The organism is Arthrobacter sp. MYb23 (assembly GCF_002979775.1).
Classification (GTDB): Bacteria; Actinomycetota; Actinomycetes; order Actinomycetales; family Micrococcaceae; genus Arthrobacter.
Genome location: NZ_PCPR01000017.1, coordinates 1 through 57671 on the forward strand (window position 1 = coordinate 1; position 57671 = coordinate 57671).

The following is a 57671-nucleotide window of genomic DNA, read 5'->3' on the forward strand; positions in this document are numbered from 1 at the left end:
CAGCCCCACCAGTTCTAAGCCGAGATTCCACGTCCCGCTCTGGTTCTTCACCCCTGCTGTAGAAAGGCGAGGGTGAGGAACGGGGGCGGGACTTTTCTCTGCCCGCGTCCAGGCCAAATTGCGCAGAGTGCAAACTTGCACTTAGTGTAAGTATGTGACCCAAACCAGTAGCCATGAAGCCACTGCGGAGTCGCCCAACACTGCTGAGCAATCAACGCCATCACGGCGCGAGCTCAACAAGGCGGCCACCCGCAGCTCCATTGCGTCCGCAGCCCTGGACCTCTTGCGCAGCAACGGGCCCGGCAACTTCACCGTGGAAGACATCGCAGCCAGTGCGGGTGTCTCACGGCGGACTTTCTTCAATTACTTCCCCAGCCTCGAAGCAGCACTGGCCTCCGTAGCCGATGGCTTCATGGACCACGCGTTGGAGCAGTTCCGGCTGCGCCCCGCAGAGGAGTCCATCCTCGAATCCGCCCAGGCGGCCCTCATGGCGCTGGCCGATCCGATGTCCGTGGCACCCATGGCCGAACTGTTCAGCCTGACCCAGGACAACAGGCAGCTTGCACGCTCCGAGCTGGAAGCCTGGGAGCACTGCACAGCGCAGATTATTGACGCCGCCCGCAGCAGGCTCGGCGCCGGGATCAGTGAGCTCTATCTTCACGCCCTGGCGGGATCCGTGATCTCCTGCGGCAAAGCGGCAATGACCGTTTGGTTCATTGAACGCGGCCCCGATCTCTCACAGGAATCCCTGGCAGTCCTTCGCCAGCACCTCATCGATGCGATGGGTCTTCTCGGTGGTGGCTTCGCGCCGCCGTCGAACGCTTTCTCCACAGCGGCATCAGCCTCCCCCTCCGTTCCAACCACCAAAGATCGGTTCTGACATGGCCTCGTTCCTCTACCGTCTCGGCAAGTTTTCGTATCGCCGCCGCTGGCTCGTCATCTCCATATGGCTGGCCGTCATGGTGGCTGTAGGCGGCTCGGCCGCAGCATTCCACGGCACCATGTCCAACAACTTCACCATCCCGGGCACCGAAACCCAGCAGATGGCGGACAAGCTCAAGGAAGCCCTTCCTGATTCGTCGGGCGGCTCGGCCAGCGTGGTCTTCGACGCCGGAGATGCCGGTTTCGATCAAGCCAAGAAGGACGCGGTTACGGCTGCGCTCACCAAGCTCGAAGCCATGCCTGACGTACAGGGAACGGTCAACCCGTTCACCACGCAGGAGCAACTGGACAAGTCCGCTGGCGAGATCGCCGCCGGCGAAGCGAAGGCGGCAGAAGGCAAGGCCCAGCTGGACGCCTCCCGGGCGCAGCTGGAAGCGGGCGAGGCGCAACTCAACGGGGTTGAACAGCAGCTCGCTGCCTCAGGCCTCACCCCCGCCCAGATTGAAGCCCAGCTGGCGCCGCAGCGCGCTGAATTTGCTGCCAACAAGGAAAAGCTCGACGCCGGAGCCAAGGAGGCCGCCGATGGCGCCGCCACGCTGGCACTTGGCAAGCGACAGCTCGAAGCATCCCAAGGGCTCCGTTTTGTTTCCAGCGACAATAAAGCCGCAGTAGCGCAGGTCCAGTTCAAGACCTCCATCAACGCCGTTGACCCCGCTGTCCGCGAGGAAGTCCAGGAGATCGTCCACGGAGTCTCCTCCGCCGGCGTCACCGCCTACGCCAGTAAGGAAATCACCGAGGACGTCTCGGAGATCTTCGGCATCGCTGAGATTGTGGGCGTTGCTGTTGCAGCCCTGGTCCTGATTCTCATGCTCGGAACGTTGATCGCCGCCGGCCTGCCACTGGTGATGGCCCTGATCGGCGTTGCCGTGGGAGTGGGCGGGACGTTCGCGCTCACCAGCGTGATCGACATGAGTTCCATTTCCCCCATGCTTGCCCTGATGCTCGGCCTCGCGGTCGGCATCGATTACTCGCTCTTCATCGTCAACCGGCACCGGACACAACTCCTCGCCGGTATGGACGCCGAAGAATCCGCAGCACTGGCCACCGGCACCTCGGGCAACGCCGTGCTCTTCGCCGGCCTGACGGTCATCATCGCGTTGGCGGCCCTGGTGGTTCCGGGACTCCCCTTCCTGGCCGTCATGGGTGTTGCCGCCGCAGCGACAGTCGGTGTGGCCGTCGTCGTCGCCTTGACCCTGACGCCCGCCGTCCTGGCGCTGATCGGCCGCAGGCTCATCTCCAAGCGCGCCTGGGCCAAGGCCGCCAAGCACAACGCCGAGCCGGGCCACGAAGCTGCCGATCGCGAACGCGAGGAGAAGCGCAGCAGTGGCGGCTGGGGCGGCATGGTCACGCGTCATCCGTGGGTTGCCTTGGTGGCAAGCGTCGCCCTGTTGGGTGCGTTGGCTCTCCCTGCTTCGCAGTTGCGGCTGGCACTTCCCGACGGCGGCTCCGAGCCGGTGGATTCGCAAGCCTTCAAGGCCTACGACCTCACGCGCAGCAGCTTCGGTGAAGGGGTGACCGGACCCATCATCGTGGTCGGCGAATTCCCGGAAGGCCTCAGCGAGAACGATGCCAAGACCAAGCAGTTCGACGTAGCGGACCAGCTTCGCAGCGTTGAGAATGTTGTCGCAGCCGTGCCGGTGGCGCTGAGTGAGGACCGCCGCACCACCGTCTTCCAGGTCATTCCCAAGGAAGGCCCCGCCAGTGCGGGCACCGTGCAGGTAGTATCCGATCTCCGCGCCAAGGGAACAGCCATAGCGGACGACCTGGACGTGAAGATCGGCCTGACCGGACAAACCGCAGGCAACATTGATGTGTCCAACAAGCTCGGCGCCGCGTTGCCGCCCTACTTGGCGATTGTGGTGGGACTCTCCCTGCTGCTGTTGCTGCTGGTCTTCCGCTCCATCGTGGTGCCGTTGCTGGCTACCGGCGGATTCCTGCTCTCCCTTGCCGCTGCTTTTGGTGCCGTGGTTGCCGTCTACCAGTGGGGCTGGCTGGGAGGCATCTTCGACGTCGCCAACCCCGGCGCCGTCCTGAGCTTCCTGCCCATCATCCTGATCGGCGTGCTGTTCGGTCTGGCCATGGACTACCAGGTGTTCATCACCTCCGGCATGCGGGAATCGTTCATGCACGGCGAATCCGCCAAGCACGCGGTACGCTCCGGGTTCAGCCATGCCGCAGCCGTGGTCACCGCCGCCGCGATCATCATGGTGAGCGTGTTCTCCGGCTTCATCTTCAGCCACCTCACCATGGTCCGTCCGCTTGGCTTTGCCATGGCATTCGGTGTGCTGATTGACGCATTCGTAGTGCGCATGACCATTGTTCCCGCGGTCATGTACCTCTTGGGCGAGAAGGCGTGGTGGCTGCCCAAGTGGCTGGAACGCATCCTCCCGGACGTGGACGTTGAAGGCGCCAAGCTGGAGCGCACCGACCGCCGGAAGGCCGACGCCGAGGAACTGGTCCACTAACCGTCTCTCACCTAACAGCCGATATTCACGAACGCTCGCTCACTTGCTTGAGGCAAGTGAGCGAGCGTTCGGTTTAAGCACGCGGAAAGTGAGAGATGGTTGGCATTAGGCTGGGCACGTGACCCGATTGATTCTCGCCTCCCAGTCCCCCGCCCGCACCAAGCTGCTCACCGAGGCAGGGATCCAGCACGACGTCCTGGTCTCGGATGTGGACGAGGACGCGGTTCAGGCCAAATACGGTGTGACCGATGCCCATGACACGGCACTGCTCCTGGCCCGGGCCAAGGCAGAGGCCGTGGCTTCGCTCCCCGAGGCTGAGGGCGCGCTGGTCATCGGTTGCGACTCCGTCTTCGAGTTCGACGGCGAGTCCCACGGCAAGCCCTATACCCCTGAAGTTGCGCGTGAACGGATGCTGCGGATGAGCGGCTCGCAGGGTGTGCTCCACACAGGCCACTGGTTGGTTGACTGCCGGGACACCGCCGCTGACGCGGCCGACGACGATGCAACAGAGGGTTCAGACGCCGTGACTCCCGAAGGCACGGGCGCAACCGTGGGAGCGGTATCCAGTGCCGAGGTCCACTTCGCCCAGATGAGCCCCCACGACATCGACGCCTACATCGCCACCGGAGAACCCCTTCACTGTGCAGGCTCCTTCACCATCGACGGCCTGGGCGGGGCCTTCATCCGCAAGGTGGACGGCGACCCGCACGCCGTCGTCGGGCTTTCCATCTCCACGCTCAGGGACCTGCTGGTCCACGCAAACGTGGGCATCACTGAGCTGTGGACCGCGAACACACAGTAAAAGCAATTTGTAGCAACCCTACAAAGGAACATCGCCTCACACACGGAATCCCCCATCAATATGGGCGGAACCCTCACAATCGCGCTAGGCTCCCTGAAGGACAGAAGGAGTCAACAACTTGTCAGCTAACCCGGCGCAGCCCATTTCCAGCCCTCTTACCAAGGTCTTGATTGCCAACCGCGGCGAAATCGCGGTCCGCATCATCCGAGCCGCCCGGGACGAAGGCATTGCCTCCGTAGCCGTTTACGCCGACCCTGACCGTGAAGCCCTCCACGTCCGCCTTGCCGACGAAGCCTACGCCCTGGGTGGCAACACGGCTGCTGAGTCGTACCTGGTGATGGACAAGATCATCGACGTCGCCAAGCAGTCCGGCGCGGATGCCATCCACCCGGGTTACGGCTTCCTTGCAGAGAACGCCGAGTTCGCCACCAAGGTCATCGACGCCGGCATCACCTGGATCGGCCCCTCACCGGACGCCATCTCAGCCTTGGGTGACAAGGTGCAGGCCCGCCACATTGCCGAAAAGGTTGGCGCTCCCCTGGTCCCCGGCACGGCCGACCCCGTGGAATCCGCGGACGAAATCCTGAAGTTCGCCGAAGAATTCGGCCTGCCCGTCGCCATCAAGGCTGCCTTCGGCGGCGGTGGCCGCGGTATCAAGGTGGCCCGCACCATGGACGAAATCCCCGAGCTGTACGAGTCCGCAGTCCGCGAAGCCATCGCAGCTTTCGGCCGCGGCGAGTGCTTCATCGAACGCTTCCTTGATGCTCCTCGCCACGTGGAAACACAGTGCCTGGCCGATGCTTTCGGCAACGTGGTAGTGGTCTCCACCCGCGATTGCTCACTGCAGCGCCGTAACCAGAAGCTTGTTGAAGAAGCCCCCGCTCCGTACCTCAGCGAAGAGCAGAACAAGCGTCTCTACGAATCCTCCAAGGCCATCTTGAAGGAAGCCAACTACCTCGGCGCAGGCACCTGTGAGTTCCTGGTAGGCCAGGACGGCACCATTTCCTTCCTCGAGGTCAACACCCGCCTCCAGGTGGAGCACTGCGTGTCCGAGGAAGTCACGGGCATCGACCTTGTACGCGAGCAGTTCCGCATTGCCCGCGGCGAAGCGCTCGGCTATGACGACCCCGAGGTCCGCGGCCACTCCTTCGAGTTCCGCATCACCGGCGAGGACCCGGGCCGCAACTTCATGCCCGCCCCCGGCACCATCACCACGCTGAAGAACCCGACCGGACCCGGCGTCCGGATCGACTCCGGCGTGGACCAGGGCGACGTCATCAGCGGCAACTTCGACTCCATGCTCTCCAAGCTGATCATCACCGGAGCCACCCGCGAGCAGGCGCTTCAGCGTTCACGCCGGGCGTTGGAGGAGATGGTGGTCGAGGGCATCCCCACCGTCATCCCCTTCGACCTCGCAGTGGTCACCGATCCCGCTTTCGCCCCGGCGGAGGGCCCGTTCAAAGTCCACACCCGTTGGATCGAGACGGAGTTCGTCAACAGCATCCCGGCCTGGTCCGCCAACGTGGCAGGCACAGAGACGCCCGACGCCGGTGAGCGCCAGCGCGTCGTCGTCGAGGTTGGTGGCAAGCGCCTTGAGGTGGTCCTGCCGTCCGGTCTGGGTGGCAGCATCGCCGCGGTTTCAAGCGGTTCGGGCACCAAGTCCGGCAAGTCCAAGAAGCGCTCCCGCTCGGCTAGCGCCACGGCTGCAGCTGCCGGCGGCGACGCACTCACCTCCCCCATGCAGGGCACCATCGTCAAGGTGGCGGCTTCTGAAGGTGACGTTGTGGCAGAGGGCGATCTGATCGTGGTCCTGGAAGCCATGAAAATGGAGCAGCCGCTGACAGCCCACAAGGCCGGTACCGTACGCGGCCTCTCGGCTGCCGCCGGTGAGACCGTTGCCGCCGGCGCGGTCATCGCCACCATCGAGGACTAACGCAAAGCACCTCTTAACGACGTCGGCCCCGCACCGTTTGGTGCGGGGCCGACGTCGTTATTGGGCTACTTAGGCAACGTTGTTCTCGTAGTCCATGTCCTTGGTTTCGCGTGTCAGCCAGAGGGCGATAAACGTCACCACAGCGGCGGCGGCCATGTAGGCGCCCACCAGCCAAGTGCTGCCGTTGGCTGCAGACCAGAGCGCAATGGCCACGAACGATGCAGGTGCTGCGCCGATCATCGAGGACAGGTTGTAGGCAACCGCTGACCCGGTGTAACGGACGTTGGCCGGGAACAGCTCGGGAAGGATGGCCGCCATGGGTCCGAAAGTGAGGCCCATGAGTGTGAAGCCCACAATGAGGCCAACCATGGCTGCTGCCTGTCCGGGACCAAACATGGTGAACCACAGCGCGCCGAACACGAAGATCCCTGCAGTGACACCCAGCAGGAACTTTCGCCGGCCCCACTTCTCAGCCAGAGGCCCGGAGACCACCGTGAAGATACCGAAGAAGACGACGCCGATGATCAGCATCCAGAGGAAATCGGACCGCGTGATGCCCAGACCGGGGACAAACGCCGCGACCTGGTCCGCCGTCATGGGCTTTCCGGCCTTCTCAGCGGCGGCCTGCGCGCCGGCCAGGGTGGGCTTGGTCCCGTAGGACAGGGTGAACGTGGTCATGATGTAGAAGAGCACGTACGTGGCGAACATGATGAAGGTGCCCGCAACCACGGGGCGCCAGTGGCTCTTGAGCGTTGCGGCCAAGGGCAGTTTCTGGACCTTGTCCTGTTCGATCACCTTGGTGAAGGATGCGCTTTCCACCAGCTTCAGGCGGACGTACAGGCCCACGATGACCAGCACGGCGCTGAGGATGAACGGAACACGCCAGCCCCAGGCCAGGAACTCTTCGGCGCTCAGGGATACGTTCATCCAGATGAAGATGACGTTGGCGATGATGAAGCCGATGGGAGCACCCAGCTGCGGGAAGGTTCCGTAGATGGCGCGCTTGCCTTCGGGGGCGTTCTCCGTGGCCAACAGAGCCGCGCCGGACCATTCTCCACCCAAGGCGAGGCCCTGGAAGAAGCGCAGGACCACCAGCATGATCGGGGCCAGGATGGCCCACCCAGCCATGGAGGCCGTGGGCAGGAGGCCGATAAGGAAGGTTGCAATACCCATGGTCAGCAGTGATGCCACCAGGGTGCCCTTACGGCCGATCTTGTCACCAAAGTGGCCGAAGACCACGGCGCCAATGGGCCGCGCGAAGAAGGCGACACCGAAGATGGCGAACGCACTGAGCAGCGCATTGATGTCAGTGGCGTCCGGGAAGAAGAGCTTCGGGAAGACGAGTACCGACGCGGTGGCATAGGCGTAGAAGTCGTAGAACTCGATCGTCGTGCCGATCAGGCTCGCGAAGATCACCTTGCCCCGCGAGTTCACTGGCTTAGTGGACTCGCCTTCCTTGGATGGTGCGGTGGAAGACATGTGTTTGCAGCTTTCTTTCACGCCGGCCGAAGCCCCGAGACCCTACCCGGCGAAGGATTATTCGAGAGTTCAATAATAGTTCCCGCTGTCCATTGACTGGACAACTAAGTCCAACATGTGGACGCACAGAAAAATCTCACCTTGTGGTCCGCGCCACATTACCTCACCACGGCCTCACGCGCCGGTGACCCCGCCGATAGGGAAATGTCACAGGGCGTTTACAAACGGCGACCGTCCTCGAAATGCGCCAAACCTACCGTGGAAGGACAACGTCCCCCACCAAGGAGGCACTTCCGTGACTGTTGACCGCTCCGCAGATGAACTGGCCCCTGTCCAGTCCGCTGCCACCGCCGCCCCCGCCCTTGAACACCGCCCCGGCCGCTGGATCGCCAACTGGGATGCCGAGGACAAGGGCCAATGGGAGTCCGAAGGCCGGTCCATCGCCAAGCGCAATCTCAATTGGTCCATCTTCGCTGAATTCCTCGGCTTCGTCGTCTGGCAGCTGTGGTCCATCGTGGTGGTCCAGCTCCCCGCAGCCGGCTTCCAGTTCGACACCAACCAGATCTTCTGGCTCATCTCCATCCCCAGCCTCGTAGGCGCCACGCTCCGAATCCCCTACACGTTCATGGTTCCCAAGTTCGGTGGCCGGAACTGGACCATCGTCTCCGCGCTGCTCCTGCTGATCCCCACCACCGGGCTGGCACTTTGTGTCTCCAACCCGGAGACGCCTTTCGGCGTCATGCTCCTCATGGCCGCACTCGCCGGCTTCGGTGGCGGCAACTTCGCCAGCTCCATGGCCAACATCACCTTCTTCTACCCCGCCCGCGAAAAGGGTTGGGCGCTGGGCCTGAACGCAGCCGGCGGAAACCTCGGTGCCGCCGTCGCACAGCTTGTTGTTCCCATCGCCATAACGCTGCTGGCAGCCGGGACCGTCAACTTGCCCATGGCAGGCATCATCTGGATCCCGCTGATCATCATCGCCGCTTTCGGCGCCTACAAGTACATGAACAACCTCACCAGCGCCAAGGGTGATGTGGCCGGTTCCCTGGCCGCTCTGAAGGAACCGCACCTGTGGATCATGGCGTTCCTCTACATTGGAACGTTCGGTTCTTTCATCGGCTTCGCGGGCGTCTTCCCCAAGCTGATCAAGGACTACTTCCCGGACTTCTCCTCCATCCACGTCGGCGCTGTGGCACTCTCGCTGGCCTTCCTCGGCCCGCTGATCGGTTCCCTGGCCCGCCCCTACGGCGGACGCATGGCTGACCGCATGGGTGGCGCCCGCATGACCATCGCCTCCTTTGCCTCCATGGCCGTCATCACCCTGACCATGATCTGGACGCTGCCCCTGAAGAACTTCTGGCTCTTCCTCACCTTGTTCCTGCTGCTCTTCCTGGCCAGCGGCTTCGGAAACGGCGCAACCTACCGCATGATCCCGGTCATCTTCGCCACCTCCAGCCGGGCAGCCCGGACGGGGGCCCCTAGCGCCACCACTGCACGGCTCGCATCCTCCTCGCTGGGCCTGATCTCCGCGATCGGCGCCTACGGCGGCTTCGTCATCCCGCAGGTCCTCAACGCTTCCAACACGGCCAGCGGCTCCTACACCCCGGCGTTCTACGGATTCGTTGGAGCCTACGTCCTCATGCTCGCCGTCTGCTGGGTGGTCTACATTCGCCCCGCACAGAAGCGCAACACGATCGGACACATCTAGATGCCCAACGGCGCCGATACCCACTGCCCCTACTGCGCGCTACAGTGCGCCATGACGCTGACCCCGGCTGCACCTGCCGCCGGGGCAGCGCCCGCCACTGACGCAGCCCCCACCGTGCCCCCGGAGGTTTCCGGGCGCGACTTCCCCACCAACCGGGGCGGGCTGTGCCGCAAAGGCTGGACATCGGCGTCGTTGTTGCGTCACAGCGGCCGGGTCACCGAGCCGATGCTCAAAGGATCCGACGGCGTCCACCAGCCGATCTCCTGGGACCAGGCCCTCATGCTGATCACCTCAGCGGTGAAGGACACCCAGCAGCAGTACGGGAACGACGCCGTGGGAGTGTTCGGCGGCGGTGGCCTCACCAATGAGAAGACTTACCTGCTGGGCAAGTTCGCGCGGTTGGCGCTGCGGACCTCCCGGATCGACTACAACGGCCGGTTCTGCATGTCGTCCGCTGCAGCTGCCGGCAACCGGGCTTTCGGCGTCGACAGGGGCCTCCCCTTCCCTGTCACGGACCTTGACACCGCGTCCGTGATCCTCATGCTCGGCTCCAACGTTGCCGAGACCATGCCACCATTCGTCCAGCACCTGCAGGGCGCGCGGGACGCCGGTGGGCTGATTGTGGTGGACCCGCGCCGCTCGGCTACTGCTGCGTTCACGTCCGACGGCGGCGGCCTCCACCTGCAGCCGACGCCCGGCACCGATTTGGCGCTCCTTTTGGGCATCAGCCATGTGGTGGTGCACGAAGGGCTGGCGGACGCCGACTTCATCGCAGCCAACACCAGCGGTTACGCCGCAGTGGTGCGCAGCCTGTCGTCGTTCTGGCCCGAGCGTGTCCAGACCATCACGGGCGTTCCGGCCAACCTCATCCGGGAGACCGCCCGCCGCTTGGCCCAAGGTGCCCGGAACGGCGGCAGCTACATCCTCAGCGGCCGGGGTGTGGAGCAGCACGTTGACGGCACGGACACTGCCACCGCGGCCATCAACCTCAGCCTCCTCCTTGGCCTGCCCGGCTCCGCCCGCAGCGGCTACGGCACCCTTACGGGACAGGGCAACGGTCAGGGCGGCCGTGAACACGGACAAAAGGCCGATCAGCTCCCGGGCTACCGCAAGATCACGGACCCCGCCGCCCGTGCCTACGTCGCCCGCGTCTGGGGAGTCGATGAGTCACTGATCCCCGGACCCGGCCTCCCCGCCGTCGAACTTCTCAAGTCCCTCGGACAGCCCGACGGCGTCCGTTGCCTTTTCGTCCACGGCGCCAATGTGGTGGTGTCGGCGCCCGATACCAACGCAGTGATCCAAGGACTCCGCAGCCTGGACTTCCTGGTGGTTTGCGACTTCTTCATGTCCGAGACCGCGGCTGAGGCCGACCTGGTGTTGCCGGTGACGCAATGGGCCGAGGAGGAGGGCACGCTGACCAACCTGGAGGGCCGCGTGATCCGGCGCCGCCGCGCGCTGACTCCTCCCCCGGGTGTCCGCAGCGAGCTGTGGCTCATGGCCAGGCTGGCTGAGCTCCTTGAAGCGCCCTCAACGTTCAGCGATGATCCCGAGACGGTTTTCGAAGAGCTGCGCGTGGCCTCCGCCGGCGGTTTGGCTGATTACTCGGGCATTGACTACGCCATGCTGGACCGCGGCGAGGCTGCCTACTGGCCCTATCCGGTGGGAAGCACCGGCACCCCGCGGCTCTTCGCCGACGGCTTCGCCCATGCTGATGGCCGGGCCGTCATGGTTCCCGTGACGCCGTCCAAACGGGCTGTGCGTTCCTATGCGGACGATTCGTTGGCATTGGCCACCGGCAGGCTTCTGGAGCACTACCAATCCGGCGCCCAGACCCGACGCGTGAGCGAACTCCTCGCATCGCAGCCACAGGCCCGGCTCCTCATCCATCCGGGAACGGCGGCCGCACGGGGCATCGCCGACGGCGATTACGCCACCGTCACCAACGAGCGCGGCGAGGTCCTGTGCCGGGCTGAGCTCAGCACCACGGTCCGCCCTGACACGGTCTTCCTGCCGTTCCACTTCCCCGGCCAGGAAAACGCCAACCGCCTCACGGAGGCGGTCACAGATCCCATTTCCGGCATGCCGGAGTTCAAGACCAGCCGGGTATGGGTCCGGAAGGAAGTTACTGCGCAGGACGCTCCCTCGGTTTCTTCACGTATTCCGGCCATGGCCGGGCTGCCAGTGCACGTCAAGGAGGCATCATGAGCGAGCGCATTGTTGTTGTTGGATTCGGCCCCGTGGCTGCCCGTCTGGTGGACGAACTCCTGCCCGCTGTCCGCACCGGACTGGTGCAGCTACTGGTGGTTGGCCAGGAAACCGAAGCCGCGTATAACCGTGTGATGGTTGCCGAGTTTGGCGTCGGGCGCACCACAGCCGAGGCTTTGGCCATGGCTGATGCCGCCGAACTGGAAGCCGACGGCGTCCAGGTGCGGTTGGGCGTCAAGGTCAAGAGGATCGACCGCGCCCGCCAGAACGTAGCGTTGTCCGACGGCACCACCGAACACTATGACCGCTTGGTGTTCGCCACCGGGTCCCGTCCCGTGATTCCCAACCTGACCGGCCTCAACCCCGACCCCTCCGGCCCTGTCCTCCCTGCTGGCGTCACGGCTCTGCGTGATCTGAAGGATGCCGCATTGCTCCGTTCCGCCGTTGCTGAGGGAAAGCGCGTGGTGGTGTTGGGTGGCGGCGTGCTGGGCTTGGAGACGGCCCTCGCCGCTGCAGAAGAAGGCGCGCAGGCCACAGTGGTCCACAACGGGCCGTTCCCCCTCGGGCGCAGCATTGACCGTGGAAGTGGATCCGTTCTCACCAACAGTCTGAGGGCAGGCGGGGTCCGGATGGCGGGCAACGCGCGTTCCACTGGCGTGGAGACCGCCGGACCGGGCGGCAGCTTCTCCGCTTTGCTGCTGGATGACGGCTCCGCGATTGACGGCGACCTGCTGGTGTTGTCCTGTGGTGTGCGCCCCCGCGTCGAATTGGCGGAGGGCTGTGGACTTCCCGTTGCTTCCGGCATTCTGGTGGATCACCACCTCCGTACCTATCACGAGCCCCACATGTTCGCGATCGGCGACTGCGCTGAAGTGCGTTGCCCAGATGCCGCGTGCGTTGATTGCCGGAATGCCTCCGGTCCTTCCGGTCTCGTCGGTCCGGGCTGGCGGCAGGCCGAATGGCTGGCCGAGTACCTCGTGATCCTGGCGCGGGATGGACAGGCTGCCGCGGATGCTCTGGAAGCACTTCCCACAGAGAAGCCCGGCGTGGTTGTCCTGAAAGCCCGGGGAATCAACCTTGCTGTGGCAGGCGATAACCATGCCGATCCCTGGGATGAGGAGTTGCTTGAGGCCGGTGCCGTGGCCGGGCGTGCCCGCCGCCAGATCTCCCAGTGGGCCGACCCCGAACACGGACGCTACGTGAAGATGACCACCCGTGGCGGAGTGCTGGAAGGCCTGGTTGCTGTGGGCATGCCACGGACTGCTGCTGAACTGGTGGTCCTCTTTGAGCGTTCCTCTGAGCTGCCCGCGGACCGGTCACTGCTCCTGCGGCTGGATGGCCCGGACCAACTCGACGCCGGGGCCACCAGCAACGATCCCCAACGCACTGTGTGCCGTTGTGCCGGCGTGAGTGCGGCCAGTGTTGAAGGCTCCGTCGTTGAGGGCTGCGGCACAGTGGGCGAGGTCTCCAAGGCCACCCGCGCCGGGACAGGCTGCGGAGGATGCCACGAGGACATCAAGGGGATCATCGAGAAGCACTTCCAGGCGGCCGCCGCGTAACCCGCGGTTCGTGGGGGCCCGCTGCTCCGATGCCGGGGTTCCAGGCGGCTCGCTGCTCCGATGCGGGGGTTCCCTGCCAGGGATGCCGTGCGCCCGGCACGATCGGCAGGGAACCATCGAATCGGGGATCTAGACTGCTCGTGTGAACGTATCCGAGCAGGCGCCTGGGGTCTTTTTCGTGAAGGGGCCAGCGTCCAACTGGCTCATTGTCCGTGACCGCTCCGGATTCCTTCTGATCGACGGCGGCTACCCTGCGGACCGTGCCCTGGTGTTGGAATCCGTCCGGGGGCTTGGGCTGGACCCGGCGGACGCCAAGGCCATGCTGATCACGCACGGGCACGTGGACCACACTGGATCAGCCGCCTACTTCTCACGGACGTTCGGCACGCCGATTCTGTGCTCGCCCGAGGAACTTGCCCATGTTCAGGGCAAGGAGAAGCATCAGGTGACCATCTGGCAGGTTCTGCTCCGGGCGTGGCGTCCCCGTGTTTTCCGCTGGATGGTGCACGTCATCAAGGCCAAGGCCCTCCAAGCAGAACCAGCCACCTGCGCCGAAGCGTGGACACCGGAGAAGCTTCAGGACCTCCCGGGGCGGCCGGAAGCCATCCTGTTACCTGGACACACCCCGGGGAACGTGGTCCTGCTGCTGCCAACTGCCGGGGCGATTGCCGTGGGTGACACCTTTGTGAGCGGGCATCCGATCAGCACCAGGTCCGGCCCGCAGATGCTGCACAAGATGTACCACTCGGACCCGGCCGCTGCCCTCGTTTCGGCACAATCCCTGGCTTTGGCAAAATCCCCAACTGCCGCGCATTCCCCCAATACTGAGCGCTCCCCCGGCGCTGTCCAGGCCAACGTGATCCTCCCGGGGCACGGCCCCGCCCTGCACATGTCGCTGGCCGAGGCCATCTCCGCGCTGTAATCCTGCTCAGCCTGACGCATCGAGGCAGCACAATACGGGGGTTCCCTGCTGAACGTGCCGTACGCACGGCATCATCAGCAGGGAACCCCCGAATCGGGCGTCAGTACTCGCTAAAGGTTGAGCTACATGTGCACGTGCAAGCGCCGTGCAGCCTCCGAGATGGATCCGGTCAACGACGGGTACACCGTGAAAGCACTGGCCACATCGTCCACGTGGAGCTTCTGGGTCACAGCCACGGAGATCGGGAAGATGAGCTCGGAAGCGTTCGGACCCACCACCACGCCACCGATCACGGTTCCGGATCCCTTGCGGGCGATGATCTTGACGAAGCCGTCCTTGGTGTTGCGCATCTTGGCGCGGGCATTGCTGAGCAGGGACAACATCACAACGTCACCCTGATATTTGCCGGACGCGAGGTCTGCCTCGGACACACCCACGGAGGCGATCTCGGGGGACGTGAAAATGTTGGAGGCCACTTGGTTGAGCTTCAGCGGCTTCACACCGTCGCCCATGAAGTGCGCGATCGCGATACGGCCCTGCATGGCTGCAACGGATGCGAGGGCGAAGACTCCCGTGCAGTCGCCGGCAGCGTAAATGTTGGGGGCAGTGGTGCGGGAAACGCCGTCAACCTTGATGTGCCCGGACTCCGTGAGGGTCACGCCGGCTTCTTCAAGGCCGATGCCGGCAGTGTTGGGGATGGAGCCAACGCACACCAGGCAGTGCGAACCTGTCACGATCGATCCGTCACCCAAGGTGACCTTTACGCCGTCGTCCGTTCGCTCTACTGCGTTGGCGCGGGACTTGGACAAAACGTTGACTCCGCGGCGCTCGAAGACGCCTTCAAGCAGCTTGGCGGCGTCGGTGTCCTCGCCGGGAAGAACCTGGTCACGGCTGGAGATCAGGGTGACCTTGGAGCCCAAACCGTTGTAGGCGGAGGCGAACTCGGCACCGGTGACGCCCGAACCCACCACAATCAGTTCCTCGGGAAGTTCGTCGAGGTTGTAGATCTGGGCCCAGTTCAGGATGCGTTCGCCGTCGGGCTTCGCCGTGGGGAGTTCGCGCGGGTGTGCACCAACAGCGAGAAGAATCGCGTCGGCGTCGATGGTGCGGGTGCCATCAATGGTGAGGACTTCGATGGTGTTGTTGTCCAGCAGCTTGCCGGAGCCGATGACGATCTCGACGCCCAGGCGCTCGAGGCCCGCCCGGATGTCCTCGGACTGTCCGTGGGCGAGGTTCAGGACGCGATCATTAATGTGCTTGAGGTCGGCGCGGGGCTTGGAAGCCGTGCCGTCGCCGTCGAACTTCACGCCGAGCTCGTCCGCCTCACCGACGCGTGTCATGAGGTCGGCGGTGGCAATAAGGGTTTTGGAAGGCACGACGTCGGTCAACACCGCGGAGCCGCCGAGGCCTGCCCGCTCGATGATGGTGACGTGCGCGCCGAGCGAGGCGGCCACCATGGCAGCTTCATATCCGCCGGGACCACCTCCCAGGATCGCGATACGGGGGGCACTGAAGTCAACTTGGGTGGTCACAATCCTCAATTCTCGCTCATTGCCACGCTGGTTGCCACCCAGCCGAACCTCACTCAGGCCACATCCCTACCAAAGTCCTGCAGCCGCAAGGTAGCTTGTACCAGTGAGTAACACTGAGCTGATGAACACTGACCCTTTCGAGGCCGCGAAGGCCGCCGCAGACTTCATTGCCGCGGAGACCGGCGTCGAGTCCCATGACGTAGCACTGGTACTCGGATCCGGGTGGGCGGAAGCCGCCGATCTGATCGGGGAAACCACCGCCACCCTCAATGCCTCCGAGGTTCCCGGTTTCCATAAGCCAGCGGTGGTGGGCCATGTTGGCACCATCCGCTCCGTCCTCACCAAGGAGGGCAAGCGGGCCCTGGTCCTCGGTGCCCGGACGCACTATTACGAGGGCCGTGGCGTTCGGTCGGTGGTGCATGGCGTTCGCACCGCCGCAGCTGCCGGCTGCAAAACGCTGGTGCTCACCAACGGTTGTGGCGGACTCAACGAGGACTGGACCCCTGGAACACCGGTACTCATCAGTGACCACATCAATCTCACGGCCACCTCACCGCTTGAGGGAGCAACGTTCGTCGACCTCACGGACCTCTACTCCTCCCGCCTCCGCGACCTGGCCCGCGAAGTTGATTCCTCCCTCCAAGAGGGCGTGTACGCGCAGTTCACGGGCCCTCACTACGAGACACCGGCAGAGGTTCAGTACGCCAAGCGGATCGGGGCCGACCTGGTGGGCATGTCCACGGCGCTGGAGGCAATCGCGGGCCGCCATGCAGGGATGGAAGTTTTCGGCATCTCCCTGGTCACCAACCTCGCTGCCGGTATCAGCCCCGTCCCCTTGAGTCACGCGGAAGTCCTTGAAGCCGGACACGCAGCGGGCAAGCGCATCTCCAAGCTTCTGGCTGAGATCATCGCGAAGCTCTAGTCGATTTAGCCAACGGGGCTCGTTCCCGTCTGCACTGCGGGGCGCTGCGGTGCACTGCGGGGCGCTGCGGTGCACTGCGGGGTCACCATCACCGGTGGCCCCGCAGTGCCGTTTAACAGGTGCGCGCTAACAACCTGGACCGAGAACTAAACACACAGTGAATTCTCAGGTTAAATCTGATTTATGGCGAAACATTTGACCCTCCATCCCCAAAAATGTCACGCGCGCACGTTGGCAATGTAAGCGCTTGCGCAGGTACTGGCGAGTAGCCCAAGAGGCCCGCGCAATGCCCTTTGATCTGAGACCTAACACGTGTCAGCGTGGAGAGTGCCCCGGTAAGTCGACGTGCCGGAGCCACCGCGGTGGACAGCTGCAAAGCTCCCCCGCACCTCGAAAAACAATGGCGTCCCTCGATGACGCCTTGAGCGGATCGATGGACGCCTGAGTAGAGACCCCCACCAGGGGGTCAGGGCATGCGCCCCACTCCACGAAGTCCAACACTCCGCGAGAAGAGCAAGCATGAACACGCACTTAACCCCTCAACGGCCGCGCCGCCGGCTGCGACAGGCAGTAGCCCTCGCAGCAGCGGCCGGCGTGGCCGGCAGCATCCTGCTGGTGACGCCTGCCGCGCAGGCCAACCTGCCGGCCGATCCGCCGTCGAGCACCATGCCGGCACCCACGCCCGGCTTCCCGCTGCCAACCACCCACACGCAGCAGGCATATGATCCCGCGGCAGACTTCACGTCCAAGTGGACGCGAGCCGACGCCAAGCAGATCATGGCCCAGAGCAACCCCAATGTTGCCCCTGGACAGAACTCCATGAGCCCCGACGTCACCATGCCGGAAATCCCCAAGGATTTCCCAGCCATGAACGACGACGTCTGGGTATGGGACACATGGTCCCTGACGGACGAGAAGGCCAACCAGATCAGCTACAAGGGCTGGGATGTCATCTTCTCCCTGGTTGCTGACCGGCACGCAGGCTATGGATTCGACCAGCGCCACTGGAACGCCAGGATTGGCTACTTCTTCCGCAAGACCAACGCCGATCCTGCCAAGGACAAATGGAACTACGGCGGGCACCTGTTCCTGGACAACACGTCCATCGGCAACACCGAATGGTCCGGTTCCACGCGCCTCATGCAGGGCAACAAGATCAACGTCTTCTACACGGCAACCACGTTCTACGACGTCGCCGAGAGGAATGCGGGCGGCGGCGGGATCGCTCCGGATGCCGCGATCGCCAAGGCACTGGGCAACATCCACGCCACCAAGGACGGCGTGACCTTCGACGGCTTCCAGCACACCAAGCTGCTGGAACCGGATGGAAAGCTGTACCAGAACAAAGCCCAGAACCCCGGTTTCGCGTTCCGTGACCCGTACACCTTCGCGGACCCGGCCCATCCGGGCAAAACCTTCATGGTCTTCGAAGGCAACACCGGCGGCACCCGTGGCTCCTACAAGTGCAAGCAGGAAGACCTCGGCTACCAGCCCGGCGACCCCAACGCCGAGTCGTTGGCCCAGGTCAACAGCACCGGCTCTTGGTATCAGACTGCCAACGTGGGCCTCGCCGTGGCGGACAACAAGGACCTCACCAAGTGGAGCTTCCTGCCGCCGATCCTCTCCGCCAACTGCGTGAACGACCAGACTGAGCGTCCGCAGATCTTCATCCAAAACGAGAACGGCAAGAACAAGTACTACCTGTTCACCATCAGCCACCAGTTCACGTATGCAGATGGAATGCGCGGCCCGGACGGCGTGTACGGCTTCGTCGGCAACGGCGTCCGCTCCGACTACCAGCCGGTCAACAACAGCGGCCTGGCCCTGGGCTCCCCCACGGACCTGAACATGCCGGCCAACGCGCCGGAAGGTCCGGACCCGCGTCAGAACGGCCGGCAGTTCCAGGCGTACTCGCACTATGTGCAGCCCGGCGGGCTCGTCCAGTCGTTCATTGACAACGTGGACGGCGTCCGCGGCGGCTCCCTGTCACCCACCGTGAAGATGAACTTCCAGGGCGGCGTGACACAAGTGGACCGCAGCTTCGGCCAGAACGGCCTTGGCCCGTTCGGTTACCTTCCCACCAACGTCCGAGTTGGCGGCGAAGGCCTCTACAAGTAAGCAGCAACACCCCGGCCGCCAGGCCACGGCAGGGGTGACCGGTCCCGCGCGGACCGGCACCCCTGCCACCCCCAACCCCCAGGATCTTCCCCATGACTTTTCCCAGCCCCCACCTTTCGCGCCGCCAGATGCTGGCCGCAAGTGCCGCCGTCGTGGTCGCCTTCTCCGCCGCTTCCTGCACTCAGACGGAACGCCCGACGCCGGTCCCCGCCCCCGGCGGCCACCGGCCCTCCCCTTCGGACCCATGGCGGCCCACTGCTCACCTGACTGCTGAGAAGAACTGGCTCAATGATCCCAACGGCCTCGTCTATCACGACGGCACCTACCATGCCTTCTACCAGTACAACCCTCACGGGAACACGTGGGGCAACATGTCCTGGGGCCACTCCACCAGCCAGGATCTGATCCACTGGGAACAGCAGCCCGTCGCCTTGGAAGCGAATCCGGAAGAAGAGATCTTCTCCGGCTGCATTGTGATGGACAAGAACAACGCTTCCGGCCTGGGCTCTGCGGAAAACCCGCCCATGGTGGCCCTGTACACCAGCGCCTACGGGAAGAACGGCGCGCTGCCTCAAGGCTCGCAAGCCCAATCTGTTGCCTTCAGCGTGGACGGAGGTGCCTCGTGGCGAAAGTACCAAGGCAACCCCGTCCTGAACCTGGCGCCCACCAACAACAACTTCCGCGACCCCAAAATTACCTGGTACGAGCCCGGCCGCTACTGGGTAATGACAACCGTGGTGGCCGACGCCCAGGTAGTCAAAATGTTCAAGTCCCGGGACCTCCTCCACTGGGAATACCTCAGTGATTTCTCCGGACTCGGCGCCCAGGGAGGCCTCTGGGAAGTGCCGGAACTTATCCACATGGACGTGGCGGACTCCACGGCCAAAAAGTGGGTGATGCTGCTGAGCATCAACCCCGGCGGCATTGCCGGCGGATCGGGCATGCAGTACTTCGTGGGCGAATTCGACGGCACCCACTTTACGGCCGAGAATGCGGCCGCTCCCGACGCGCCCCTCACCGAATCCCAGTGGCTGGACCACGGAGCCGACTACTACGCCGCGAACTCCATCTCCGGCGCGCCCGGGGACAAACCCGTGCTCCTGGGGTGGATGGGCAACTGGGACTACGCCCAGGATGTGCCCACCACACCGTGGCGCGGCTCCATGGCAATTCCCCGTGAACTCACCTTGGTTAAGGGTGGGAAGCGGTTTGAGTTGCGATCCTCCATAGCCGGCGTGGCACGGGAGACGCTGGAACGCTTCGGTGAGGTAAGGAGCAAGAACCTCACGGTCGGCTCCTCACCGAAGGACTTGGGCCCGGACTTCCAGGGACGCACCCAGCTGATCGAGCTGGACATGGACCTGACGTCTGCTCGCGAAGCAGGCGTTCGCCTCCGCCATTCATCCGACTCCGAGTCTGGGCTGCGCATCTCCTATACCAAGGAAACAGGCACCGTCAGGGTGGATCGTTCACAGGCCGGAACCAGCAACTTCTCCGCGAAGTTCAGCCCATTTCATGAAGTGGCCCTGTCCTCTCCCGGGAGCAAGATCCATCTGACCATCCTCTTGGACTCATCCTCGGTGGAAGTCTTCGCCGGGGATGGAGCTGCAGTTCTTTCGGACACTTTCTTCCCGGACTGGGACAACGTAGGGGCCTCGGCGTTCAGCATGGACGGCGACACCATCATTTCCGTGCAATCCCACTCCCTCTGAAGCAACGCGGGGTCAGATATGGCCCATTACGACCCTGTTTAGGGGCCATATCTGACCCCGCGTTGCCCTTGCCGTGCGCAATGAGGATAGTTTGGTCCCTATGACATCCAGCGATGCCGCATTTGAACAGCTGATCACCGACGCCCGCCAATGGGCTTCCCAAGACCCGGACCCGGCGACGGCGACTGCTCTCGTTGAGCTGACCGATCTCGCCCGCGGCGGTGATGCGGGAGCAACGCAGGAACTGGGCGACAGCTTCAACGGCACCCTGCAGTTCGGCACTGCCGGCCTTCGGGCAGCACTCGGTCCGGGCCCCAACCGGATGAACCGCGTCGTCGTCCGCAGGGCGGCGGCAGGCCTCGCCGCTTTCCTCACCGAGACGGTGGCCGCAGCTGCGCCCGGAACCCAGCCACGCGCCGTCGTCGGCTTCGATGCCCGCTACAACTCGGACATCTTCGCCCAGGAAACCGCGGCGATCTTTGCGGCAGCAGGCATCGAAACCTTCCTGATGCCGTCAGCACTTCCGACGCCGTTGCTCGCCTTCGCGGTCCGGTCACTGGATTGCGACGGTGGCGTGATGGTCACAGCGAGCCACAACCCGCCGCAGGACAACGGTTACAAGGTGTACCTCGGACGGCACGCCGTTTCCGAGAGCGGACGCGGTTCGCAGATCGTCGCGCCGTACGACGTGCAGATCGCTGCCAAAATCGAAGCCGTGGGTGCGTTGGATTCGATCGCGCTGGCAGAGGACGGCTGGACCGTGCTGCCCACCTCCATCGCGGCCGACTATGAAGGCGCCATGGCGGGCTTGGTGGATCGGGAACATTTCCCGGCCCGGGACCTCAAGATCGTCCTGACCCCCATGCATGGTGTCGGCGGCGAAACGGCTGTCTCTGTCCTGAATGCCGCAGGCTTCACGGATGTCACTCTGGTGGCCGAACAGGCCGAGCCGGACCCGGACTTCCCCACCGTCGCGTTCCCCAACCCGGAAGAACCCGGCGCCCTGGACCTGGCCCTTGCGGCTGCAGCCGACTCGGGCGCCGACCTTGTTGTGGCCAACGACCCCGACGCCGATCGCGCTGCGGTTGCTGCGCTGGATCCCGCCACGGGAGCCTGGCGGATGCTCCGCGGAGACGAAGTAGGAGCGCTCCTGGGCGCGCACGTCGTGGCACGCATGGCTGCCGCAGCCGGGGATGAGCCGCAAACGGGCGTCTTCGCCAACTCGATCGTTTCCTCGCGCCTGCTGTCCCGGATTGCCGCTGCAGCAGGCTACGCCCACGAGGAAACCCTCACCGGGTTCAAGTGGATTTCACGGGTCCCCGGCCTCACCTACGGGTATGAGGAAGCTTTGGGATACTGCGTGGCGCCGGATCTGGTGCGGGACAAGGACGGAATTTCAGCGGCAGTGCTGATCGCTGAACTTGCTGCAACAGCCAAGGCCGACGGCAAGACCATCTTTGACACCCTTGATGACCTGTACTTGGTACACGGACTGCATGCGAGCGACCAGCTCAGTATCCGCGTAGCCGATTTGGGCCTGTTGGACGCCATGATGAACCGCCTCCGGGTCAATCCACCGGAGGCATTCGGAGGCTCCGTCGTCGAGGTTTTCACTGATCTTGCCGAGGGAAGCGAAGCCCTGCCTGCAACGGACGGTCTGCTGTACCTTACGCGGGACCAGAGCCGCGTCATCATTCGCCCCAGCGGCACAGAGCCGAAACTCAAGTGCTATCTGGAAGTCATCCAAGCGGTGGAATCCGCAGCGGAACTTGCCGCTGCGCGCCAAGCAGCACGAACGTCCCTGGATGATGTTCTCAGGGACGTCCGCGAAGCATTGGGTTTGTAAGACTCTTAGAGTTCAACCTCAATGAAGCCATCCACCAAGCGGGTGGCAAAGGCTTCGAGCGTGAGCTCCGGGTTGGTGAAGCATTCACCGGTTTCGAGGTCGTAGACCTCTTTGTGCAGCGGCGACGCAATGGTGGGCCTGCTTCCACGGGAGCCGATGATGCCGCGGGCCATCACATTGGCGAGCGTCGCCGGATCCTGCTGGGCCACAGCAAAGACCTCGGTGGGCGCCGTGCGGAACAGCGCAACCTGGCGTCCGGCGATCAGCGCAGCTTCGCCCCAGGCAACTTCGAGTTCGTCCACCGGGCAAACACGCTGCCAGGTGGCGGTAGCGGTGGCGGACAGGTTTTCGGCCCGGTCCAGAATTACGGTCATTTCAGCCCCTCTCACTGTGTCCGGGTGCTGGCATTTTCCACCGTCACTCCCCCGGACCTGGCCACGCTTGCGGCCACTCCTCCACGCTAGGACGGGGGTGTTTCAACAGCGGTGCGCGTTTGTGTCCAACGCGTAAAAGAGACCTCACGCCGCCGGAAATGGTTTCGTGATGCAGAAGTTAAGATCACGAAACATAAGGGAAACTGAAGCGAAACTGCCCGTCCCTAGGCTGGAACCACAAGTTGCGACAGATCCGTCTGCAACATCTGCGAAAGGCCACCAGTGACCGGACACACTTCAAGTACAGAGAACCTGCGCCGCATCGTCGTCGTCGGCGGCGGTCCTGCCGCCCACCGCTTCGCCGATGCCATGGTCAACCGCGGACTTGAAGGTTGGCAGGTTACGGTGCTGACCGAAGAAGCCCACCTCCCCTACGACCGTGTGGCGCTGAGCAAGGCCCTGACGGAAACCGGCGTGGACCTCACCCTGGGCGACGCGTCCATGTGGGACCACGAAGCCCTCACGCTCAAGACCGGCGAGCGCGCCGTCAAAATCGATGCTGTTGCCAAGAGCGTCCTCACGGCTGCAGGCAACAAGTATGAATACGACCATCTGGTGGTCGCCTCGGGTTCGGATGCAGCCCGTCTCCCTATCCCCGGCGCGGAACACACCCACGTTTACCGGACGCTCGAAGACGTTTGGGCCATTAACAAGGCCATTGCCGGGCTCACCGAAAAGCTGGGACGCAAGGTTAACGCTGTCACCATCGGTGGTGGACTGCTGGGGCTCGAGTCCGCTGCCGGCACCGAGCAGCTGGGTGCTACCCCGGTCGTCATCAACGGCTCACCCTGGCTCATGAACACCCAGTTGGACGAAGGCGCAGGGCAAGCCTTGGGCCGACTGATCGAGGCCAAGGGCTTCGAAGTTCACGGCGGCGTGTTCCCCTCCGAGGTTGTTACTGACGACGACGGCAATGTCACCGGAGTCCTCATGGCTGACGGCCGCACCATCGACGCCGACCTCGTGATCGTTGCCATCGGCGTCAGGCCCCGCGACGATCTCTTCCGCGCAGCTGAAGGCGAAGAGCAGCTCTTCAGCCTGGGCCAGCGCGGCGGCGTGGTCATCAATGATTTCTGTGCCACCGAAGTGGACGGCATCTGGGCCATCGGCGAAGTAGCGAACTTTGAAGGCATGTGCCTGGGCCTCGTGGCTCCGGCCAACACCATGGCCGAGATCGTAGCTGATCGCCTGCACGGCGGCGAAGCAACGTTCCCGGGCTTTGACACTGCCACCAAGCTCAAGTTGTCCGGCGTTGATGTTGCCAGCTTCGGTGATGCCTTTGCCCGGACGGAACATTCCCTGGAGATCGTCTACGCCGATCCCGCTCGTGGCGTGTACCAGAAGATTGTCACCACCGATGATGCCAAGACCCTTCTGGGTGGCATCTTCGTAGGCGACGCTTCCCCTTACATGAGCCTCCGTCCGCTCCTGGGCCGCGAACTCTCTGCAGAACCGGGCGCCTACCTGAGTGCTGCCGGTGGTGGGGAGGCTCCTGAGACCGAGCTTCCTGACGATGCCATCCTGTGTTCCTGCAACAACGTAGCTGCCGGCACCATCCGCGACACCATCAACGGCTGCGGCTCCTGCGAAGGAAACGCTCCAGTTCAGGAGCTCGGCGAACTCAAGGGTTGCACCCGCGCCGGCACTCAGTGTGGTTCCTGTGTACCCATGCTCAAGAAGCTGATGGAAGGCGAACTGAAGAAGTCCGGCATCGAGGTCTCCAAGGCACTCTGCGAGCACATCAGCCTGTCCCGCCAGGAACTCTTCGACGCTATCCGCGTCCTTGAATTGACCTCCTTTGAAGAGATCATGGCCAAGTACGGCACGGGCGCGGGCTGCGATATCTGCAAGCCGACCATCGCCTCCATCCTGGCCAGCCAGCACTCCGCCTACGTCCTGGACGCCGGACGTGGCTCGCTGCAGGACACTAACGACCGCGCTTTGGCGAACATGCAGAAGGACGGCACCTACTCGGTGGTCCCCCGCATCGCCGGTGGTGAGATCACACCCAAGGGCCTCGGAGTCATTGCGGCCGTGGCTGAGAAATACAACCTCTACACAAAGATCACCGGTGGCCAGCGCATCGATATGTTCGGCGCCCGCTTGGAGGAATTGCCGGACATCTGGAAGGAACTGGTGGACGCTGGCTTCGAATCCGGCCAAGCCTACGGAAAGAGCCTCCGCACGGTGAAGTCCTGTGTGGGCTCCACGTGGTGCCGGTTCGGCGTGCAGGATTCGGTGGCCATGGCCATTGCCCTGGAGCTTCGGTACCGCGGCCTCCGCAGCCCGCACAAGCTGAAGATGGGTGTCTCCGGTTGCGCCCGCGAATGTGCCGAGGCACGCGGCAAGGACGTGGGAGTGATTGCCACGGCCGATGGCTGGAACCTGTACGTAGGCGGTAATGGTGGCGCCACCCCGGCCCACGCAAAGCTCCTCGCCAAGGACCTGGACGACGAAACCCTGCTGAAGTACATCGACCGCTACCTCATGTACTACATCCGCACCGCTGACCGCCTCCAGCGCACCGCACGCTGGCAGGAAGAGCTCGACGGCGACATCAAGCACGTCGAGGAAGTAGTGGTCAACGACTCCCTGGGCATCGCAGAAGAGCTTGAGGCAGCCATGGCCAAGCACATCGACACCTACGAGGACGAGTGGGCCGAGACCCTGAAGGACCCGGAGCGCCTCCGCCGTTTCCGTTCGTTCGTGAACGCCCCCAACCAGAAGGACGAGTCCATTTCCTTCGTTCCGGAGCGCGGCCAGATCCGACCGGCCACCAACGAGGAAAAGGGTGGCGTGCTCATTGCCTCCACCATCCCGGTCCGCAGCGAAACCGTCGGCGTAGAAAACTAGGGGTTCACCATGCAGCTCACCATTGATCTCACCGGCCGCGACGTCCTTGTCACGGGATCCGAAAAGTCTGCCCGCCAAGCAGTCCGCCGCTACCAGCGAGCCGGCGCCAAGGTGTACCGGCTCAGCACCCCGGAAGGAGTGCCGGGCGACGGCCAGCTGCCCGAGCGGCCCTTCCTGGTGGCGGTGGTGGACGACGGCGAGACCGGTTGGCTGCCGCTGGTGGAACGCTGCCGCGAAGCCGGGATTCCCGTTGCGTTTGAGCCTGCACCCGGAGCCGAAGGCCATGTGACCCTGGTGGGTGGAGGGCCGGGAGCCCTGGAACTGCTCACCGTGGGTGCCGTGGACGCCCTGCGGGATGCCGACGTCGTGCTTTATGACCGGCTCGCTCCCTACCAGGAACTTGCCGATCTGACCTCTGCAGAGCTCGTGGACGTTGGAAAGCAGCCCGGGCTCCATAAGGTGACTCAGCGGGACATCGAGAAGCTCATGGTGGAAGCTGCACTGCTGGGCAAGAACGTGGTCCGGCTCAAGGGCGGCGATCCGTATGTGTTCGGGCGCGGCGGCGAAGAAGTGGCTGCCTGTGTTGCTGCCGGTGTCCCGGTGAGGGTCATTTCCGGTGTCACCAGTGCCATCTCCGTACCCGCAGCGGCCGGAATCCCCGTGACACACCGCGAGGTGAGCCACATGTTCACCGTTGTCTCCGGCCACGCCCCTTTGACGGAGAAGGAACACACCCACCTTGCCGGCCTGGGCGGGACGATCGTGGTCCTCATGGGCATCGGCACCCTGCCCCAGCTGGCGGCCGGCCTGCGCCGCGCTGGAATGACTGCAGAGATGCCCATGGCCGTGGTGGAACGCGGATACCGCCCGGGACAGCGCACCACCATCGCTGACCTCGGTACCATCGAAACGGCGGCCACTGGCTGCAGCAACCCGGCCGTACTGGTCATCGGCGAGGTGGTTCGGGTTGCTGAAGCCAACCGGAACCATGCCGAAGCATCCGCTGAACTGAGCCGACTCGCGGCTTCGCTCCTTGAAGCCTGAAGGTAAGAACACATGACTGTTGCACGTGCCATCGAAGTCCCGGACGCTGCTGCCGCGCCGGAAGTTTCCGAAACCGTAGACGCGCCACTGGACGGATTCCGCATTGGCGTCACCTCGCACCGCCGTTCCCGTGACCTCATCGAGGCACTGGAGCGCCGCGGTGCGAGCGTGTTGCACGCCCCTGCTTTGAAGATCGCCCCGGTGCAGGAGGACATGGTCCTCATCGAGGACACCCGCACCATCATCGCGGCCAAACCGGACATCTGCATCGCCACCACGGCGTACGGGATGCGCCGCTGGTGTGAGGCTGCAGACTCTTTCGGCATCGGCGAGCAACTCCTGGAGACCCTGTCTGCCTGCCGCATGTTTGTCCGTGGACCCAAAGCCCGTGGTGCTGTGCGGGCGGCCGGTCTTGCCGACGTCGGAATCAGTAGTGACGAAACCACCGCAACCCTGGTGGACATGCTGCTGGCCGAAGGCGTGCGCGGTAAGACTGTGGCCGTGCAGCTGCACGGGTACACGGATGTCCGGCAACTTGAACGGCTCCGCATGTCCGGCGCCACGGTCCTGACCGTCACGCCGTACCGCTGGGTCAAGCCCGACGGCGAAGACAAACTGCCGCGTCTGATCGAGGCCGTAGTGGGCGGGAACCTCGACGTCTTGACGTTCACCAGCGCACCCGCCGTGGACGCAATGTGGAGCACCGCCCACGAAATGGGCCTGTACCGACAGCTCATCGAAGCACTCAAGGGTCCGGTGACGGTTGCCGCTGTTGGACCGGTCACCGCCCAACCCCTGGTGGACGCCGGGCTGAGCCCTCTGATCCCGGACCGCTACCGAATGGGTGCCTTGATCCGTTTGGTGACGGAGCACCTGTCCCTGAACCATGTGCGCCGCTTGGAGACCAAGAGCGCCACGATTGAGCTGCGTGGCCGCTGCCTGCGGATCAACGGCGAGGTGGTGGACCTTGCACCCGCTCCCCTCCTGCTGCTGCGAGCGCTGCTCGGAGCGGGTGGGGCTGTCCTGTCCAGGGAAGCGCTGTCTGACCTGTTGGACTTGCGCGGTTCCGTGCACGCCCTGGACATGACGGTGAGCCGGCTGCGGTCGTCCCTTCCGGACGGCAAGCTCGTGGAAACCGTGGTGAAGCGGGGTTACCGGCTGCGGGCCTAAGTTTCCTGCCACAGTTTTCCCGGGCACGCTAGGCCGCCTTCACAAGGGGAAGTTCGTCCCAGTTGGTGGTGTAGCGGGGGCTGAGCATGTCCCGTTTCATGGACCAGTCCGGGCCGCCCTTAATGCCCGCGTGGCCCAGGCCGATGGAGCCGCGGCCATACCGCTTGCTGACTTGCTCCAGCAGGGGGCCGATCCCACGCTCCTCGTGTCGGTTCTCGAAGATCTCCAGTGGCTTCTGATTGCCGCTGGGGCGGAGGTCGGTGACCATGATCCCGGCTTTGGCGTACTTCACGCCTTCCTGGATTTTGGGGACCAATGCATGTGCAGCCTTGGTCAGCAGCACCGGATCCGAGGTGGGCATGGGCAGTTTGACGTTGACCGTGGGGAACGATTTGTCGTTGGGGTTGTAGACCGATGTCGCGGCAAAGGCAGTCAGCAGTTTGGCCTGAAGACCGTGCTTGGCCAGCCTGGCGCTGGCCATCTGACCGTAGACGCTGAGCACCTGACGTAACTCTGCGGCCGTCGTGATGGGCGTGGAGAAGGAGCGGGAGAAGATCAGTTGGTCCCGCCCGATTCGTTCTTCCTCCATGGGGATGCAGGGCGTGCCTTGCAGTTCCAAGACGGTGCGCATCATGACGATGGAGAATTTGTCCCGCAACGCCACGGGGTCGGCCCGGATCAGGTCCAGGATCGAGAAGATCCCCATCGCATTCAGGCGTTTCGTGAGCCTGGTGGCCACACCCCAGATCTCGATCACGGAGAGCCGCGCCATGAGTGTTTCGCGTTGGGCCTCAGGGATGGAGTCCCAACGGCACACACCGTTGAAGGCAGGATTATGCTTGGCCCACTTATTGGCCAGCTTGGCGAGAGTCTTGGTGCGCGCGATCCCCACGCACACGGGCACCCCCACATGCCGTTGGCAGGCAACCTTGATGGTGCGCCCCAATTCCAGCAGGTCATCCGGCTGCCCCTTCACTCCCAGGAACGCCTCATCAATGGAGTACACCTCCTGCCATGCTGAGTACCGGGCCAGGAGCTCCATGACACGGGAGCTGATGTCTCCATACAGTTCGTAGTTGCTTGAGAGTGCGATGAGCCCCCATTCCTTGGCGCGCGGCGCGAGCTTGAACCACGGCTCCCCCAGCCCGATCCCCAACTTCTTAGCCTCCGGCGATCTGGTCACAGCGCAGCCGTCGTTGTTGGACAGGACAATCAACGGTTTGCCTTCCAACGCTGGGTTGAAGGCCCGCTCCGCCGAGGCGTAGAAGCAGTTGATGTCCACGTGGGCGATCTCCTGCATCCGATGCATGAGTGCTGGCTTGGACATTCCACTCCTTGGCTCGGCAATAGCACGCGTGGCCGGATTCAGGTGCGGGACACGCCGTGCATTCGAACATATATTCGAATACCTCAACTGTACTGCGAGGCCCCGACAAGAAAGCATCCCGTCCGCCGTATGTGGAAAAGTCCGGCGGACGGGATGCAGCCACGTGGTCAGGCGCTGGTGGCGTCTTGGACTTCGCCGACGAGTTCTTCGATGATGTCTTCGAGGAAGAGCACGCCGGTGGTGTTGCCGTCGACGTCGAAGACCCGTGCGACGTGTGAACCGGTGCGGCGCATCGTCGCCAACGCGTCTTCGAGGTCGCTGCCGCTGAAGGCGGAGGCGAGCCGGCGGATACGTTTGGCAGGGACCGGGGTGGTGAATTTCTCCCCGGAGGTCAGGTCCATGACGTCCTTGAGGTGCAGGTAACCGGAGGGGTCGCCGTCGTCGTTGGTGAGGATGTAGCGGGAGTAGCCGTGTTCGGCGACGGCTGACTGGATGTCTGCCGGGGTCGCTGCGGCAGGCAGCAGCACCATCTCTCCGATGGGGACCTCGACGTCGGCGACCTTTTTGGCCGTGAATTCAAAGGCCGCCGTGAGGGCGCCGGTGTTGTCGCTAAGCATCCCGTCCCGGGTGGACTGCTCCACGATGTTGGCCACTTCATCCAGGGTGTAGGCGCTGGTCGCTTCGTCCTTCGGTTGGACTTTGAACAGGCGGAGGATGGAGTTCGCGATCCCGTTCAGGGTCCAGATGACAGGTTTGACGATCTTGGAGACCATCACCAGGGGCGGGGCAAGGATCAGCGCGGCGCGGGTGGGAACGGAGAAGGAGATGTTCTTCGGGACCATTTCACCGATGACCACGTGCAGGAAGGTGACCAGCAGCAGCGCCGCGATGAAGGCAATGATGCCGATCGCTTCACCTGAGAGTGAGGTCAGTCCCAGCGGGATTTCGAGCAAGTGATGGATAGCCGGTTCGGAGACGTTCAGGATCACCAGGGAGCAGACGGTGATACCCAGCTGGCTTGTGGCGAGCATGAGGGTGGCGTGTTCCATCGCCCAGAGCGTGGTTTTCGCGGCTTTGCTGCCGGCCTCGGCTTTGGGTTCGATCTGGGAGCGGCGGGCTGAGATGACGGCGAATTCGGCGCCGACGAAGAAGGCGTTGACGACCAGCAGCACGATGAGCCAGATGATGCCGGGAAGGTATTCACTCATGGGTCAGCTCCTGCGTGAGGTTGTCAACGATCCGGTCGTGGGCGCTCTTGGGAGCTTCCCCGGTTTCGTCAGGGGTGAAGCGGAGGCGTTCCACGTACCTGCCGACGACGCGTTCAACGCGCAAAGTTCCGCCGCTGACGCTGACCTCGTCGCCAAGTTCGGGGAGGCGGTCCAACTGGTCGGTGATGAAGCCAGCCACCGTGTCGTATTCCTCGCCGTCAGGGACCACGATTCCTGTCCGGTCGAGCAGCTCATCGGGGCGCAGGGAAGCATCAAAGGTGATGGACCGGCCGGTCCTGACCACGCCCACGCGGGCCCGGTCGTGTTCGTCTTCGAGTTCGCCGACGATTTCTTCCACCAGATCCTCGAGGGTAACGATCCCGGCGGTTCCGCCGTGTTCGTCCGAGACGATGGCGACCTGCAGGCCTTGTTTGCGGAGCAGTCCCAGCAAGGTATCGACGCCCATGGATTCGGGGACTCGCAGGGGTTCGATCATGAGAGCCTGTGCCGTGATGGCGCCGCGGTCCTCAAGGGGAACAGCGAAGGCCTGCTTCACGTGCAGGACGCCCAGGACGTCATCGCGGTCTTCCCCGATCACGGGGAACCGGGAGTAGCCGGTGGCCGTGGCCAGGGCCAGGATGTCTTCGGCGGTGTGGTCGGCGTTCACTGCTGCCATCCGGACCCGGGGTGTCATGACGTCGGCGGCGGAGTGCTCCGAGAACCGCAGGGTGCGGTGCAGCAGGACGGCGTGGTCAAGGTCCAGAGAACCCTCCAAGGCTGAGCGGCGGACCAGGGAACTGAGTTCTTCGGCGCTGCGGGCGCCGGAGAGCTCTTCTTTGGGTTCGATGCCGAAGGAGCGGATGATGCCGTTGGCCGTGTTGTTGAACAGCAGAATCACCGGCTTGAACACTGTGGTGAACAAGGCTTGGAAGGGTACGACGACTTTGGCCGTGGACAGGGGAAGGGCTAGGGCGAAGTTTTTCGGGACGAGCTCGCCGATGACCATGGAGAAGATCGTGGCAAGGAAGATACCGGCCACTGCCCCGATACCGGGAACCACGGCTTCGGGCAGTCCAATTGACAGCAGCGGGCCGCGGAGCATGGAGCTGATGGCCGGCTCGAAGGTGTAACCGGTGAGCAGGGTGGTCAGCGTGATGCCCAGTTGCGCACCGGAGAGGTGCGTCGAGGTGATCTTGAGGGCCTTGATGGTGGGCCCCAGGCGCTTCTCACCGCGCGCCTGGCGGGCTTCGAGGTCATTGCGGTCAAGGTTGACCAGCGCGAACTCGGAAGCGACGAAGAATCCGGTACCGACCGTCAGGATGAGGCCGATGCCGAGCATGATCCATTCATACATTCGGGCGCCCCTCTCCCGTGGTGGCCGGTGATCCGGTCAGAAGGTGGAGGGGCCTGGGCATATGTGAAGGAGGGTCATCCATAGTGCACTTAATTCTACGGGGCGTAGGAAGCGCCCTGCGGTGTGTGCGCTGTAGGCGAAAGAGAGAGGCTCAGTGCAACGTTCAACGCCAAATCCGCCCTGGCGACGCCAGTCACTAGATGTGATGCAGGCACGTTGTGGCCACGCCCCAGATAGTTAGCTCGGACAGCGCAGGCACCCGAATGTCCGGATACTTGGGATTGTCCGCCTGCAAGACCACTCCCGACGGCGTGACGCGGAGCCTTTTGATGGTCAACTCACCGTCAAGGACGGCAACGACGACGGACCCATCCTTAGGCTCCAGCGCCCGGTTAACGATCAACTCATCCCCGTCACTGATCCCGGCGCCCTCCATGGATTGACCGGTCACCCTCACCACGAACGTGCTGGTGACATCCTTGATCAGGTGCTCATTGAGGTCAATCCGGCCATCAAAATAGTCCTGCGCAGGCGAGGGATACCCTGCCGCCACCGGAAGAGGAGCCAGCAGTACCGACATCAGGGAAAAGCCCGCATCTATCACGCGGGGCCGACTATCACGCCCACAACACACCTTTATTCGAATATATGTTCGATAATTTAGTGTACAGGTCAGGGCGGACATCGCGTAGACTCCCCGTGGGGGAAGGCCAAGCGAGGGCTTCCGGGCAGGAACAAATACAGAACCACCGGCGCCGGCGCTCATTGCTGCCGTGGCCGGACTCTGCATCCCGTATTGGAGAGTCATGACCGCCAGGAGCAAGGATCTAGCCGGAGCGCTCAGTGCCGACATCACCCGCATTTTCAAGAAACGCTACCCGGATGAGTTGGCCCGCGCGCAGTCCGCCCATGCACGCTCCGAGAAATCGGTACTCGCGTTCATGTTCTCCTCGGTGGCCCTCTGGTTTCTCGGTCCGGCCCTGTACCTGACCGGACTCATCGGCCCGGTCCTCGCCATCATGGTTCCCGGACTGCTGACCCTCGCATTGCTCGCCAGCGTGCTCGTCGGCATCTTCCGCAACAGGGCTGCATCTCGCCCCATTGTGGAGCAGGCACAGCAACTGGGTTATAAAGTCACCAGCGTGACCAAGAAGGGCGTGACAGTTGCCGCTCCGAAGGGCGAAATCACGGTGCCAGCGGAGTTCCGCGAGACCCTTCGAGTCACGCGCCAGCGATGATTGCTGTGCAGGCTTCGCACCCGGCCGGCTGTAGCCGTCCGTTCTTCAGATCCCGTGGCATCCTGCCTTCTAGCGGATCACCCTGTACGTCACGTGCGTGACCAGCCCGGTGCCACTGACGGCGGTGGGTTCAAGGCGCAGGTTCTCCACGCCGTCGAGCAGGCGCTCGCCACCGCCCAGGATGATGGGCGCTATGTGAAGGCGTAATTCGTCGATCAACCCGGCCGACAGGAACTGGCGGGCAGTCGACGCCCCGCCAGCGATTGCGACGTCCTTGGCCCCCGCAGCTGCTTGCGCCTGGGACAAGGCAGCTTCGATGCCGTCATTGATGAAGTGGAACGTCGTGCCGCCCTGCATTTCCAGAGGCTCACGTACATGGCGGGTGAGCACATACACCGGCGCGCGGTAGGGCGGCTCCTCATCCCACCAGCCACGCCAGTCAGCGTCCCAAGGCCCGGGGCCCGGTCCGGCGAACATATTCCGGCCCATGATGAAAGCCCCTGCCGCGAGGATCCCCTCCACTTGGGCGGCGTTGGCTTCCCGCTCCTCGAACTGCCAGCGGTGCAGGGTTTCGCCCCGCTCCCCCAGAGGCTGCTGCAGGCTTTGATGGGGGCCGGCAACAAATCCGTCCAGGGAAACTGTCAGATCACATGTGACTTGGCTCATGCGCTCATCATGCCACCGCCGCCCCGGCGGCACGCTGAGACTCTGGAAAAAGGCCACAGCAGGGCGGACACTGTGGCTATGTCTTCGGGCACCTGCCCGGACCTTCAGGAGGATCCCATGACACGACCTTCGAACCTGGAGCAACTGAACATCCTGATCGGCGAGTGGGAAACCACCGTCCCGGAGCGGGGCGTGAGAGGCCGGACAACCTTCGAGTGGTTGGAGAGCGGCGGCTTCCTGATCCAGCGCTCCACGGTTCAAAAACCGGAGTACCCGGACTCGATCAGCATCATCGGTGCTACGGGATCCGATGGCGCCCTGCAGCAGCACTACTTCGATTCACGCGGTGTCGCCCGAATATACGACGTGACGCTGAGGGACAACGTCTGGATGATGTTCCGGGACGGCCCGGACTGGCCACAGCGATTCGTGGGCCGCTTCAGCGCGGACGGCAACACCATCAATGCCCGCCTGGAGCGGGGAAGCTATTCCGGCGGACCGCTGGAGCACGACTTCGACATGGTGTACACCCGGATCCGCGGGACCCACATGTGATCCACGTTATTACCGGCCGGTAAACACCATGCTACGGATCGGCCATAGATGGCAACAGCGGCGAAACACCCGCGAAAAACCGGCCCCCTACGCTAATGATCAACAGCAGGTCATATGAGCGAAAGGGCCAAACATGTCCGCCATCCCGTCCGCACCTTCCCTCCACATCGTCATTGCAGGCGCAGGTCCAGCGGCCCAGGCTTTGGTGCGGCGACTTGCCGGAGGCTCCGACTCCAGGCAGCGCGTTTTCCACGGAACCATCACTGTTCTCAGCAACCGAGACGAGTGCCCGGAGGCCCTGTTGGAACTCGCTGAACTCCCCCAGGTCTCGGTCCGGTTCGGGCAGGCGGCCAGCTTCATTGACGCCGACGCAAGGATTGTCACCACAGTGGACGGCATGGAGTTCTCCTATGACCAGTTGGTCATTGCCACGGGCTCGGACCCCGCCCTTCCGCCGGTGGCAGGCGCCGAATCGAGCCTGAGCTACTCCACCATCGATGACGCTGCCAACATTGGCGAAGCGGTCAAGGACCTCACCCGTTTGGTGGGCCGCCGTCCTCTGGGAATCCTGGTTGGAAACGGTCCTGCAGCGGGCCAGGCTGAGGCCGTATTGCGGGCCCGCGGAGTCCGCCCCGTCCGCACAACTCTCCGCCCCACCGCCGTCGTGCCCTTCCCCGGAACCGGCACCGGCACCGGCACTGACACCGACACTCAAGGTTCCACGCTGCCGGCAACCGGCATCCTCTTCGAAGATGGCAGCAGCATGAAGGGCGATCTGGTGGTCCTGGCCGAGGAACGCACTGCCCGCAACGACCTCGCCGAAAGCGCCGGCCTTACAACAGCTCCCGACGGCGGTATTGCAGTGGGGCGCGACCTCGCCACCTCGGTCCCGGGAATCTGGGCGGTGGGCGATGCCGCATCCTGCGACGGCCTTCGCCTGGGCCTGCTTCTCTCCGCCGAGTCCTCTGCAATGTTGTGCGCCTCGGGGTTGCTCCTCAGTGCAGGGAAACAGGATCAGCAGGCGCTGCTGGCCGCCTGAGCTGGTGCTGGCGGAGGCCGGAGAGGCCCCCGTCGCATGTGGCAAGATGGTCCTTTGACGGGCAGTGACAACCCTGCGGCCACCGGGCCGGCCACGCCCTGCACGGAAGGATTCCATGAGCAACGAAGCCGTCGCCCCTGCAAATATCGCCTCCTACATTGACCACACACTGTTGAAGCCGGAGGCCAGCGAGGCCGACGTCCTCAAGGTGTGCGCGGAGGCCGTTGAGTACAAGTTCAAGTCAGTCTGCGTGAACCCGGTGTGGGTCAAGACCGTCACCAAGGCCCTCAAGGGTTCCGGTGTGCTCACGTGCTCGGTGATCGGGTTCCCACTGGGCGCCACCCCCAGCGACGTCAAGGCTTTCGAGGCCCGCGGAGCCGTGCTGGACGGTGCCGATGAAATCGACATGGTGATCAACATGGCCTCTGCCCGCGCCAACGACAAAGGCGCACTGGTGGATGACATCAGGGCCGTATCAGAGGCGGTCCATGCGGGTGAGGCCATCTTGAAGGTCATTATTGAGACGTCCATGCTGACCGATGAGCAGAAGGTCATCGCCTGCGAAGCATCCGTGGAAGCCGGAGCGGACTTCGTCAAGACCTCCACCGGATTCAATGGGGGCGGTGCCACTGTTGAAGACGTTGCCCTGATGCGCAAGACCGTGGGACCGGACCTGGGCGTCAAGGCCTCCGGTGGAGTGCGGTCCTTGGCCGATGCACAGGCTATGATTGCTGCTGGTGCAACACGTATCGGAGCGAGTTCCGGAATTGCCATTGTCAAAGGTGAACAGGGTTCATCGGCCTACTAAGGCTTCCGCTACCGTCAGAGATTTTTGAGCCCTGCGGGGCGAGGAGGAATGAATGTCCAAGAACGCCACAAGCGCCCCCATTGAAAAAGAGAACAGCCTGGCGTCCAGCATTGTGCTGTTCCTTGTCATGATCGTGCTCTTCCTGGGTGCTATTTACTCCCTGTCGTTCCTGACGCTCGATAACCCTTGGCCGATGGCCGTCTGCCTCGGACTGTTCGCCTTGGCGTTCTGGATCCCGCAGACCATTTTTGGCCGCTCTGACTCTGCCGGCGAGAACTAAGCTCCGCTGATGACGTTGAATGGCCCGGGCTCACGCCCGGGCCATTCCTTTGTGGCTCAACCTCGTCGTGGCTCAACCTCGTTTGTGGCTCAACCTCGTTTGTGGCTCGACCTGCCGTCAAGGCAGTTGTACTACCCCGCCCAGAGCCGCCAGAACGCCGGGCCAGTGCTGTTGCGCCAGCGTCCACGCAGCGGCTCCCATGCCCACCATGGCGTAGCCGCTGACGGGTATCAGAACCAACCACTCACGTCGGGAACCAGCACGTCCCAGCAAGGGGATGGAGAACGCGCCATTAGGCCGCCAAATGCCCCGGATCACAGATTTTCGCAGGAACTTCGGTGGCTTGATGACAATGGGCCATAGGAGTGGCACCCCGCCAACTGTGATCATGTCCCCCACTATGTGCACCACTACCCCGGTGAGCATGGACAAGGGCAACCAGCCCCATTGATCCGGCGCAAACCACGTCACCAGGCCGGCCATCACCACCGCGAACAGCCAGTTGGTAATCCAGCCTGACTTCGGGAACAGGTTCAATGCCTTGGCCGCCAGGTTGATCATGAACATACACAGCAGCCCGGCGCCGATGGAAAGCTTGCCTAACGGAGTCACCATCTGAAACTGGGCAGCCATGGCTGCGAGCACCACAAACGCGGAAGCTCCCAACAAGGAGTGCGTCCCCTGTCGGTGCCCGCCGCTGGCTTTTTCTATCCCCACCGCAATCACATTGGACAGCGGCGGCAGCGAATTGGCGATAGTGCTGTGCCGGTGATCCCAGTCCACCACCAAAGCAGTTCCCGCCGTCGCCATGGCGCCGATCAGGATCCCGGTGGAGTCCAACGGGTACCAGCCCAGGGCGTACGGGCCCGTAGAGGCAATAGCAATCCACGCCGCGGCTCCCGACGCGGCGTGATGTCCTCCCATCATGCAGTTAGCCAGCCTTCACAGGTACATCAGCAAAAATCGCTTCAATGACGTTGTTGGCCCACTGAAGGATCTCGGCGTCCTGGAGATCCCGTCCACCGATCCTGGCCGTCTTGGGCTTGGGAATCAGCACCGAGTCCAAGGCAGGCTTCACCTGCGAGCCCGGATACATGCGGTTCAGGCGCATGGTTTTGGACTCCGGCAGTTGCGCAGGCGAGAAACGGATGAAGTTGCCTTGGAGTGCGACGTCGGACAGGCCGGCTTCGCGCGCACCCACCCGGAAGCGGGCCACGGCAATGAGGTTTTGCGCAGGCAGCGGCGGCTCCCCGTAACGGTCCACGAGTTCGGCCAGGACTTCGTCGATGGCCTCGTAGGTGATGGCGGACGCCAGTTTGCGGTACGCCTCCAGGCGCAACCTCTCCCCGGGTACGTAGTCGTGCGGCAGGTGGGCGTTGACGGGCAGCTCGATTTTCATCTCGGCGGCCTTCTCTTCGGCCTCGCCACGGTACTCGGCGACAGCCTCGCCCACCAGACGGATGTAGAGGTCGAAGCCCACGCCTTGGATGTGGCCCGACTGTTCGCCACCCAGCAGGTTGCCCGCACCACGGATTTCCAAGTCCTTCATGGCCAACTGCATACCGGCACCGAGCTCGTTGTGGGCTGCCACGGCTTTCAGGCGCTCCAACGCCACTTCGCCCAGGGGTTTCTCCGAGGGGTACAGGAAGTAGGCGTAGGCACGTTCCCGGCCACGGCCAACGCGGCCGCGGAGCTGGTGGAGCTGCGAGAGGCCATATTTGTCCGCCCCATCCACAATCAAGGTGTTGGCGTTGGAGATATCCAGGCCGGTTTCGATGATGGTGGTGCAGACGAGGACGTCGAAACGCTTCTCCCAGAAGTCCACAATGATCTTCTCAAGGCGGCTCTCCGACATCTGTCCGTGCGCCACTTCCACCCGGGCTTCCGGCACCAGTTCGCGGATCTGCGCGGCGATCCGCTCAATGGACGAGACGCGGTTGTGGACGAAGAACACCTGGCCTTCGCGCATGAGTTCACGGCGGATCGCGGCGGAGGTCTGCTTGTTGGTGTACGGACCCACGTAGGTCAGCACGGGGTGGCGTTCCTCCGGCGGCGTGGCCAGGGTAGACGTTTCGCGGATGCCCGTCAGCGACATTTCCAGGGTTCGCGGGATCGGCGTCGCACTCATGGCCAGCACATCCACGTTGGTGCGCATTTTCTTGAGGGCTTCCTTGTGCTCCACACCGAAGCGCTGCTCCTCATCGACGATCACCAGGCCGAGGTCCTTGAACTGGAAGTCCTTGGACAGGAGCCGATGGGTGCCGATCACCACATCCACGGCGCCGCTCTTAACGCCCTCAGCTGTTTCCTTGGCTTCCTTGCTGCTCTGGAAGCGGGACAGTGGCTTGACCCTCAGGGGGAAGCCGGAAAAGCGCTCGGTAAACGTTTCATAGTGCTGCTGGGCCAGCAAGGTGGTGGGCACCAGGACTGCCACCTGCTTGCCGTCCTGCACGGCCTTGAAGGCTGCCCGGACGGCAATCTCTGTCTTGCCGTAGCCAACGTCGCCGGAGACCAGACGGTCCATGGGGATCTCCCGCTCCATGTCCGCTTTGACCTCGTTGATGGTGGTCAACTGGTCCGGCGTTTCCACGTACGGGAAGGCTTCCTCAAGCTCGCGCTGCCAAGGAGTGTCCGGCGCGAAGGCATGACCCCGTGAGGCCATACGGGCGGAGTACAACCGGATCAGCTCACCGGCGATTTCCTTGACAGCCTTGCGTGCTTTGGACTTGGTGCTGGCCCAGTCCGCGCCGCCCATCTTGCTCAACGCAGGCGCGTCGCCACCCACATAGCGGGTCACCTGGTCCAACTGGTCGGTTGGTACGAAGAGCCGGTCCCCCGGTGCGCCACGCTTGGACGGCGCGTACTCCAGCACCAAGTACTCGCGCAGCCCGGCATCAGAGGAGGACGTACCGGCCACCTTGCGCTGGATGAGCTCCACGAACCGGCCAATACCGTGCTGCTCGTGCACCACGAAATCGCCCGCGTGCAGCTGCAACGGGTCCACGGCATTGCGTCGTTTGGACGGCATGCGCCGCATGTCCTTGGTGGAACTGGCCGTGGCACGGCCCAACAGATCGGCTTCGGTCAACAGGCCAAGTTTGAGGCCGTCCAGGACAAAACCGCGTCCGACGGCGGCGGTGGTCACCTCAATGATGCCCGCCTGGGGTTCCTCGTCCAGGGAATCCACACGGGAACAAGGAATCTCCGCGTCGTGGAACAGCTCCGCCAAGCGCTGGGCGGGCCCTGGACCGTCCGTCACCACAACTACACGCCACTGCTCACGCACGCGGGAGCCAATGAATTCCAGCATCTCAGCCACGTCACCCTGGTAACCACGAGGTTCACGGGCACGCATGTTGAGCACATCGATGTCCAGGACCAGGTCCTCATCGGAGGCAAGAGACGTGATGGACCACCAGGACACGCCATGTTCCAAGGCAGCTGAGCGGGTGTCGGTGAGTGAACGGAAACTGGCAGCATGCAGGTCGGTGGAGGCCTGGGAGGAGAGGTCGAGTGGCGCCGCACCGCCGTCGGACGCAGTTGACCAGGCAGCTTCCAGGAACTCTTCGTTGGTGGCTGCGAGATCGTGCGCGCGTGTGCGCACCTTTTCCGGTTCGATGACCACCGAAAGCGAGCCGGCGGGGAGCTGGTCCACAAACGGGACCATGGCGTCCACCAGTACGGGGGCCAGGGATTCCATGCCTTCAACGGCGATGCCACCGGCGATCTTCTCCAGCATGTCGGCCGCGGCAGGCATGTCTGCCTTGAGCTTGGCCGCACGGGACATGACCGAAGCCGTGATGAGGATTTCCCGGCACGGCGGGGCGTGCAGTTCAGTGGGGTGGTGGATGCCGGGTGCTGACAGCGAGCGCTGGTCGGCCACAGCGAACCAGCGCATCTGGTCTACTTCGTCACCGAAGAATTCCACGCGGATGGGGTGGTCCTCGGTGGGCGGGAAGACGTCAAGGATGCCGCCTCGGACGGCGAATTCGCCACGGTGCGTCACCATGTCAACGCGGGCATATGCGGCGTCGGACAGCGCCCTGACAACTTCCGTGAAGGATCGTTCCTGCCCCACCTGTAAGGTGACGGGGACCAAGTCACCCAGGCCCGCCACAATCGGCTGGACCACTGCGCGAACCGGGGCTACCACCACACGCAAGGGGGCCGCCGTCGAGCTTTCCGGGTGTGTCAGGCGGCGCAGGACGGAAAGCCGGCGGCCAACGGTGTCTGAGCGTGGCGAAAGCCGCTCGTGCGGGAGCGTCTCCCAACTGGGGAAGGTGGCCACGGACTCTGCGGGGAGGTAGGAGGCGAGCGCCGCGGTCAGGTCCTCGGCTTCACGGCCGGTTGCGGTGACTGCCAGAACCACGGGAGCACTGTCATCTTCCACATCAGCGGAAGCCAGGGCGTCGGCCATTTCGGCCAGCAGCACCGCGCGCATCCCTTGCGGGGCGCTGATCTGGTAGTCGGCGTTCCGGTCGTTGAAGGACCGCTGCGCCTCCGTGCGAACGCGCGCAAAAGTCTTGTCCTCCGCCAGTGCGCGGCGCAGACCGTTGAGGCTCATGGCAGAAACTCCTAGGGTGGGTCCAAGGGCGGGCAACACAAATGCCCGGAAATTCAGATGAATGCCGGGTCGTTCCAGCCTACCTCTACCCCCAGCCACAGGAGTTCCTTTGCAGCCTTCGGAAGCTACGCATTCCAATACCCCGCAGGAGACCAAGACAGTGCTGGTCACCGGCGCCACCGGCTACATCGGCGGGCGTCTTGTCCCCCGGCTCCTTGAAGCCGGTCACCGTGTCAAAGTCCTGGTCCGGACACCACAGAAAATCGCCGATGTTCCCTGGCACGACGACGTTGAGATCATCGAAAACAGCCTGTCCGATGCCGAAGGTCTCACCGAGGCGTTGGAGGGCGTCGATGTCCTGTACTACCTGGTCCACTCGATGGCCTCCGGGAGCGGTTTCGAGGCCAAGGAAGAGGCCATGGCCAGGCTCGTGGCCGGTGCCGCGGCGGATGCCGGCGTGGACAGGATCGTCTACCTGGGCGGGCTGCACCCGGAGAATACCGAGCTCTCCACGCACATGCGATCCCGCGAGACCGTGGGCCGGGTGTTCCTGGAATCGCCAGTGAACGCCGTGGTGTTCCAAGCCGGTGTGGTGATCGGTTCAGGATCGGCGTCGTTCGAGATGATCCGGCACCTGGCCGAAACCCTGCCCGTCATGCCCGCACCCAGTTGGGTTAACAACCGGGTTGAAGCCATCGCAGTCCGTGATGTGCTCCACTACCTTGTGGCTGCCGCTGCGGTTCCGGAGAAACTGAACCGCTCCTTCGACATCGGGTCCCGGGACGTCCTGAAATACAAGGACATGATGAACCAGTACGCCGTGGAGCGTGGGCTCCCCCGGCGGTTGGTCATAGCCCTTCCGGTGCCCGCTCCCAAGCTCGCGGGCCTGTGGGTGGCCTTGGTGACTCCCATTCCGTTGTCCATGTCCCTGCCTTTGGTGCAGTCGCTGCAGCACGACGCAGTGTCGCGGGAGCACGACGTCGACAATTACTTCCCGCAGCCCGACGGCGGCCTGACCCCCTATCGCCGGGCCGTCGCTTTGGCACTCGGCAAGGAAAGGGACGTGCAGGTGGAGACCACGTGGGCGAATGCCGGCATTGACGCCGACCCCCTTCCGAGCGACCCCGATTGGGCCGGCTACAAGGTCTTCCTGGACGAGCGGACCTTCCACAGCGAAGCCAAGCCCGAGTATGTGTGGACCATCATTGAGGGCATTGGCGGCAAGAACGGCTGGTACTCCCTGCCGCTTGCGTGGCGGGTCCGGGGTTGGTTGGACAAGCTACAGGGCGGGGCGGGGCTCTTGCGCGGACGCAGGCACCCCAAGACCCTGAACACGGGCGAGGTAGTGGACTGGTGGCGGGTGGAGGCGATCGACCGCGGGCATCTCTTGCGTTTAAGGGCCGAGATGCGGGCCCCCGGAGGTGCTTGGCTTGAGTTGTCGGTAGAGCCCGACGGCAGCGGGAGCCTCTACAAGCAGCGCGCTATCTTCTTCCCGCGCGGCCTGGCAGGGAGGCTCTACTGGTTGGGCGTTTATCCTTTCCACGGCTTCATTTTCCCGTCCATGGCCAGGAACATTTCGGCGGCTGCGATAGACCTTCAGGAAGTGGAGCGGAAGCAGGGTTCAGGGGTGTCCACTGAGACCCCGTAGGATGTTGGGAGCTAAAAAGCTTCACCCCAACCATCCACGGAGGACCCATGGCCCTGAGTGCATCCACCACCCTGCCCCACAGCGTTGACCGCGTAGCCGCAGTCTTCGTGAACGAAGATTTCCTGCGTCACACCAGCGAATACGTGGGCGGCTCCTTGGAATCGTTCACCGTTGACGGCGACACCGCCGGCGCTTTCACCACCACCACGGTTCGCACGCTGCCCACCACGCGCCTGCCGGACATCGCCCGCAAGTTTGTTGGCGAAACGCTGAAGGTCACCCAGACCGAGAAGTGGGAAGCCCCGGCTGCCGACGGCTCACGGTCCAGCACTATTGCCCTGAAGATCTCCGGCGCTCCGCTCGATGTCACTGCCGTCCAGCGCCTCGTGGCCGAAGGCGCCAGCACCCGGATCGAACTCGAGGGCAACGTCACCTCCTCGGTTCCGTTCCTCGGTGGCAAGATCGCCGATGCTGCCGAGCCCATGGTGGGCAAGGCCCTGGGCATCCAGTCGCAGCAGGCGCAGGCCTGGCTCGAAAGCCACTAGCGTGGAGATCCCCGCAATCCTGGCGGTAGTCCTGATTGTTGCCGGCGTCTGGTCCTTGGTGGTGTGGCCTCAGTTCCTGAAGCGCGTCATGAAGGACCCCCGGGCCCGCGACGCCGCAGGCAAGGCCACCAAGTTCCTCACGGTCCACGTTGTGCTGGTCACCATCTCCATGGTGCTCGGACTGGCGACGGCGGGCATAGGGATCGCGGGCCTGGTCGCCTAGGTTTCACCCAACTGAGTCGCAGCAGTGCGCGTTTTGAGAGCTCATAACGCGCACTGCTGCTACCCAGTTGGGTAAGATGGATACTGGTGTGCCGGGAAGTCTGGTCGGCGGTTCTTTTGCAGTACCCGCAAATGCCCGCCCACTTTTGAGGAGCCCCCGTGCCCCAGCCATCGAACCAGCCCGCGGCACCCGAGCCCGGCGCGTCGAGCCAGACGAGCAAAGTCTTCTCCCGCTCCAGTTACCCCGAGTACCGCAGGATCCTCGCGATCCTCCGCACGGAAACCGTTGGCGGCGCACTCCTCCTGGCCGCCACAGTAGTGGCCCTCATCTGGGCCAACTCCCCCGCAGCAGACGGCTACTTCGCACTCCGCGACGTCAAGATCGGCTATGAACCCTGGCATCTTGAGCTGAGCCTGGGCCATTGGGCCTCGGACGGCCTGCTGGCGGTGTTCTTCTTCCTGGCAGGACTTGAGCTCAAACGCGAATTCGTGGCCGGGGAACTCCGTAAACCCGCCAAAGCCGTTGTCCCCGTCGCCGCTGCCGTTGGCGGTGTGGTGGTTCCGGCCCTGATCTTTGTCCTCTTCAACCTTGGATCACCGGAAACCCTGCAAGGCTGGGCCATTCCCACTGCCACGGACATCGCCTTCGCCCTTGCCGTGCTGGCTGTCATCAACACGCACCTGCCCGCCGCGCTCCGGACGTTCTTACTGACGCTCGCCGTGGTGGACGACCTCATCGCCATCGGCATTATCGCCTTCTTCTACTCCAGCGGCATTCAGCCGCTGATGCTGCTCGCGGCCCTGGTGCCCCTTGGCCTCTTCACGTTCCTTGTCCAAAAACGGATCCGCAGCTGGTACCTTTTGGTGCCGCTCGCCTTGGCCACCTGGGGTTTTGTCCATGCCTCCGGGATCCATGCCACCGTAGCCGGGGTGCTGTTGGGCTTCGCGGTTCCGGTCTTGGCCAGCGGGAAAAAGGGAGAACCTGCAGAGGGCCTGGCCGAGCACCTCGAGCACAAACTTCGCCCGTTCTCGGCAGGCTTTGCCGTACCGGTCTTTGCGTTCTTCTCGGCCGGCGTGGCCTTGGGCGGTGTGGAGGGCATGGGCGCCGCGCTCACGGACCCAGTTGCCGTCGGCATTGTGGCGGCGCTGGTGGTGGGCAAGGCCGTCGGCGTCTTCGGCACCACGTTCCTGGTCACCAAAACCACCCGCGCGAGCCTGGATTCCAGCATTGCCTGGATCGACCTCTTCGGGCTGGCACTTCTGGCCGGCATCGGCTTCACTGTCTCATTGCTGATCGGCGAGTTGAGCTTCGGCGCTGGCTCCGCCCACAACGACCACGCCAAGGTTGCCATCCTGGCAGGTTCCCTGATCTCGGCGCTGCTCGCCGCCGTCGTGCTTAAAGCCCGCAACCGGCGGTACCGCCAGATCCAGGCGGATGAAGAACGGGACGACGACGGCGACGGCGTGCCTGACGTCTTTGCCCGCGCCTGAGGCGGAGCTACTCCGGTAGCGGCTAGGCGGTGGCTTGGTTGAGCGCGTCCTCGGCCGCCACCCAGGAGATCATGGCGCACTTAACCCGGGCCGCGTAGCGGGCAACTCCTTCAAAAGCTGCCGCATCGCCCAGGATCTCCGGGTCTGCCTGCACTTTTCCTCGGGACCGGAGCACCTCCCGGAAATTATCGATCACCGAGTGGAGCTCCTCCACGGACATGCCCTCACCCAGTTCGCTGAGCACGGAGGCCGAGGCCATGGAGATGGAACAGCCCGCACCGTCCCAGCTGATTTGCCGGACGGTTCCCTCGGAGACGGCAAGCCGCAGGGTCACCTCATCTCCGCATACGGGGTTCAGCTGGTGCGATTGACCGGTGGACGTGCCGTCAGGCGCATCGGTTTGGGCAAGGCCGCTGCCGTGCCGCTGCTTGGAGTGGTCCAGGATGATCTGCTGGTACAGCTGGTCAAGACTCATGATGCTTGGTGCCTCTTCTGGGGAAATCGTGGTTGACGGCTACGCGGCCAAAGGCCCGTGCCGCAGGTCAGGCCTGGAAGTAGGCCCGGACACCCGAAACGGCGTCGAGGAAAGCGTCGACGTCGTCCGTGGTGTTGTAAAGGTAGGTGCTGGCGCGCGTGGTCGCCGTCAGGCCCAGACGGCGGTGCAGCGGCTGGGCACAGTGGTGGCCAACGCGAACGGCGATGCCGCGGTCATCCAGGAATTGTCCGACGTCGTGCGCGTGGACGCCGGCGACGTCGAAGGCTGCCAGCCCGATCCGTTCGGTACCGGACGCAGGACCAACCACGCGAATGCCGTCGATGGCTTCAAGCCCCTTCACCAGGCGCTGGCCCAGGGTCGTTTCCCACGCGTGGATTCGGTCGATCCCGGTCTCGGTAAGGTAGTTCACTGCAGTTGCCAAGGCCACTGCCTGGGAGATGCGCTGGGTTCCGGCCTCGAACCGTTGAGGTGCCGGCAGGTACTCGGCGCGTTCCATGGTGACCGTGGTGATCATTGATCCGCCCGTCAGGAACGGCGGCAGAACATCCAGCAGTTCCTGCTTCCCGTACAGGACGCCGACGCCGGTGGGAGCCAACATCTTGTGGCCGGAGAACACTGCGAAATCGACGTCCAGTTCTTTGACGTCAACTGCCATGTGCGGCACGGACTGGCACGCGTCCAAGACAACCAACGCACCTACGCGGCGGGCCATGGTTACGAGTTCTGGTACCGGGTTGATGGTGCCGAGGACATTGGAAGCATGAGCGAAGGCGAGGAGCTTAGTCCGCTCCCCCACGATCTCCGCCGCGGCATCAAGCCTCAGGGTGCCGTCGTCAGAGATGGGGATGTACTTCAGCGTGGCACCGGTCCGGAAGGCCAGTTCCTGCCAGGGAATGAGGTTGGCGTGGTGTTCCATTTCGGTGACCACGATCTCGTCGCCAGGACCAATGGCCAGGTCCTTCAGCGCCGAACCGCCACGTCCCTGGGCAGCCCACAAAGCCGCGTTGGACAAGGCATAGCTGATGAGGTTCAGGCCTTCGGTGGCGTTGGAGGTCCACACGGTCTCCTCATACTGCGCACCGATGAAGTCCGCCACGGTCTGGCGCGCGTCTTCGAAGACCTCCGTGGCTTCCACGGCAAGGTGGTGGGCGCCGCGGTGAACGGCAGCATTGCGTTGCTCGTAGTACTCCTGCTCGGCCTCAATAACGCTGAGCGGGTTCTGCGATGTGGCGCCCGAATCCAGGTAGATCAAGGGTTTGCCGTTGACCAACTGGTCCAGCACCGGGAAATCATTCCGGATCCGCAGCACCTCCGCATTGTCCATGGCATGCACGGATCGCAGCAGTGAGGCGGGAGTTGATACGGCAGTCAAGGGTCGCTCCTTGGAAATCCTTCAGGGACTCCTCATTATCCCACGGTGGCCCCTGACGTGCGGCCCCGCAGCTGTGCCGTACAGCACGTTCAGCCGCCGGCCCTCCCGGGCACCCAGCCCAGCGGTGGAACAATCCCGCTGTCGAAGGCGCTCCGGAGCCTCTCCAGGAGCACCGAAGCCCGGCGGCTGGCAGCAGCCCGCGTTCTGGCCTCATAACCCGCAGCGGCCCTCGAATAGCACAGGGCAGCATGGGCGAACTGCCGGTCCGCGGACAGGCTCCGGCCTGCCGACTCAAGCGTTTTAGGGTCGTTGTCCACCAGAGCGGCGGCAAACGTCGCCAACGCTGCCCCGCCCGGACCGTGAACAGTTGCTGACAGCGCGCCAAGGCGGCGCTGGATCCCAGAATCATCGACGCCGGCAATGGCCCCACTCAACGCCAGGACGGAGTACGCCTCAGCTTCCAGCAAGGTGCTGCCCAGGGTGTGTGCATGTTCCGCAAGCGCCATCAGATGACGTGACGTGCCGGAGGCTTGGTCTTGGGCGGCCGCTACATACAGGGCGCTGAGCTGGGTGAACAAACCTTGCACGGCTACCTGCGCGGCCGTGCTTTGCCGAACCCTTGCCATGGCCTGCCGGGTGTTCCCGCACAGCGCCTCGGAGTAGGCCAGTAGCGCCGCAGCCAGAGCAAGGACGGGCGGCAGTCCGGCGTCGTGCAGTTCCGCCAGAACCGGCTCCAAGGTGGCACGGGCGGCGCGTGGGAATCCCTGGCTGAGCTGGACGTAACCGCGGGCCACGTCCAGGCACGCCGAGAGGTGCATAGGCATGGTGTAGTCGGCGGCAGTATCCAGGATCGGATCCACCAGTTCCCAGGCCAGGTTGTACCGCAGGCCCATCACGTGCCGGAGCAGCGCGCCGGGCAGGAACATGTCCAAGGATGGGTCGGCCTTGATGGCGTCCATGGCAGCCGAGGACCTTTGCAACGCTTCCGGTGCCGCACCGGACAGCAGCAAACGCTCCGCAGCGTGCAGGTTCTCCACAATCAGTAGAGCAGGGTCCGTTTCCCCAGGTGCGGCTTCGGTTGCCCACGGTGCACCCAGCAGCCCCAGGGCCAACAGACGGTGGGTGGCGTCGATCTTCACTTCAGGGGGCACGCCCGCGTTTGCCAACTGCCGGAGTTCCGGACCTGCTTCCTGAAGATGGCCCTCGGCGATCAACGCCCGTGCCCTGACCAGCCTGGCCTCGTCCTGATGACCGGCCCCCGTCACCGCCGAGGCGGCCCTCAGCGCGAGTTCGGCGGTGGATGGCCTGTCAGCGGCGGGCGCGGCAGCCAGGAGAAGTTCGTCAGAGAGCGTCAGTCCGCAGTCAAGGGTCCAGGCGATCCATCGCAGCATGGTGGGCGCCGTTTTCGTCGTCAGCCCCGGTTCCTCCACACCCAACCGGAGAGCCAGGCTCCGGGACGGCGGTACGGACAGCCGGGTTCCTTCTCCGCGCAGCCAGGAAGTCGTGCGGAGCATCGGGGGCCGGCCAGGCATCACCCTGATGTCGTGATTCGCGAGGAGATGCTCCATGGCTTTCCGGCCGAAGTGGTGCTCCACCACTTCAAGGGCCACGGGTTCGGAAAGCGCGATGAGTTCGAGCGCCTGGCGTTCTTCCGGCGGGCGCGAAATGTTCTCAGCCCGTACATGCTCAACCACGCCGGGCCAGTCACAGTGCGCGCGGACATCGATGGTCCAGTACCCATCAATCCGGACCAGGAAACCGGAGCGGCGTGCGTCGTTGACGGCCAGGCACAGCAGCCCCACGTTGAAGCCGCTCATGGCGGCGAGGAGGCTGCTGGCACGTCGTTGGACATGTCCGCCAAGGACGGACTCGCACAGGGCGTGTGCCTCGCTGAAGGTAAAGGGTGTCAGGAAGTACTGCTCGAGGAAGCCGTCTTCCCAAAGCTGGTAGAGATCCGGCGGGAGGGGGTGGCGGCTTTCCGCTGTGGCAACCAAGGTGGCGCCGAAGCCAGGAATGAGTTGCAGCAGGACAGCCAGCGAGGCCGGATCCATGTAGTGGATATCGTCCACCAACAGGACCAGCTGCGGCCGCGCCGGTTGCACATGCCGTTTGCTCCGGCGTCGTCCGCGTGGCGGCGTGTACAAGTAATCGGCTGGCCCCAAAGTGCTGGTCAGGGCCCGGAGAACGTGAAGGCCCGGTGCTACAGCCTCGTCTGCTTCAGCTGCGGAAACGGCACCCAGTGCCCCGAAATGGAGGGCTCTCCGTTCTGGTTTTCCGGTGAAGGTGCGGACATCCACGGTTTCGGGGAGTCCCTCTTTGACGGAGAGCAACAGGTGGCTTTTTCCGGAGCCCCGCTCTCCCACCACCACGATGCCGCTGGTGGATGCGGAGGGTACGGCCGAAAGGATGAGCTCTAAAAGTTGCGCTCTATCCGGAAGTTTTGATGGCCTCAGACCAGCTGTGACGGTGTCTTCGTCCAGCCAAGGGTCCGGCAACATGCACACTCCAATAGCAGCAGTCCCATGATCCGGGAGGGGTTTTTGGGTTCCGCGATGTGCGGTGGTCCCTGGCCTAGAAGCCGGCGGCGGCTGGGGGGAGAGTCTCGGTCTCAGAAGACTCTGTCGCCGCCGGCTTCGTACAGGGCCGGACCACCAAACGGTGGCCGGAGCATCGGCTCAAGAGACCTCCGATGCGGGTGATGCGATTTCCGGAATCCCGGTGATGCTTGGGGCTGAACCGTTCTTCCAAGATCAATATTGCCGGGGCGCGGCATGCCGTACATCAGTAGTTGGTACTCGAAAAAGAGGCCGCTTTTGCTCCCCCGGTACTCTGTTGTACTCAGTCCCCGGACAGGGCACTACTTGGTTGCGACACGAAATACCTGCGTATTACTCCATTGATTGGGTAAATTCCGCGTGATTCCAGGGGAGGATGAGTCTGGCGAGGGTTTTGCAGGTACTCAGGGGCCGGTGTCAGTGACGGACGGCAGCGCCCAGATCTTCGCGCCTGCGGATACCCAGTTTGGCGTAGCTCCGGTACAGGTGGCCTTCCACGGTCCGGACCGACACCATAAGTTTCTCGGCAATCTGACGGTCGGTAAGTCCCGATACAGCCAAGGCCACGATGTCCTGCTCGCGTCGGGTCAGCGGCACGGACCGATCAAGCTCGGTATCCGGGTCATGGACCAAGGCATCGCCCAGGCTGGCCTCACTGACATCCCTCAGTACCGCTGCCTGCCGGGCTTCCGGACGCTTGCCTTCGGCGTCAAAAGTCACCGCCGCTTTGTCGAACGCCACCGCGGCCGGTCCGGGCATCCCGGCTGCAGCCAGGACGTTGCCTGCGTTCACCAAGCCTTGGCCTTCGCCGCTCAACTGTGCCGCCGCCATTGACTCCCAGCCGGTTGCCCAGCCTCCGGCCATGGACGACGCCGTTTCCCGGAGGGATTCCATGGCTTGCACGTCCCCGAGCTCGGCCCTGAGCACAAGATTCTGGAGCAGAATGCCCGGTAACCGGTGCAGATGGCCGGATTCCGGGAGGCCACGCAGTTTCTGCAGCCCTGTGCCCGTGGTGAGAAGTTCGTCGCCGGCAAGCCTGAAGAGCTCCGCGAGGGCCTCCACGTAGGCACCACCGGCGGCAGCGGCGCCGTGCTCACTTTCCAGCCGCCGGGCCAGAGAGGTGTTGCCGGACCTGGCTGCCGCGTAGAACGCCAGGGCGGCTCCGAGGCTTCGCAGCTGCAGCGGATCACTGACCCGCAGGGCTTCGACGGCGGGTGTCAGCAGTTCCTCGGCCTTTTCCAGGCGGCCCTGACGCAGCATCGACAAGCCATTGAGTGCTTCAATGTCGCCGCCGAAATAGATGAGTCCCCTGGCCGAAGCAGCGGCGTAACGGTCAAGGCCAGTCCCGGCAGCCTCCCAATCTCCAGATTCCAGGGCGGCCAGGGTGTAGCGCAGCAGGACGAAGTCGTCGAGGTACAGAAGCTCATGGTGGTGCTCGTCCAACAACAACAAGGCTTCGCGGCCGGCATCCAACGCCTTCACGGCCTGACCTTCAACAGTCAGCAGTTCACACTGCATCGCACGCAGGAAAATCCGGTTCATGGCAAGGTCAGTGCCATCCGTGGTGAACTCTTCGGCGAACCGGTCCAATCCCTCACGGAGTTCCTCATAGTGGCCGTCATTAGCAAGTGCCGCCAATTCCACTGCCAGGACATGACCTTCGACTTGCTGACGCACAGGATCAGATGATTCCCGCTCACGCATCAGGGCTTTGGCAGCGGTCCGGGCGTCGGCCACAATGTCAGCTGGCGAGTCCCCTGCGGCGGTGCGCGCCGCAGCCCACAACAGGCTTGTGCCCAAGGGCCCCAATGCGTCAGCATCCAGGAAGCCGGCGCTTTCCTCCAGCAACCGGACGGCGCTGGAGTAGTCGCCGTCGCTATAACTGACCAAAGCCATGACGGCACGAGCCCGGGGCTGCAGCTCATCCGCGCGGACCTTGGCGGCCGCCGCCATTGCCAGTGGGTACTGGAACGTCTTGACCGCAAGGAAGGCTGCCTGCAGCAGCTGTTGATCGTCGACGTCGGCGCCACAGTCCAGGGCCCAGCTCACCATCCGCAGCAGTCCCTCCGCCGTGGACGGTTCGGAGGGCAATTGCGGTATGAGGCGCTGGCGGATCTGGAGGCTGCGGGCGGGCGAAACGATCTGCCGGAGCGCCTCGCTGTACATGGGATGCCACATCTTCAGCGGTCCGCCGGGTCCGTTGGAGGAGACCACAAGCCGGTTGTCCATCAGCGCCCGTACGGTGTCCCTGCCCACCTGCGTATCCAGCACAGCGGCAGGGACGGGCTCGGACAAGGCAATGACGTACATCGCCTCCCGTTCGGCTTCGCTGGTCCGGAGGACCCTGTTACGCACTACTCCGGCAAGGCTTTCACCGTTCCCGGAGAGCGCACGCGTCAGGAGCCACACTCCGTTCCGGCGGACCAGGTTTCCGTCAGCCTTCGAGTCCTCAACGAGGCAGTGAAGCAGCAGGGGGTTGCCTTCGGACATGGAGTGCAGGACCTCGGCGGCACTGGTCATGACCGCTCCCCCGAGGGTCTTTTCCGCCAGCTCCGTAACAGTTTCCTTGTCCAGCGGGTGGAGTTCCAGCCGCTCCGCAAGTCCGTCATACCAGAGTTGAAGCAACGCCGCCGGCAAACCTGGCCTGGGCCTGCTGGTGGCTACCAGGCGCGCCCATCCGGCGGTGACCAGCTCGGCCAGGATCTGGGTACTGCCTTCATCAAGGTCATGGGCGTCGTCCACGATCAGCAGGAGGCGCGCGCCCTCGCTGCCACGGCGTCTCTCGAACTGGGACCAGAACTCGCGGAGGATCGCCACGGGCGAGGTTGCTTGTTCCACCGGAAGATCCATGAGATAAGGAGCCAGGACGCCATAGGGGACAGCGGACAAAGCAGGGCTCCCATGAACCCTCATGACCACCATTTCTCCAGCCAGGCGGGCTGCGATTTCGGCGGCCAAGGCGGTCTTGCCTATGCCGGGATCGGCGACCAGAAGCACGGCTCCGGCGCCTTCCTGCCTCAGTATCTCCATGGCCAGTTGCAGTTCCGCGTCCCGGCCTACAAGGTGCTCAGCCTGCATGGGCAACCCGTGTCAGGCCTACGGAAGGGTCACGCTTCGATTCACAGCAGCCCATTGAGCTCGCCTCGAGACGATACGCCGAGCTTGGTGAACACTTGGTACAGATGGCCTTCTACAGTTCGCACAGACACCCCAATATCCATCGCGATTTCACGGTTGCTGACACCCTTTCCCGCGAGTTTAGCAATCTGGCGTTCCCGTTCGGTCAATACCGGCGCGTCGCTGCGTGGCTGGATGGGTAACGCGGGGACAGAATGCTCCAACCGCTCGAGCCTGAGCTGCGCCGTTCGGGCCGCCGTGGTTTCACCGGCGTCCCTGGCGTAATCAAGTGCCATGGCCACGCATCGGGCTTCAACCACCAGCAGGTCCAGGGATGCTGCGGCATCAGCTGCCGCGAGCAGCGAGCGTGAGCTCTTGGTCAGTGCGCCGCGGGCAAGATCACCGGAGATCTTGGCCAGGGGTCCTTGCCTGCGGCCGGCAATGTCTTCCAAGAGCCGGTATTCCTCATCCGTGCCTTCCACGGTGGCCCCGAAAAGGTTGATGCCGGCCGTGGTGAACCGCTGCTGCTCAATGTCGTTCCGTACCCGGGCCAGCAGCCGCTGCTTCACCTCGGGGTCTCCCATCCAGCGTCCTGCCATCTCGGCACAGAACTCAGCCACGGATTCGGAAAAGAACGTCCCCACTCCCCTGCAGGTCCTGAAGAGGTCAAGGTATCGGCCCGCCTCCACGGAATTGCCCAATTGAGCGTAGGCAAAAGCTGTGGCTGCGTAGGCAACTTTGTTCATGTTCATGCTCGGCCGGAGCTCCAGCTGGGCAACGGCCGATCGCAGGGGTTCGATCGCACTGGCTGGCTTGCCTGCGTAGGCGAACGCAAGCCCGACGCCCAGTTCTGTGAGCGCACCCCGGTATTGAAGTCGCGAGGACCCGGAGGGCGTGCGGCGCATGAGCTCGATGCACTTCCGCCATTGCCCGGACAACAAGAGCACCAGGAACGCATGCCTGGCGAACGCTTCCTCCAACTGCGCGAGGCGGTCCGCGTCCCCCAAGTGCCGTGACACGGTTCGAGCGAGTTGTTGTGCCTCCAACTCCCTGCCCAGCATGCAACGGGCCTCGATCAGGAAGAAGGAGGACTTGAGCCATTGTTCACGGTCCTCCGCCGGATCCTTGGCCAGCTCGGCTTCCAGGTCCCCGATCATTTCCGCGTACTCACCCATGTAGGTTTTGTACTCGTAGCTGCATAACTGGAGGCGGTTGCGGGCCTTGGTCATGGCCTCGGGCGGATAATCCGGGGCCTTGGCCTCGAGCGCATCCAGTCCGGCGGCGATCACTCCCGGCACCATTGCTGACCGCCCGTCAATCCACGTCATTGCCTGGCACTTCGCTGCGGTGACTTCGGCGAACTCCAACGGTTCCAGGGCAGCCAAGTGGGATTCGGACACCTCATCCAGGGCCTGGACCGCATGCAATGGCAGGTCCAGCATGAGGTAGGCCGCAGCCTTCAGGCGCTGCCCGGGCACCCATTCGCTGTTCTTGGGGTCCAACGACAGGGTGCACTGAATGGCAAAGTTGGGGTCGTAGTCATCCAACGCAGCCCTCCCGGCCGCCAATGCGTGTGCGGGCGACGGTGCGGGCTCGTCCTCGGAAGCGTGCATCCACGACGCGTAGCTCAGGAGATCCTGCGGTGCCAACGCTTGCAGTTCAGGCTCTTTCGGGCCGTGCAGCATGAGCCGCAGCTCGCGCATACGGCGGGTGCTCAACCAGCCGCGGACCACTTCTCCCACGTACGGGTCCCGGAGCGATACCCAGTGTTCACCGGTCTTTCCAATTGTCAGCAGTGCGGACTCCTCCATGTCCACCAAAACCTCGGTGCCGAAGATCGCTGCCAAATCCAGCAAAGTTGCGCGCTTGGCACAGGCAAGGATTTCGACGACGGTCCTGCTGGCTTGGGGTTCGCGCGCCAGCCTGGACCGGACAAAGTCCTCCACTACCGTGGCGCCCTCCAGATGGATCCGGTCTCGAAGCGTCCAGACGGAATCGTTGAGGACCAGGTTGCCCGTATGCCGCTGCTCCTCAAGCAGGGCATGCAGGAGCATGGGGTTGCCACCCACGGCGGAGTGCAGTGAACCTACCAGTGTTGAAGAAACGTAGTGTCCAAGGACTGAGCCGAGGACTTGCTTGGTCTGTTCCTCGCTGAGCGTGTTCAGGTGGACCTCGCCCAGCCCTCCTTCGAGGACCAGCCGATGGAAGTCGGCGGGGAGGTCGCTGGCGCGTTGAACGGTGGCGATGACTTTCGCGGTGCCGGTAGCCATGAGGTTCAAGAGAACGCCCGTGCTCATAGGGTCCATTCCGCCGGCGTTGTCCACAATGAACACGGTGTCCCGGCCTGCGGCTTCTGTCCTGATCAAGTTAGTCACCGCGTGGAGGATGGCCGTCGGCGAGCCCACGGCCCCCGAAGGCAAGCGGGCCAGCAGGAAACCAAGGCATCCGTAGGGGGTCTGGCCGCTGGCTACGGTGTTGCGCAGCTGGAGGCTATGGACTTTGGGACCCAGGGAGGAGACTACTGCCCTTGCCAGGCCGGACTTGCCGATTCCCCGTTCCCCGGTGAGGACCACTCCGTAGGAGTCGGGTGATTCCAGGTGCTTGCCCGCCTTGGATAAATCTTGGCTTCGGGCCAGCAGGGACCATGTTTGACGGTCTGTTGGGCCGCCCAAAAGATCGGAAGCCGCAGCCCTCGCCGCGCCTCCACCGCTCCTGTTTAGCAACTCCGCCGACATCCGCATCCTTAGCTACACATTCGCGGTAGTCCCCCACCGCTTACCTGCGTACCATGCACACTACCGTCGGGGGGCCGCAGTTTGTAGGCCTAAAGGTCCTCGGGACCGTCAGGCTTTCATCAGGCTTTCCTCAAGATTTGCTCAAGCTTTAGCAGGGTGGTGTTTCTGTTGCGCAGCGAGCAGGCCCTGGTCCATCAGCAGTTCCACGGCGTCAGCCGCCTCGTCCAGGAGGAACGGCAACTCCTTCTTCTCGGCGGTGGCAAAATCCCGGAGCACGTAATCGGCTGTCTCCATCCGTCCCGGTGGCCGGCCCACCCCTACCCTGACACGCAGGTAGTCCTTGGTGGCAAGTGCTTTGGAGATGTCCCGAAGGCCGTTATGACCGCCCTCACCGCCGCCAAGTTTTAGCTTGACTGTGTTAAAAGGGATGTCAATTTCGTCATGGACTGCGATGACGTGGTCCGGCGCGATATCAAAGAAGTTGCAGAGTCCTGCCACGGGTCCGCCCGTGAGGTTCATATACGTCATGGGCTTGGCGAGCACCACACGGGGGCCCCCGATGCCCAACCGCCCCTCCACCACCTGGGCGCGGGCCTTGTGGACCTTGAACTTCCCACCCATGCGGGAAGCCAGCTCATCCAGCACCATCTGGCCAACATTGTGCCGGTTGTTGCTGTACTCACTGCCGGGGTTGCCGAGGCCAACAATCAGCCAGGTGTCAGTCATGGTCTCATCCTAGGGAGCGTACGTAGATTCATCAGGAATAGCACGGCAAAGAAGAAAGTGGCCGGGACCCCAAGGGTGCCCGGCCACTCAACGGCGTAAGCCTCAAGCAGTCAGAAGACTACTCGGCAGCAGCGTCCGTGGTCTCTTCTTCTTCAGAGCCAGCGGCCTCAGCGATGCGGACCACCAGGGTGTCACCTTCGGTGAGGAGGGTGGAACCCTTCGGCAGGACGAGGTCCGAAGCGTGGATGCTCTCGCCGGCCTTGAGGCCATCGATGCTGACCTCGACGGCGGTGGGAACGTGGGTTGCTTCAGCTTCGAGGGAAACTGTGGTGGCTTCGAGGCTGGCAACAGCACCCGGAGCAACTTCACCGGAAACGTGGATGGCGATGTCGACGGTAACCTTCTCGCCAGCCTTCACGGTCTGGAGGTCAACGTGCTCGATGATCTGCTTTACGGGATCGCGCTGGATGTCCTTGACGAGCGTGAGGTGCTGCTCGCCGTCGACGTCGATTGCGAGGAGGGCGTTGGAAACGCGCACAGCCAGCGTGGTGGCGCGGCCCGGCAGGTTGATGTGGATCGGCTCTGCGCCGTGACCGTAGATGACAGCCGGGATCTGGCCGGCCATGCGTGCACGGCGGGCAAAACCCTTGCCGAATTCGGTGCGCAGTTCTGCGGTGAGCTTCTGCTCAGACATGTGTACTCCTTGATTACTGTGGCACCCGGAAAGTCCGGGCTGGTCTATCAGCAAGGGCGGAGGTCTGGAGACCTTCTACGCCCGGCTGAGACCGGCCGCTGAGCAGCCGTTCCGCCTGTGTTGAAGGAGATGCAGACCCAGTCGATAACGGAGACCCGCAACCCAGATCCACAGAATGCGGACCGGATGTGCTCTCCCTCGCCAAGGTATCCCCAAGAGTTTAGCAGCGCTTCGCACTCTTTCTGAAAACGGCCAATGAAAACGGGCCACCCGCACGCCCGAAGGCGGCGGATGGCCCGCTCAAAATCAGCAGTCCGGCGTTATGCTTTGCCGTCGAACAGGCTGGTGACCGAACCGTCGTCGAACACTTCACGGATGGCGCGCGCGATCAACGGTGCGATCGACAACACCGTCAGCGACGGGAAGCGCTTCTCCGCCGGGATGGGCAGCGTGTTGGTGACCACAACTTCGCGGGCACCGGAATCGGCGAGGCGCTGGGCTGCGGGCTCGGAGAAGACGGCGTGCGTGCAAGCGATGATGACATCCTTGGCACCGGCATTCTTCAGCACCTGGACGGCACCGGAGATCGTTCCGCCGGTATCGATCATGTCGTCGATCAGCACACAGGTGCGGCCTTCAACCTGGCCAACAACGGTCTTGGAAACAGCCTGGTTGGGGACGGTGAGGTCGCGGCTCTTGTGAACGAACGCGAGCGGGGCGCCGCCCAGGCGCTCGGCCCACTGCTCGGCAACGCGGACACGTCCGGTGTCGGGCGAAACAACAGTGATGTTGTCAGCCTCAACCTTGGTGCGGATGTAGTCAGCCAACAGCGGGATGGCCATGAGGTGGTCAACGGGGCCGTCGAAGAAGCCCTGGATCTGCGAGGTGTGCAGGTCCACGGACATGATGCGGTCCGCGCCGGCAGTCTTGTAGAGGTCGGCAACCAGGCGGGCGGAGATGGGCTCGCGGCCGCGGCCCTTCTTGTCCTGACGGGAGTAAGGGTAGAACGGGGAAACAACCGTGATCCTCTTGGCAGAGGCGCGCTTGAGGGAGTCGATCATGATCAACTGCTCCATCAGCCAGTTGTTCAACGGAGCCGGGTGGGCCTGGATGACGAATGCATCGGTGCCTCGCACGCTCTCAGCCGAACGGACGTAGATTTCCCCGTTTGCGAAGTCGTAGGCGTCGATGGGCAGGAGCTCGGTCTCCAGCTCCTTCGCGATTTCCTGCGCCAGCTCCGGATGCGCCCTTCCGGCGGCGAGAATCAGTTTCTTCTCGCCGTGTGCGGTAATTTCGCTCATGCCTATTTGCCCTCTTCTGTGGTTGCCGGGGATTGTGAGGATGTGGAGGCGGGCGTCAGCTCGTGAGCGGCCTCGGCCAGCTTT

43 protein-coding genes (1 of these 43 running past the window's edge) are annotated in these 57671 nt (G+C 63.7%); 24 read left to right on the forward strand and 19 right to left on the reverse strand.

From position 1 onward, the window contains the following. Positions 1-154 precede the first annotated feature (154 nt). The 4 genes from CQ020_RS16345 (at position 155) to CQ020_RS16360 (ending at position 6142) form a co-directional block, all read left to right on the forward strand. Positions 155-880, forward strand: a complete 726-nt coding sequence (locus CQ020_RS16345) for a TetR/AcrR family transcriptional regulator (protein WP_105692811.1) — start codon at positions 155-157, stop codon at positions 878-880. A 1-nt stretch (position 881) separates the two neighbouring features. Next, the gene (locus CQ020_RS16350) at positions 882-3407 is read left to right on the forward strand and encodes an MMPL family transporter (RefSeq protein ID WP_105692812.1); all 2526 of its coding nucleotides are present in this window, start codon (positions 882-884) and stop codon (positions 3405-3407) included. Positions 3408-3525: 118 nt separating this feature from the next. Then, positions 3526-4209 carry a nucleoside triphosphate pyrophosphatase gene (locus CQ020_RS16355; RefSeq protein WP_105692813.1) on the forward strand — a complete coding sequence of 228 codons (684 nt, stop codon included), beginning with the start codon at positions 3526-3528 and terminating at the stop codon, positions 4207-4209. Positions 4210-4327: 118 nt separating this feature from the next. Beyond that, the gene (locus CQ020_RS16360) at positions 4328-6142 is read left to right on the forward strand and encodes a biotin carboxylase N-terminal domain-containing protein (protein ID WP_105692814.1); all 1815 of its coding nucleotides are present in this window, start codon (positions 4328-4330) and stop codon (positions 6140-6142) included. Positions 6143-6211: 69 nt separating this feature from the next. Here CQ020_RS16360 and CQ020_RS16365 read toward each other — a convergent pair whose 3' ends face one another. Then, on the reverse strand, positions 6212-7621 hold the full coding sequence (locus CQ020_RS16365) for an MFS transporter (protein WP_105692815.1): 1410 nt from the start codon (positions 7619-7621) through the stop codon (positions 6212-6214). 295 nt (positions 7622-7916) lie between these two features. Here CQ020_RS16365 and CQ020_RS16370 point away from each other — a divergent pair, with 295 nt between their 5' ends. The 4 genes from CQ020_RS16370 (at position 7917) to CQ020_RS16385 (ending at position 14015) form a co-directional block, all read left to right on the forward strand. Continuing rightward, a complete protein-coding gene (locus tag CQ020_RS16370; RefSeq protein WP_105692816.1) occupies positions 7917-9329 on the forward strand; it encodes an MFS transporter in 1413 nt (470 codons plus the stop codon). Beyond that, positions 9330-11534, forward strand: coding sequence for a molybdopterin oxidoreductase family protein (locus CQ020_RS16375; protein ID WP_105692817.1), 2205 nt, complete (start codon positions 9330-9332; stop codon positions 11532-11534). Then, entirely contained in the window at positions 11531-13093 is a 1563-nt protein-coding gene (locus tag CQ020_RS16380; RefSeq protein WP_105692818.1) for an FAD-dependent oxidoreductase, read from the forward strand. Before CQ020_RS16375 ends, CQ020_RS16380 begins: the two co-directional genes overlap by 4 nt. A 142-nt stretch (positions 13094-13235) precedes the next feature. Continuing rightward, positions 13236-14015, forward strand: coding sequence for an MBL fold metallo-hydrolase (locus tag CQ020_RS16385; RefSeq protein WP_105692819.1), 780 nt, complete (start codon positions 13236-13238; stop codon positions 14013-14015). A 122-nt stretch (positions 14016-14137) separates the two neighbouring features. Here CQ020_RS16385 and CQ020_RS16390 read toward each other — a convergent pair whose 3' ends face one another. Continuing rightward, positions 14138-15547 (reverse strand): NAD(P)H-quinone dehydrogenase, encoded by a 1410-nt coding sequence (locus CQ020_RS16390; RefSeq protein WP_024820184.1) that lies wholly within the window; start codon positions 15545-15547, stop codon positions 14138-14140. 121 nt (positions 15548-15668) lie between these two features. Between CQ020_RS16390 and CQ020_RS16395 the strand changes: the two genes are divergently transcribed. From CQ020_RS16395 to CQ020_RS16410, 4 genes are all read left to right on the forward strand, one after another. Then, positions 15669-16469 carry a purine-nucleoside phosphorylase gene (locus CQ020_RS16395; RefSeq protein WP_181151914.1) on the forward strand — a complete coding sequence of 267 codons (801 nt, stop codon included), beginning with the start codon at positions 15669-15671 and terminating at the stop codon, positions 16467-16469. 519 nt (positions 16470-16988) lie between these two features. Next, positions 16989-18587: a glycoside hydrolase family 68 protein gene (locus CQ020_RS16400; RefSeq protein ID WP_024820182.1), complete on the forward strand. Its 1599-nt coding sequence runs from the start codon at positions 16989-16991 to the stop codon at positions 18585-18587. A 92-nt stretch (positions 18588-18679) separates the two neighbouring features. Next, positions 18680-20299, forward strand: coding sequence for a glycoside hydrolase family 32 protein (locus CQ020_RS16405; protein ID WP_105692821.1), 1620 nt, complete (start codon positions 18680-18682; stop codon positions 20297-20299). 100 nt (positions 20300-20399) lie between these two features. After that, a complete protein-coding gene (locus CQ020_RS16410) occupies positions 20400-22145 on the forward strand; it encodes a phospho-sugar mutase (protein WP_105692822.1) in 1746 nt (581 codons plus the stop codon). Between the two features lie 5 nt (positions 22146-22150). On the opposite strand, the gene nirD is transcribed toward CQ020_RS16410, so the two are convergent. After that, positions 22151-22519: a nitrite reductase small subunit NirD gene (gene nirD, locus CQ020_RS16415; RefSeq protein ID WP_105692823.1), complete on the reverse strand. Its 369-nt coding sequence runs from the start codon at positions 22517-22519 to the stop codon at positions 22151-22153. Between the two features lie 282 nt (positions 22520-22801). Here nirD and nirB point away from each other — a divergent pair, with 282 nt between their 5' ends. Genes nirB through CQ020_RS16430 form a run of 3 tightly spaced genes read left to right on the forward strand, consistent with a single transcriptional unit; the run spans position 22802 to position 27646 of the window. Then, a complete protein-coding gene (gene nirB, locus CQ020_RS16420; RefSeq protein WP_105692824.1) occupies positions 22802-25432 on the forward strand; it encodes a nitrite reductase large subunit NirB in 2631 nt (876 codons plus the stop codon). A 9-nt stretch (positions 25433-25441) separates the two neighbouring features. Further along, entirely contained in the window at positions 25442-26476 is a 1035-nt protein-coding gene (gene cobA, locus CQ020_RS16425; protein WP_105692825.1) for a uroporphyrinogen-III C-methyltransferase, read from the forward strand. 12 nt (positions 26477-26488) lie between these two features. Next, positions 26489-27646 (forward strand): uroporphyrinogen-III synthase, encoded by a 1158-nt coding sequence (locus CQ020_RS16430; RefSeq protein ID WP_105692826.1) that lies wholly within the window; start codon positions 26489-26491, stop codon positions 27644-27646. A gap of 28 nt (positions 27647-27674) precedes the next feature. On the opposite strand, the gene CQ020_RS16435 is transcribed toward CQ020_RS16430, so the two are convergent. The 4 genes from CQ020_RS16435 to CQ020_RS16450 all read right to left on the reverse strand — a co-directional run bounded on the left by CQ020_RS16435 (position 27675) and on the right by CQ020_RS16450 (position 32115). Continuing rightward, complete coding sequence (locus tag CQ020_RS16435) at positions 27675-28973, reverse strand: Y-family DNA polymerase (RefSeq protein ID WP_105692827.1); 1299 nt, start codon at positions 28971-28973, stop codon at positions 27675-27677. A 167-nt stretch (positions 28974-29140) separates the two neighbouring features. Beyond that, entirely contained in the window at positions 29141-30181 is a 1041-nt protein-coding gene (locus CQ020_RS16440; protein WP_105692828.1) for a hemolysin family protein, read from the reverse strand. Beyond that, a complete protein-coding gene (locus CQ020_RS16445; RefSeq protein ID WP_105692829.1) occupies positions 30174-31535 on the reverse strand; it encodes a hemolysin family protein in 1362 nt (453 codons plus the stop codon). The genes CQ020_RS16440 and CQ020_RS16445 overlap by 8 nt, the downstream gene beginning before the upstream one ends. A gap of 196 nt (positions 31536-31731) precedes the next feature. After that, complete coding sequence (locus tag CQ020_RS16450; RefSeq protein WP_105692830.1) at positions 31732-32115, reverse strand: LexA family transcriptional regulator; 384 nt, start codon at positions 32113-32115, stop codon at positions 31732-31734. A gap of 226 nt (positions 32116-32341) precedes the next feature. Here CQ020_RS16450 and CQ020_RS16455 point away from each other — a divergent pair, with 226 nt between their 5' ends. After that, positions 32342-32773, forward strand: a complete 432-nt coding sequence (locus CQ020_RS16455; RefSeq protein ID WP_105692831.1) for a hypothetical protein — start codon at positions 32342-32344, stop codon at positions 32771-32773. A gap of 69 nt (positions 32774-32842) precedes the next feature. Here the strand turns inward: CQ020_RS16455 and CQ020_RS16460 are convergent, their stop codons facing one another. Continuing rightward, complete coding sequence (locus CQ020_RS16460) at positions 32843-33439, reverse strand: dihydrofolate reductase family protein (RefSeq protein ID WP_105692832.1); 597 nt, start codon at positions 33437-33439, stop codon at positions 32843-32845. 117 nt (positions 33440-33556) lie between these two features. Here CQ020_RS16460 and CQ020_RS16465 point away from each other — a divergent pair, with 117 nt between their 5' ends. The 4 genes from CQ020_RS16465 (at position 33557) to CQ020_RS16480 (ending at position 36121) form a co-directional block, all read left to right on the forward strand. After that, positions 33557-33994, forward strand: coding sequence for a hypothetical protein (locus CQ020_RS16465; RefSeq protein WP_105692833.1), 438 nt, complete (start codon positions 33557-33559; stop codon positions 33992-33994). 133 nt (positions 33995-34127) lie between these two features. Next, a complete protein-coding gene (locus CQ020_RS16470; RefSeq protein WP_105692834.1) occupies positions 34128-35033 on the forward strand; it encodes an FAD-dependent oxidoreductase in 906 nt (301 codons plus the stop codon). 115 nt (positions 35034-35148) lie between these two features. Continuing rightward, the gene (gene deoC / locus CQ020_RS16475; protein ID WP_105692835.1) at positions 35149-35841 is read left to right on the forward strand and encodes a deoxyribose-phosphate aldolase; all 693 of its coding nucleotides are present in this window, start codon (positions 35149-35151) and stop codon (positions 35839-35841) included. Positions 35842-35893: 52 nt separating this feature from the next. Then, positions 35894-36121 (forward strand): hypothetical protein, encoded by a 228-nt coding sequence (locus CQ020_RS16480; RefSeq protein ID WP_105692836.1) that lies wholly within the window; start codon positions 35894-35896, stop codon positions 36119-36121. Between the two features lie 117 nt (positions 36122-36238). Here the strand turns inward: CQ020_RS16480 and CQ020_RS16485 are convergent, their stop codons facing one another. Together CQ020_RS16485 and mfd are read right to left on the reverse strand one after the other, a co-directional pair. Continuing rightward, positions 36239-37048 (reverse strand): metal-dependent hydrolase, encoded by an 810-nt coding sequence (locus CQ020_RS16485; RefSeq protein ID WP_105692837.1) that lies wholly within the window; start codon positions 37046-37048, stop codon positions 36239-36241. 4 nt (positions 37049-37052) lie between these two features. After that, a complete protein-coding gene (gene mfd / locus CQ020_RS16490; protein WP_105692838.1) occupies positions 37053-40685 on the reverse strand; it encodes a transcription-repair coupling factor in 3633 nt (1210 codons plus the stop codon). Between the two features lie 109 nt (positions 40686-40794). Here mfd and CQ020_RS16495 point away from each other — a divergent pair, with 109 nt between their 5' ends. From CQ020_RS16495 to nhaA, 4 genes are all read left to right on the forward strand, one after another. Beyond that, a complete protein-coding gene (locus CQ020_RS16495; protein WP_105692839.1) occupies positions 40795-42333 on the forward strand; it encodes an SDR family oxidoreductase in 1539 nt (512 codons plus the stop codon). A gap of 47 nt (positions 42334-42380) precedes the next feature. After that, on the forward strand, positions 42381-42878 hold the full coding sequence (locus tag CQ020_RS16500) for a DUF2505 domain-containing protein (RefSeq protein WP_105692840.1): 498 nt from the start codon (positions 42381-42383) through the stop codon (positions 42876-42878). A gap of 1 nt (position 42879) precedes the next feature. Then, positions 42880-43101, forward strand: a complete 222-nt coding sequence (locus CQ020_RS16505; RefSeq protein ID WP_024820158.1) for an SCO4848 family membrane protein — start codon at positions 42880-42882, stop codon at positions 43099-43101. Positions 43102-43259: 158 nt separating this feature from the next. Next, positions 43260-44591: a Na+/H+ antiporter NhaA gene (gene nhaA, locus CQ020_RS16510; protein WP_105692841.1), complete on the forward strand. Its 1332-nt coding sequence runs from the start codon at positions 43260-43262 to the stop codon at positions 44589-44591. 22 nt (positions 44592-44613) lie between these two features. Here nhaA and sufU read toward each other — a convergent pair whose 3' ends face one another. The 9 genes from sufU to glmU form a co-directional block, all read right to left on the reverse strand. Continuing rightward, complete coding sequence (sufU, locus tag CQ020_RS16515; RefSeq protein ID WP_105692842.1) at positions 44614-45066, reverse strand: Fe-S cluster assembly sulfur transfer protein SufU; 453 nt, start codon at positions 45064-45066, stop codon at positions 44614-44616. 67 nt (positions 45067-45133) lie between these two features. Then, positions 45134-46459, reverse strand: coding sequence for a cysteine desulfurase (locus CQ020_RS16520; protein ID WP_105692843.1), 1326 nt, complete (start codon positions 46457-46459; stop codon positions 45134-45136). Between the two features lie 89 nt (positions 46460-46548). Continuing rightward, a complete protein-coding gene (locus CQ020_RS16525) occupies positions 46549-48957 on the reverse strand; it encodes an ATP-binding protein (protein WP_105692844.1) in 2409 nt (802 codons plus the stop codon). Positions 48958-49431: 474 nt separating this feature from the next. Beyond that, positions 49432-52092 carry an AAA family ATPase gene (locus CQ020_RS16530; RefSeq protein ID WP_105692845.1) on the reverse strand — a complete coding sequence of 887 codons (2661 nt, stop codon included), beginning with the start codon at positions 52090-52092 and terminating at the stop codon, positions 49432-49434. 41 nt (positions 52093-52133) lie between these two features. After that, the gene (locus tag CQ020_RS16535) at positions 52134-54866 is read right to left on the reverse strand and encodes a LuxR C-terminal-related transcriptional regulator (protein WP_181151915.1); all 2733 of its coding nucleotides are present in this window, start codon (positions 54864-54866) and stop codon (positions 52134-52136) included. A gap of 141 nt (positions 54867-55007) precedes the next feature. After that, a complete protein-coding gene (gene pth / locus CQ020_RS16540; RefSeq protein ID WP_024820151.1) occupies positions 55008-55592 on the reverse strand; it encodes an aminoacyl-tRNA hydrolase in 585 nt (194 codons plus the stop codon). Between the two features lie 118 nt (positions 55593-55710). Continuing rightward, the gene (locus CQ020_RS16545; RefSeq protein WP_024820150.1) at positions 55711-56286 is read right to left on the reverse strand and encodes a 50S ribosomal protein L25/general stress protein Ctc; all 576 of its coding nucleotides are present in this window, start codon (positions 56284-56286) and stop codon (positions 55711-55713) included. Positions 56287-56606: 320 nt separating this feature from the next. Beyond that, on the reverse strand, positions 56607-57587 hold the full coding sequence (locus CQ020_RS16550) for a ribose-phosphate diphosphokinase (protein WP_024820149.1): 981 nt from the start codon (positions 57585-57587) through the stop codon (positions 56607-56609). Between the two features lie 2 nt (positions 57588-57589). Continuing rightward, positions 57590-57671 carry the final stretch of a bifunctional UDP-N-acetylglucosamine diphosphorylase/glucosamine-1-phosphate N-acetyltransferase GlmU gene (gene glmU, locus CQ020_RS16555; protein ID WP_105692847.1) on the reverse strand. It continues 1412 nt past the right edge of the window, so 82 of the gene's 1494 nt are visible here — the last part of the coding sequence; the start codon falls outside the window, past its right edge; it ends in the stop codon at positions 57590-57592.

Coding starts and splice junctions, on each gene's coding strand:
- CQ020_RS16350 (WP_105692812.1), top strand. CDS start 882: ATGGCCTCGTTCCTCTACCGTCTCGGCAAGTTTTCGTATCGCCGCCGC.
- CQ020_RS16365 (WP_105692815.1), bottom strand. CDS start 7,621: ATGTCTTCCACCGCACCATCCAAGGAAGGCGAGTCCACTAAGCCAGTG.
- CQ020_RS16375 (WP_105692817.1), top strand. CDS start 9,330: ATGCCCAACGGCGCCGATACCCACTGCCCCTACTGCGCGCTACAGTGC.
- CQ020_RS16380 (WP_105692818.1), top strand. CDS start 11,531: ATGAGCGAGCGCATTGTTGTTGTTGGATTCGGCCCCGTGGCTGCCCGT.
- CQ020_RS16395 (WP_181151914.1), top strand. CDS start 15,669: ATGAACACTGACCCTTTCGAGGCCGCGAAGGCCGCCGCAGACTTCATT.
- CQ020_RS16400 (WP_024820182.1), top strand. CDS start 16,989: ATGAACACGCACTTAACCCCTCAACGGCCGCGCCGCCGGCTGCGACAG.
- CQ020_RS16405 (WP_105692821.1), top strand. CDS start 18,680: ATGACTTTTCCCAGCCCCCACCTTTCGCGCCGCCAGATGCTGGCCGCA.
- CQ020_RS16410 (WP_105692822.1), top strand. CDS start 20,400: ATGACATCCAGCGATGCCGCATTTGAACAGCTGATCACCGACGCCCGC.
- nirD (WP_105692823.1), bottom strand. CDS start 22,519: ATGACCGTAATTCTGGACCGGGCCGAAAACCTGTCCGCCACCGCTACC.
- cobA (WP_105692825.1), top strand. CDS start 25,442: ATGCAGCTCACCATTGATCTCACCGGCCGCGACGTCCTTGTCACGGGA.
- CQ020_RS16430 (WP_105692826.1), top strand. CDS start 26,489: ATGACTGTTGCACGTGCCATCGAAGTCCCGGACGCTGCTGCCGCGCCG.
- CQ020_RS16435 (WP_105692827.1), bottom strand. CDS start 28,973: ATGTCCAAGCCAGCACTCATGCATCGGATGCAGGAGATCGCCCACGTG.
- CQ020_RS16440 (WP_105692828.1), bottom strand. CDS start 30,181: ATGAGTGAATACCTTCCCGGCATCATCTGGCTCATCGTGCTGCTGGTC.
- CQ020_RS16445 (WP_105692829.1), bottom strand. CDS start 31,535: ATGTATGAATGGATCATGCTCGGCATCGGCCTCATCCTGACGGTCGGT.
- CQ020_RS16450 (WP_105692830.1), bottom strand. CDS start 32,115: ATGTCGGTACTGCTGGCTCCTCTTCCGGTGGCGGCAGGGTATCCCTCG.
- CQ020_RS16455 (WP_105692831.1), top strand. CDS start 32,342: ATGACCGCCAGGAGCAAGGATCTAGCCGGAGCGCTCAGTGCCGACATC.
- CQ020_RS16460 (WP_105692832.1), bottom strand. CDS start 33,439: ATGAGCCAAGTCACATGTGATCTGACAGTTTCCCTGGACGGATTTGTT.
- CQ020_RS16465 (WP_105692833.1), top strand. CDS start 33,557: ATGACACGACCTTCGAACCTGGAGCAACTGAACATCCTGATCGGCGAG.
- CQ020_RS16470 (WP_105692834.1), top strand. CDS start 34,128: ATGTCCGCCATCCCGTCCGCACCTTCCCTCCACATCGTCATTGCAGGC.
- deoC (WP_105692835.1), top strand. CDS start 35,149: ATGAGCAACGAAGCCGTCGCCCCTGCAAATATCGCCTCCTACATTGAC.
- CQ020_RS16480 (WP_105692836.1), top strand. CDS start 35,894: ATGTCCAAGAACGCCACAAGCGCCCCCATTGAAAAAGAGAACAGCCTG.
- CQ020_RS16485 (WP_105692837.1), bottom strand. CDS start 37,048: ATGATGGGAGGACATCACGCCGCGTCGGGAGCCGCGGCGTGGATTGCT.
- mfd (WP_105692838.1), bottom strand. CDS start 40,685: ATGAGCCTCAACGGTCTGCGCCGCGCACTGGCGGAGGACAAGACTTTT.
- CQ020_RS16500 (WP_105692840.1), top strand. CDS start 42,381: ATGGCCCTGAGTGCATCCACCACCCTGCCCCACAGCGTTGACCGCGTA.
- sufU (WP_105692842.1), bottom strand. CDS start 45,066: ATGAGTCTTGACCAGCTGTACCAGCAGATCATCCTGGACCACTCCAAG.
- CQ020_RS16525 (WP_105692844.1), bottom strand. CDS start 48,957: ATGTTGCCGGACCCTTGGCTGGACGAAGACACCGTCACAGCTGGTCTG.
- CQ020_RS16530 (WP_105692845.1), bottom strand. CDS start 52,092: ATGCAGGCTGAGCACCTTGTAGGCCGGGACGCGGAACTGCAACTGGCC.
- CQ020_RS16535 (WP_181151915.1), bottom strand. CDS start 54,866: ATGTCGGCGGAGTTGCTAAACAGGAGCGGTGGAGGCGCGGCGAGGGCT.
- pth (WP_024820151.1), bottom strand. CDS start 55,592: ATGACTGACACCTGGCTGATTGTTGGCCTCGGCAACCCCGGCAGTGAG.
- CQ020_RS16545 (WP_024820150.1), bottom strand. CDS start 56,286: ATGTCTGAGCAGAAGCTCACCGCAGAACTGCGCACCGAATTCGGCAAG.
- CQ020_RS16550 (WP_024820149.1), bottom strand. CDS start 57,587: ATGAGCGAAATTACCGCACACGGCGAGAAGAAACTGATTCTCGCCGCC.